At 62.0% G+C, this 57,671-nt stretch carries 49 protein-coding genes, 1 tRNA gene, 2 pseudogenes and 1 riboswitch (1 of these 53 running past the window's edge); of the genes and pseudogenes, 24 read left to right on the forward strand and 28 right to left on the reverse strand.

Translation table 11 applies throughout. The annotated features are described in order from the left end of the window. The 3 genes and pseudogenes from AC0L3D_RS11020 to AC0L3D_RS11030 all read right to left on the reverse strand — a co-directional run. Positions 1-743 (reverse strand): annotated as a pseudogene (locus AC0L3D_RS11020) (hypothetical protein); the annotation flags it as partial. A 22-nt stretch (positions 744-765) separates the two neighbouring features. Continuing rightward, positions 766-2,766, reverse strand: a complete 2,001-nt coding sequence (locus AC0L3D_RS11025; protein ID WP_473644397.1) for a type I secretion protein — start codon at positions 2,764-2,766, stop codon at positions 766-768. Between the two features lie 146 nt (positions 2,767-2,912). Next, a complete protein-coding gene (locus AC0L3D_RS11030; RefSeq protein WP_473644310.1) occupies positions 2,913-4,985 on the reverse strand; it encodes a hypothetical protein in 2,073 nt (690 codons plus the stop codon). 735 nt (positions 4,986-5,720) lie between these two features. Between AC0L3D_RS11030 and AC0L3D_RS11035 the strand changes: the two genes are divergently transcribed. Beyond that, entirely contained in the window at positions 5,721-6,431 is a 711-nt protein-coding gene (locus AC0L3D_RS11035) for a response regulator transcription factor (RefSeq protein ID WP_287250799.1), read from the forward strand. 8 nt (positions 6,432-6,439) lie between these two features. Next, positions 6,440-6,922: a hypothetical protein gene (locus tag AC0L3D_RS11040; protein WP_287068788.1), complete on the forward strand. Its 483-nt coding sequence runs from the start codon at positions 6,440-6,442 to the stop codon at positions 6,920-6,922. A 213-nt stretch (positions 6,923-7,135) separates the two neighbouring features. On the opposite strand, the gene AC0L3D_RS11045 is transcribed toward AC0L3D_RS11040, so the two are convergent. Continuing rightward, a complete protein-coding gene (locus AC0L3D_RS11045; RefSeq protein WP_473644312.1) occupies positions 7,136-7,696 on the reverse strand; it encodes a transglutaminase-like cysteine peptidase in 561 nt (186 codons plus the stop codon). Between the two features lie 238 nt (positions 7,697-7,934). Continuing rightward, a complete protein-coding gene (locus AC0L3D_RS11050; protein WP_473644314.1) occupies positions 7,935-8,489 on the reverse strand; it encodes a hypothetical protein in 555 nt (184 codons plus the stop codon). Positions 8,490-8,915: 426 nt separating this feature from the next. Here AC0L3D_RS11050 and AC0L3D_RS11055 point away from each other — a divergent pair, with 426 nt between their 5' ends. The 3 genes from AC0L3D_RS11055 to AC0L3D_RS11065 all read left to right on the forward strand — a co-directional run bounded on the left by AC0L3D_RS11055 (position 8,916) and on the right by AC0L3D_RS11065 (position 12,924). After that, entirely contained in the window at positions 8,916-9,980 is a 1,065-nt protein-coding gene (locus AC0L3D_RS11055) for a glycoside hydrolase family 88 protein (RefSeq protein WP_473644316.1), read from the forward strand. Positions 9,981-10,194: 214 nt separating this feature from the next. After that, positions 10,195-11,178, forward strand: a complete 984-nt coding sequence (locus tag AC0L3D_RS11060) for a D-alanine--D-alanine ligase family protein (protein WP_473644318.1) — start codon at positions 10,195-10,197, stop codon at positions 11,176-11,178. A 51-nt stretch (positions 11,179-11,229) separates the two neighbouring features. Further along, entirely contained in the window at positions 11,230-12,924 is a 1,695-nt protein-coding gene (locus tag AC0L3D_RS11065; protein ID WP_473629851.1) for a GNAT family N-acetyltransferase, read from the forward strand. A 79-nt stretch (positions 12,925-13,003) separates the two neighbouring features. On the opposite strand, the gene AC0L3D_RS11070 is transcribed toward AC0L3D_RS11065, so the two are convergent. Continuing rightward, entirely contained in the window at positions 13,004-14,068 is a 1,065-nt protein-coding gene (locus tag AC0L3D_RS11070; RefSeq protein ID WP_473644320.1) for a DUF2332 domain-containing protein, read from the reverse strand. A gap of 136 nt (positions 14,069-14,204) precedes the next feature. On the opposite strand from AC0L3D_RS11070, the gene AC0L3D_RS11075 reads away from it, so the two are divergent. Beyond that, entirely contained in the window at positions 14,205-15,137 is a 933-nt protein-coding gene (locus AC0L3D_RS11075) for an alpha/beta hydrolase family protein (protein WP_473629853.1), read from the forward strand. An 89-nt stretch (positions 15,138-15,226) separates the two neighbouring features. Here AC0L3D_RS11075 and AC0L3D_RS11080 read toward each other — a convergent pair whose 3' ends face one another. After that, a complete protein-coding gene (locus tag AC0L3D_RS11080) occupies positions 15,227-15,955 on the reverse strand; it encodes a S1 family peptidase (protein ID WP_473629854.1) in 729 nt (242 codons plus the stop codon). Positions 15,956-16,326: 371 nt separating this feature from the next. Beyond that, a complete protein-coding gene (locus AC0L3D_RS11085; RefSeq protein ID WP_473629855.1) occupies positions 16,327-16,533 on the reverse strand; it encodes a ribbon-helix-helix domain-containing protein in 207 nt (68 codons plus the stop codon). 112 nt (positions 16,534-16,645) lie between these two features. Between AC0L3D_RS11085 and AC0L3D_RS11090 the strand changes: the two genes are divergently transcribed. Together AC0L3D_RS11090 and AC0L3D_RS11095 are read left to right on the forward strand one after the other, a co-directional pair. Next, the gene (locus tag AC0L3D_RS11090; protein ID WP_473629856.1) at positions 16,646-16,981 is read left to right on the forward strand and encodes a hypothetical protein; all 336 of its coding nucleotides are present in this window, start codon (positions 16,646-16,648) and stop codon (positions 16,979-16,981) included. Then, a complete protein-coding gene (locus tag AC0L3D_RS11095; RefSeq protein ID WP_473629857.1) occupies positions 16,978-17,271 on the forward strand; it encodes a hypothetical protein in 294 nt (97 codons plus the stop codon). Before AC0L3D_RS11090 ends, AC0L3D_RS11095 begins: the two co-directional genes overlap by 4 nt. Positions 17,272-17,567: 296 nt before the next feature. Here the strand turns inward: AC0L3D_RS11095 and AC0L3D_RS11100 are convergent, their stop codons facing one another. The 5 genes from AC0L3D_RS11100 to phaC form a co-directional block, all read right to left on the reverse strand. Continuing rightward, positions 17,568-17,876: a hypothetical protein gene (locus AC0L3D_RS11100; RefSeq protein WP_473629858.1), complete on the reverse strand. Its 309-nt coding sequence runs from the start codon at positions 17,874-17,876 to the stop codon at positions 17,568-17,570. Between the two features lie 115 nt (positions 17,877-17,991). Further along, entirely contained in the window at positions 17,992-18,264 is a 273-nt protein-coding gene (locus AC0L3D_RS11105) for a hypothetical protein (RefSeq protein WP_473629859.1), read from the reverse strand. Positions 18,265-18,386: 122 nt separating this feature from the next. Next, positions 18,387-18,461: transfer RNA gene (locus tag AC0L3D_RS11110), tRNA-Glu, on the reverse strand. A gap of 189 nt (positions 18,462-18,650) precedes the next feature. Next, positions 18,651-19,907 carry a YcbK family protein gene (locus AC0L3D_RS11115; protein WP_473629860.1) on the reverse strand — a complete coding sequence of 419 codons (1,257 nt, stop codon included), beginning with the start codon at positions 19,905-19,907 and terminating at the stop codon, positions 18,651-18,653. A gap of 214 nt (positions 19,908-20,121) precedes the next feature. Further along, the gene (gene phaC, locus AC0L3D_RS11120; protein WP_473629861.1) at positions 20,122-21,957 is read right to left on the reverse strand and encodes a class I poly(R)-hydroxyalkanoic acid synthase; all 1,836 of its coding nucleotides are present in this window, start codon (positions 21,955-21,957) and stop codon (positions 20,122-20,124) included. A gap of 172 nt (positions 21,958-22,129) precedes the next feature. Between phaC and AC0L3D_RS11125 the strand changes: the two genes are divergently transcribed. From AC0L3D_RS11125 to recJ, 5 genes are all read left to right on the forward strand, one after another. Continuing rightward, complete coding sequence (locus AC0L3D_RS11125) at positions 22,130-22,447, forward strand: hypothetical protein (protein ID WP_473629862.1); 318 nt, start codon at positions 22,130-22,132, stop codon at positions 22,445-22,447. Between the two features lie 93 nt (positions 22,448-22,540). Beyond that, a complete protein-coding gene (locus AC0L3D_RS11130; RefSeq protein WP_077383891.1) occupies positions 22,541-23,758 on the forward strand; it encodes an LL-diaminopimelate aminotransferase in 1,218 nt (405 codons plus the stop codon). A 47-nt stretch (positions 23,759-23,805) separates the two neighbouring features. Beyond that, positions 23,806-25,119: a homoserine dehydrogenase gene (locus AC0L3D_RS11135; protein ID WP_473644322.1), complete on the forward strand. Its 1,314-nt coding sequence runs from the start codon at positions 23,806-23,808 to the stop codon at positions 25,117-25,119. Positions 25,120-25,260: 141 nt separating this feature from the next. After that, positions 25,261-26,244 carry a class II fructose-bisphosphatase gene (gene glpX, locus AC0L3D_RS11140; RefSeq protein ID WP_473476952.1) on the forward strand — a complete coding sequence of 328 codons (984 nt, stop codon included), beginning with the start codon at positions 25,261-25,263 and terminating at the stop codon, positions 26,242-26,244. A 61-nt stretch (positions 26,245-26,305) separates the two neighbouring features. Then, on the forward strand, positions 26,306-28,090 hold the full coding sequence (recJ, locus tag AC0L3D_RS11145) for a single-stranded-DNA-specific exonuclease RecJ (protein ID WP_473644324.1): 1,785 nt from the start codon (positions 26,306-26,308) through the stop codon (positions 28,088-28,090). A 45-nt stretch (positions 28,091-28,135) separates the two neighbouring features. Here the strand turns inward: recJ and AC0L3D_RS11150 are convergent, their stop codons facing one another. The 3 genes from AC0L3D_RS11150 to folE form a co-directional block, all read right to left on the reverse strand. Beyond that, entirely contained in the window at positions 28,136-29,104 is a 969-nt protein-coding gene (locus AC0L3D_RS11150; protein WP_473644326.1) for a patatin family protein, read from the reverse strand. Positions 29,105-29,188: 84 nt separating this feature from the next. After that, positions 29,189-29,659 (reverse strand): phosphoribosyl-AMP cyclohydrolase, encoded by a 471-nt coding sequence (hisI, locus tag AC0L3D_RS11155; protein ID WP_077383899.1) that lies wholly within the window; start codon positions 29,657-29,659, stop codon positions 29,189-29,191. A 138-nt stretch (positions 29,660-29,797) separates the two neighbouring features. Further along, positions 29,798-30,433 carry a GTP cyclohydrolase I FolE gene (gene folE, locus AC0L3D_RS11160; RefSeq protein WP_023801043.1) on the reverse strand — a complete coding sequence of 212 codons (636 nt, stop codon included), beginning with the start codon at positions 30,431-30,433 and terminating at the stop codon, positions 29,798-29,800. A gap of 240 nt (positions 30,434-30,673) precedes the next feature. On the opposite strand from folE, the gene AC0L3D_RS11165 reads away from it, so the two are divergent. From AC0L3D_RS11165 to AC0L3D_RS11185, 5 genes and pseudogenes are all read left to right on the forward strand, one after another. Next, positions 30,674-31,120: an iron-sulfur cluster assembly scaffold protein gene (locus AC0L3D_RS11165; protein ID WP_287303237.1), complete on the forward strand. Its 447-nt coding sequence runs from the start codon at positions 30,674-30,676 to the stop codon at positions 31,118-31,120. A gap of 7 nt (positions 31,121-31,127) precedes the next feature. After that, positions 31,128-31,490, forward strand: coding sequence for a membrane protein insertion efficiency factor YidD (yidD, locus tag AC0L3D_RS11170; RefSeq protein ID WP_473644328.1), 363 nt, complete (start codon positions 31,128-31,130; stop codon positions 31,488-31,490). A 134-nt stretch (positions 31,491-31,624) separates the two neighbouring features. Further along, positions 31,625-32,448, forward strand: a pseudogene (blaOXA, locus tag AC0L3D_RS11175) (class D beta-lactamase). A gap of 165 nt (positions 32,449-32,613) precedes the next feature. Then, positions 32,614-34,590, forward strand: a complete 1,977-nt coding sequence (gene thrS, locus AC0L3D_RS11180) for a threonine--tRNA ligase (protein ID WP_473644330.1) — start codon at positions 32,614-32,616, stop codon at positions 34,588-34,590. A gap of 114 nt (positions 34,591-34,704) precedes the next feature. Then, entirely contained in the window at positions 34,705-35,643 is a 939-nt protein-coding gene (locus AC0L3D_RS11185) for a lysophospholipid acyltransferase family protein (protein ID WP_473644332.1), read from the forward strand. Positions 35,644-35,691: 48 nt separating this feature from the next. On the opposite strand, the gene AC0L3D_RS11190 is transcribed toward AC0L3D_RS11185, so the two are convergent. Continuing rightward, complete coding sequence (locus AC0L3D_RS11190; RefSeq protein WP_473644334.1) at positions 35,692-36,657, reverse strand: hypothetical protein; 966 nt, start codon at positions 36,655-36,657, stop codon at positions 35,692-35,694. 156 nt (positions 36,658-36,813) lie between these two features. Here AC0L3D_RS11190 and AC0L3D_RS11195 point away from each other — a divergent pair, with 156 nt between their 5' ends. Continuing rightward, on the forward strand, positions 36,814-37,398 hold the full coding sequence (locus AC0L3D_RS11195) for a nitroreductase family protein (protein ID WP_128244793.1): 585 nt from the start codon (positions 36,814-36,816) through the stop codon (positions 37,396-37,398). Further along, positions 37,399-38,007 carry a flavin reductase family protein gene (locus AC0L3D_RS11200; RefSeq protein ID WP_473644336.1) on the forward strand — a complete coding sequence of 203 codons (609 nt, stop codon included), beginning with the start codon at positions 37,399-37,401 and terminating at the stop codon, positions 38,005-38,007. It begins immediately after the preceding gene. Positions 38,008-38,019: 12 nt separating this feature from the next. On the opposite strand, the gene AC0L3D_RS11205 is transcribed toward AC0L3D_RS11200, so the two are convergent. Next, entirely contained in the window at positions 38,020-38,901 is an 882-nt protein-coding gene (locus AC0L3D_RS11205) for an HpcH/HpaI aldolase/citrate lyase family protein (RefSeq protein ID WP_473644338.1), read from the reverse strand. A 3-nt stretch (positions 38,902-38,904) separates the two neighbouring features. Further along, positions 38,905-39,381 (reverse strand): MaoC family dehydratase, encoded by a 477-nt coding sequence (locus tag AC0L3D_RS11210; RefSeq protein WP_473644340.1) that lies wholly within the window; start codon positions 39,379-39,381, stop codon positions 38,905-38,907. A gap of 236 nt (positions 39,382-39,617) precedes the next feature. Between AC0L3D_RS11210 and AC0L3D_RS11215 the strand changes: the two genes are divergently transcribed. Then, on the forward strand, positions 39,618-40,739 hold the full coding sequence (locus AC0L3D_RS11215) for a DUF2336 domain-containing protein (protein ID WP_473644342.1): 1,122 nt from the start codon (positions 39,618-39,620) through the stop codon (positions 40,737-40,739). Positions 40,740-40,786: 47 nt separating this feature from the next. Here AC0L3D_RS11215 and parE read toward each other — a convergent pair whose 3' ends face one another. Further along, complete coding sequence (parE, locus tag AC0L3D_RS11220; protein ID WP_023801056.1) at positions 40,787-42,838, reverse strand: DNA topoisomerase IV subunit B; 2,052 nt, start codon at positions 42,836-42,838, stop codon at positions 40,787-40,789. A 267-nt stretch (positions 42,839-43,105) separates the two neighbouring features. On the opposite strand from parE, the gene AC0L3D_RS11225 reads away from it, so the two are divergent. Next, a complete protein-coding gene (locus AC0L3D_RS11225) occupies positions 43,106-44,275 on the forward strand; it encodes a GGDEF domain-containing protein (protein ID WP_027156274.1) in 1,170 nt (389 codons plus the stop codon). A 71-nt stretch (positions 44,276-44,346) separates the two neighbouring features. On the opposite strand, the gene gcvP is transcribed toward AC0L3D_RS11225, so the two are convergent. From gcvP to AC0L3D_RS11265, 8 genes are all read right to left on the reverse strand, one after another. Further along, positions 44,347-47,157, reverse strand: coding sequence for an aminomethyl-transferring glycine dehydrogenase (gene gcvP, locus AC0L3D_RS11230; RefSeq protein WP_473535332.1), 2,811 nt, complete (start codon positions 47,155-47,157; stop codon positions 44,347-44,349). Between the two features lie 19 nt (positions 47,158-47,176). After that, on the reverse strand, positions 47,177-47,545 hold the full coding sequence (gcvH, locus tag AC0L3D_RS11235; RefSeq protein ID WP_027156276.1) for a glycine cleavage system protein GcvH: 369 nt from the start codon (positions 47,543-47,545) through the stop codon (positions 47,177-47,179). A 5-nt stretch (positions 47,546-47,550) separates the two neighbouring features. Further along, on the reverse strand, positions 47,551-48,666 hold the full coding sequence (gcvT, locus tag AC0L3D_RS11240) for a glycine cleavage system aminomethyltransferase GcvT (RefSeq protein WP_473644344.1): 1,116 nt from the start codon (positions 48,664-48,666) through the stop codon (positions 47,551-47,553). 152 nt (positions 48,667-48,818) lie between these two features. Continuing rightward, positions 48,819-48,906, reverse strand: a riboswitch (glycine riboswitch). A 78-nt stretch (positions 48,907-48,984) separates the two neighbouring features. Continuing rightward, positions 48,985-49,773: a molybdopterin-binding protein gene (locus tag AC0L3D_RS11245; RefSeq protein ID WP_287257975.1), complete on the reverse strand. Its 789-nt coding sequence runs from the start codon at positions 49,771-49,773 to the stop codon at positions 48,985-48,987. Between the two features lies 1 nt (position 49,774). Next, a complete protein-coding gene (locus AC0L3D_RS11250) occupies positions 49,775-50,656 on the reverse strand; it encodes a cytochrome b/b6 domain-containing protein (protein ID WP_473535331.1) in 882 nt (293 codons plus the stop codon). Between the two features lie 114 nt (positions 50,657-50,770). Continuing rightward, on the reverse strand, positions 50,771-51,454 hold the full coding sequence (locus AC0L3D_RS11255) for a DUF1345 domain-containing protein (protein WP_473644346.1): 684 nt from the start codon (positions 51,452-51,454) through the stop codon (positions 50,771-50,773). A 138-nt stretch (positions 51,455-51,592) separates the two neighbouring features. Further along, a complete protein-coding gene (locus tag AC0L3D_RS11260) occupies positions 51,593-52,060 on the reverse strand; it encodes a YaiI/YqxD family protein (RefSeq protein WP_473476912.1) in 468 nt (155 codons plus the stop codon). 277 nt (positions 52,061-52,337) lie between these two features. Then, positions 52,338-53,465, reverse strand: a complete 1,128-nt coding sequence (locus AC0L3D_RS11265; RefSeq protein WP_236374391.1) for an S-(hydroxymethyl)glutathione dehydrogenase/class III alcohol dehydrogenase — start codon at positions 53,463-53,465, stop codon at positions 52,338-52,340. Positions 53,466-53,666: 201 nt separating this feature from the next. On the opposite strand from AC0L3D_RS11265, the gene AC0L3D_RS11270 reads away from it, so the two are divergent. Next, entirely contained in the window at positions 53,667-55,679 is a 2,013-nt protein-coding gene (locus AC0L3D_RS11270; RefSeq protein WP_473644348.1) for an acetyl-CoA carboxylase biotin carboxylase subunit, read from the forward strand. 347 nt (positions 55,680-56,026) lie between these two features. After that, positions 56,027-57,671 carry the 5' portion of a DNA polymerase III subunit alpha gene (dnaE, locus tag AC0L3D_RS11275; protein ID WP_473644399.1) on the forward strand. Its footprint extends 1,835 nt past the window's final position, so the window shows 1,645 of its 3,480 coding nt (coding positions 1-1,645); its start codon is at positions 56,027-56,029; its stop codon lies off the right edge, out of view.

Below are 57,671 nucleotides of genomic sequence, written 5' to 3' on the forward strand. Positions count from 1 at the left end.
TGCTTGCCGGGCGCGTCCTTCGGCGCGTTCGGCGTCTTGCGTTCCAATATTTCCGGCTCGGGCTTGCGCGCCGGTTCATCCTTTGGTGGTAAGGCGCGCTGGGCCGGCTCGGAGATCCGAGGGCCCGGTGGCCGGATCTCCTGCGTGGCCGGCTCTACTCGCGCGCTCGGCTGGTCCTGCTTGCCGGGCGCGTCCTTCGGCGCGTTCGGCGTCTTGCGTTCCAATATTTCCGGCTCGGGCTTGCGCGCCGGTTCTTCCTTTGGTGATAAGGTGCGCTGGGCCGGCTCGGAGATCCGAGGGTTCGGTGGCCGGATGGGGTCGGGCCTTCTCATGCTGTCTGCGGCTGGAGCAGTGGGCGTGGCCGGCGACGGAGCCGAAGGCGCTTTTGCTTGCGGGGAGGGTGGTTGCACCTCGCGTTGCGGAGCGCTTCTATCACCAGGTAAAGGCGCGGTTGAAGGGCGCGCTTGTTCGGTGACCCTGGCTTGTTCGGTGACCTTGGCTGGCGTCGTTTCGCGAAGCGATGTTGGCGTTTCGGCTGGCCGGACGTCCACTATGCGCCACAATTCGGCAACGACATCGTCCAGTTTTTCCACCGAACGATCGACCGCCTTGCTGTGACGAAACCAAGTCTGTGCAATCGGCTCGGCGGCGCTTCGCCCGACTGCTTCGCCGCCGTCATCCGGCCGATCCCATTCTGGTTCTTGGACGAAAGCGCGCCCGGTTTGATCGCGATCTTCGGTCATTGCTGCCACCCCGGTTCGAAAATCACGCGAGAACGCTTTGCATCGGATCGGAATAGGTCTCGGGCACGAGCGAGGGATACGGCACGTTTTGAGAGGCTTCCGGCGCCAGCATATCGTCATCGAGGAAAGCGACCGCTTCATTCACCAGCACGTCGGGATTCTGGCCGCCAAGATCGGGGCCGGTGGAAATCAGCTCCGCCTGGATGAGGATCTCGTCCGAATAGATGCCGCCGCCTACATAGGTCTTGCCGGTGGAATCCACGTCGGCAATGTAGGCATAATTGACCAGCGAGTTGGTTCCTGTCGAAATTGTCCAGTCCGCCTCCGGATGCGCCAGCGCATTCATGGCCAGGGCCACCTGATCGCTGTCACCAAGAATGGTGGTCTGTTTGATGTATTGTAGATTGAGGATGTCGCCGGAGATGTAGAGCACCCGAATCGCCCCGATGCCCGCGAATGCGCCATCGTTCAGTATGTCGGAAAGGTCACCGTTGCCGTTCTGCAGGCTTTCACACGCCTTGCGATAAGCTTCAGACATCGCCTCGAAGCGATCGCCGGCGCCGTAATTGACGATGTTGGCCTGGTTCCAAAGCAGATTGTCGCTGGTCGAGGCCGCGCCTTCGCCGGTTGTATGGAAACCATCGACCGCGCCGATCAGGTCGTTGTCCAGCAGCACGTTCAACTGATGGATGATGTTGGCGTCGTAAATGTTTCCGCCGACTACGATCAGGTCGTAATTGAAGCCCAATTCGTCCAGCGAAATCTCGTTAGCCGCCGTGTTGGCGCCGGCTGTCACCAGCGTCTTGACTCCCGATGACGACAAGACGGAAACGTCATTGTCCATCATGAAGGCGTATTGCTGGATCCAGTTCATGATGAGCAGGTCGCCTTCGACCTCGGTGACAACCCAGTGCTCGGGAAAGTCACCCTGCTTGGCCTGCGACGCCGCAGCTTCCGCCGACGGATCGATGCGCTTGAACATCGCGATATTGAAGCCTTGGGTCGGATCGGTCGCGTTCAGGCCCCAACCGTTGATGGAGGAACTGACGAGGTCGCTGTCGCACGCGACATTGATCTGAATGATCGCGTTGAGCTCGACATGGTCGCCCATCACCGCGCAAACCGGCGACTGCAGCCAATTGTTGGCCATCGCGACGCTGTTGACGAGGAGATTGCCGCCGGCTTCCAACTCGACTGAAACATCGATGTCGATGCTGCCGGACCCAGGCGTGTAGGAGGGTTGCTCGGCCTCTTCTTCCTCGTCCTCTTCCTCATCGGCTCGACGGTGCTTCTCCGGGAGGTGATCGTCGAGCTTGGGCGCTTCGTCCACGGACTGCCCATTGACGTAAGTGCCTTCGATGACGTCAGCCTTGACGACGAAAACATCGGCTTCGCCATCCGTTTCCTCCGCATAGCCGTTGAGCCGTTCGCCGGCTGTCTTGATGACAGCCACTATCTCCTCGGACGAACCCGGCATTTCCAGATCGTCGATCGGCGACAGATCCGCCGCCGCGCCCAGCAAGGTCGCCATTTCGGCAGCATGGTCCGCTGCTGCGGGAGAGAATTTCAGGCCATGTCCGCCAGCGCCTGTATAATCGTTATCGGAGAGCCGAAGCTCCTGATTGATAAGGACCGCCACCGAGCCAGGGGGCTCGATATGGGGCAGGATCAGGCGTGAAGGCGCACTCCCCATCGGCGGCGCGTCCGGGTGGAACAGGAAACCTGGATAGGCGACGTTCGGCTGCGGGATCGCGGGGATGTCTGGAGGAACGAATTGGAAATCCGACCAGGGTGTCGTCAGGACAAGTTTTGGTGGAACTGGCGAATACTCGATGGAGGGAACGAAATCCTCCAGATTGTATCCTGCCTCGATGTTGACCGTTTGACTGGCAAGCTCCGGCGTTTCTTCCTCGACCGCCTGGGCCGCCTTGAATTCGTCATAGGCTTTCCTGAGACGGGCTTGCTCCAGTGTGATTTCAAAGAGTCCCACAAAGTGGCTGATCGCCTCGGTGATCTTGTCCATATACACGGAAGTTTCCTCCGGTTTTCGAGATCATCCGCGCCCTTGCCGGGTCGCGCTTCTCTTCTCTGGTTGGGAAGACTGCGCGGGGTTTTCCCCCGCGCAGTCCCTTTTTTGCAGGTCTCGCTCGGCGAGACCGGCCACGCCAGTTATGTCGCGTCGTCTTCGCCAACCACCGAGCTGGTGAGGTTGCCGCCCACTACAGTCATGTCGACCGAGTGGCCTTGCAGGTTGGCGCCCATCACGATCTGCTGGTTGAAGCCGTTCATGTCGATGGTGCCATTGGCGTTGGCCTGGCTGATGGCTTCAATGTGCTGGTCGTGGCCGATATTCGACCCCCAGCTGCCGCCGCCGCCGCCATCGCCAGCCGCGCCGCCGGTCGCAGTCGCTGCGCCGCCGTTGCCGCCAGCACCGCCCGTGGCGTCGCCGCTCCAGGCATAGCCACCGTCCGCTCCGTCAGCCCAAGCGCCGCTGAGAGCAACTGCGCCCGTTCCACCGGTCGCCGTCGAAGCGCCGCCGGTCGCATCGCCGCCAGTCGCGTCGCCGGCCGTGGCCGCACCGCTGGTGGCTGCGCCACCGGTGTTGATGTTGCTCGCCACGCCGCTGCCGGCTCCGCCGCTGCCGGCACCGCCGGTTGCGTCGCCGCTCGTGCCAGCCCCACCCGCACCGCTGGTCGCGCCGCCGCCGGCGCCGCCGACGCCAGAGCCAGAGCCAGTGCCGGAGCCGGAACCCGAGCCAGCGCCGCCGGTCGAGCCTGCGCCGCCGCCAATCGAGCTTGCAGCACCGCCATCGACATCGGCGAAGTTGCCGGCATTCGCGCCGCCGCCACCGCCGCCGCCGCCGCCGCCGCCGCCACCACCGGTGTTGCCGGCATCGGTGTCGCCATTCGCGGCGATCGGGATAGCTACGGCGACGTTGTCATCGCTTTTGTTCCCACCCCAAGAGGGATCGTTGTCGCTGCCAGCCTCGGCATCGTCCATCAGCGCCAGGGCGACAGGTACCGCGGTCGAGTTGCCGCCGTTGCCGCCATTGCCGCCGGACCCGCCGTCGCCGCCCTTGGCGTCGGCAAAGCCAAGCGCGCCAGCATCGCCGCCCTTGGCGTCGGAATCGCCGCCGTCGGCCTTGGAGTCGCCGCCGACGCCGACGCCCAGGCCGAGGCCCAGACCGAGCCCGACGCCGTCGCCGCCGTCGCCGCCCTTGGCGTCGCCGCTGTAGCCGCCATAGGCTTCGCCGCTGTCGCCGTCGCCGCCCTTGCCGTCACCGCCGAGGCCTGCGCCGACAGCCACGCCGGTCGCGTCGCCGCCCTTGGCGTCGCCGCTAACCGCGATCGGCACGGCGTCGCCCCCATAAGCGCTGCCACCGTCTGATTTGGCGTCAGCGGAGCCGACGACAATCGGCACGCTCACCGCCACACCGCCGCCCTTGGCATCGCCGCCCTTGGCGCTGCCGGTATCGGCATCGCCGCCCTTGGCGCCGAAGCCACCGAAAGCGACCGAATCGCCAGCATGGCCGCCGTCGCCGCCGGCATCAATGCCTTCCTCGGACTTGGCGTAACCACCCTTGGCGTCGCCCTTGTTGCCGAAGTAGCCGTTATTCTGGACCGTCGCGCTGCCGAGATAGTCGTTGTCCTTCATGTCGCCGGTCTGGTTGATGATGGTGGCGCTGTGGCCATTGCCAGCGCCGGCAAACGCGCCGTTCAGGACGTCCGAGAAGCTGACGTCATCGCCCGGATCGAAGCTGATGTCGCCGTCGCGGCTGAACATCATGACGCCGCCGAGGCCGACATTCACGTCGTCGAGGTCAATGAAATCGTCGTCCTGCTTTCCGTCCGACGTCGCGCTGGCGCTAACATTGGCGTTAACATTGTTGGTGTTGGTGTTGGTGTTGCTGTTGTTGCTGCTGTTGCTGCTCGAATTGCTGTTGTTGTTGCCGTTATTGTTGGTGTTGTCGCTGGTCGAATTGGCCGTAGCGTCGCCAATGCCGATGCCAGCTCCGACACCCACACCTACGCCGACGCCTACACCGGTGGCGTCAGCGTCGCTCTTGGCGTCAGCGTCGGATTTGGCATCGGCTTTGGCGTCGGCGCTGGCGTCGCTCTTGGCGTCGGCGCTGGCGTCGCTCTTGGCATCGCCATCTCCGATATCGATTACGGTGTCGTCATCGGAGACATCGCCGATGAACTGCCAACCGGTGTTGGAGTTATTGCTGTTGCGAGTAGTCATTGTCGTTCCCTCGGTTAGAGGCCACGACAACCGAACCACATTCAATCTGACGTGGTCTTGGGCTGCTCGCGGCCGTTAAGTTTTCTCGGTAAGAGGCCGCGACAACCGAACCACATTCAATCTGACGTGGTCTTGGGCTGCTCGCGGCCATTAAGTTTTCATGTGGTTGGTTTTGGATCGCCTGCGCCTAGGGGACTAAGGCCGGAGATCCGGTCATCGTCTGTTTTTATGGCGTCACCTCCCTTTGACGGGGGAGCGAGGCAGCCAGATTGCGCACGAGTTACCGCCTGCGCCGCCCAACGGTGCGGTCGCTCGCTGCTCTCGTGATCTCTGGATGTTCCCCAAACTCCCAATACGGAACATTGGAAGTCTGTGACCGTCAGCCGTAAATTGAAAGCTGATAGTTGGAGCTAGCCCGTTTGGGACGATCTGCTCGCCATGAAGGGTTAAATCCTGGGCGGAAAACCGGGTCGGTAGCAATGGTGATTGGCGGACAGTTGCGCGCCGCGCCGCTGCCAGCATAGGGTTGCCTAGCAATTGCCTAGCTCGTCAGGACTATATTTTTTCGCCTAGTTTTGAGTTAGGAAGTAGTTAACGTGTGTCGTCCGGGTTAGGGGTTCCCGGCCTTTAGTGAGGTTAGTAGACAGGTGGGCCATGAATGGGGTGGATGGGGTGGAGGCGAGCGGACGAGGTCGAGCTGATTCCGCCGATAGAGAATCCTGGGCCCGACGAACCTTGCTGTTCATCGCCCCTGACGACACGATCTCCGAGAGCCTGGTGCATGCCGTCGAAAGGGAATTCCCGTGGATCGGGGTTGAGCGCGTTCGCGACCTGTCCGCCACCTGGACGGCGTTCGAACCTTCGGTTTCCCTTATTCTGATCGATGCGGTGTTTCTGAGCGAGATCGATTCCTGTTCCGCCCAGCTGGCCCGCTTCCACCCGGCAGCCATGACCGCTGTGATGCAGGACGACGGCAGGAGGCCGCTTATCCCCGATGAGGTCTTTGCGTCGCGAGTGGTGCGCGGCGTGCTTCCCATGAACCTGAAGCTGGATGTGTGGCTTTCCGTGATCAGGCTCATGCTGCGCGGAGGCGAATATTTCCCCTTGGCCATGTTTCAGCCGTACCTGAACAACGGCATGCCCCATAGCGAGGCGAAGGAGTCGAAGCCCGCCATCAAACGGCAAGCCGCACTCGAGGAGTCTGGCCAACTGACATGTCGAGAGATTCAGATCCTGGAGATGGCGTCGCAGGGACTTCAGAACAAAACCATAGCCGCCGCACTTCGCCTTTCCGAACACACCGTCAAAATTCACATGCACAACGTCATCAACAAGCTGGGCGCCCACAACAGGACTGAAGCCGCAGCCCTTTTTCATGCCCGACGGGTTGCGGCCGCTGGAATGGTTCCCAGTGCGGATCGCCCGGTGATCTCAACTCTCACGTGAGCAGGTCGATGCCACGCTTCCAGGAGATTTTACTGCTTGTTGGTCAATTGAACTACACATGGACCAACACAGAAAGCTTGCTGATCTACCTGATTGCCGGTCTGGCGAAAGTAGACAAGGAGACTGCGATCGTCATTTTCCTGACGCTGAACACCACGCGTGCACGGATCGAGTTGGTCGAGCGGTTGGCGAAGATGGCGGGAACACCGGTCGAATGCCGACGCCAGGTCCTGGAGATTGCCAGTCAGCTTACCCGGCAGGGAAAGCTGCGCAACAAGTACAGCCACTGCATCTATTCGTTCGACGAAACGGGAACGCACGCGAGCACGCAACTCATGCGCATCTTCGACAGCAAGGATGCAATCAAATATGGGAAGATCGAGGAGCTCGACGATTCCGAGATGAAGCGGATCAGCGCCTCCATCCAGGCGATCAGCGCAATCAACAAGGATATTTGGCGGGTCGTCGAAAGCCATTCCTTTCCGCATTGAATTGCTTGTCCTGTGACGCCGCGCATCGAGGTTGACATAGGCAGCGATCGGGTCCGGGCCGCCGTGACCTCTGCCTGAACGCATTATCGCGCAGAGCCGGTGACGGTCGCGGCCAACCGTCGGGCTGAGGACGCCAGATCGAAGATAGATCCGGTTTGCGCCCCCAGGAAATCGGCGGGGCGAAATCGACGCGGGGCGATCAAGGCACGGGTGTCAGGTTCTTATCCGCGTCCACTTGCCGTTTTCGGACTGGGACTGCCGAGCAAAATAACGGTACGACGTCCGTGACCAATTCCTGATCGCGCCCGTCCTGTTGTCCAGCACCAGGTCGCCCTTGCTGGTCCGCACCGTCAGGACCGTATGACCTGCGCCGCCAAGCGTCGCAACGGTCAGCAACAGGGCGGATGCGGGCCAGCCGCGTTTCAACAACTCGGCTTTCTTGAGGATGGCGAAATCCTCGCAATCGCCTTCGCCGGTCGGCAAGCCCCAAACGTCGGCTCGGCCTGCGGAGTCTCTGTCGCCTCTCTCCTTGATGCGGCGATTGACCGAACTATTCACGCTCGCAAGTTCCGCTTCCAGCCTCGGCGTGAGTTCGACCGCTTTGACCTTGCCGCGGGTGCTGCAGAGCGCCGGATCGCTGGCGCAGAATTTGTAGAAGGCGGCCGGTGCAAAGGCGTAGCCCTGCGTGGCCATCTTCGTTGCTGTTCCAGTGGTTTGATTGCTGCAGCCGGCCAGCAAAATGGCCGCCGCGAGAAGCGCCGCTGAACGATTCACTTAGTGTCCCCTTTAGTAGGTCATCATAATGTTGAAGGGGGTTGGTAAATCAACCCTGAGAATCGCAATTGCGCAGGAACAAATTGTTTGCCATACTTAACAAAGTGTTACCGATGGTCGGCAACATTGACCCTTCGCGCAACCAAAGGGGACGGGAGCGCCTTTTTTCCCTCAAAAGGAGGAAGAAATGCACCTGTACCCTGAGGTATCGAGCACGATTCTAAGAATACTGCTCCTTTCATCCGCCGCCTTCACGGTGGCAACGATCACACCGGCAACCGCGCAGCAGAGTCCACGTCCGCGGCTTGCGGCTGCACAGTGCCAACCTCTCACTGAAGCCAATTTCGCGCTTTGCTGTATTGCAGCCAACCGCACCAGCATTCTTTCCGCCGAACAGATCGACATGTGCCCGCCGATTACCACGGCCCTTGTCGCCGCCGCCTTGAACGATGGCGGTGACGGCGATGGCGATGGCGATGGTGATGGCGACGGCGACGGTGACGGCGACGGCGACGGTGATGGCGATGGCGACGGCGATGGCGACGGCGATGGTGACGGCGATGGTGACGGCGATGGCGGCGGCAGTGGCGGCAGTGGCGGCAGCGGCGGCAGTGGCGGCAGCGGCGGCAGCGGCGGCGACGGTGGCAGCGGCGGCGACGGCGGCAGCGGCGGCGACGGCGGCAGCGGCGGCGACGGTGGCAGCGGTGGTAGCGGCGGCAGCGGTGGTAGCGGCGGCAGTGGCGGCAGCGGCGGCAGCGGCGGTGGCGGCGGCAGCGGCGGCTAACGACCCCACCAGATATTCGCTCGATAATCGCGAAGGTGAGCGTCTAAAGGCGCTCACCTTCCGTTTGGGATTCTGAACTGGAGGGCCGGCGCGAGGCTGACTATCGGCCGCGAAGCTATCTTCACTCCTCCGCGCCGGGCTTCGTCGCAGACCGGCCCTTCAATTGCAGCGACAAACCAGGATCTTCACGGCTCTCTACGCTCATTTGGAGCCCGGCCCTACAGCCGAGGCCGTTGCCACCGCATAGACCCTGCCATTACAGTCGACGGTTGAAGAGCAGCCCAAAACTCGATCAATCTCAGCGAAACCATGTCCGCCCAACGGATTCAAACCTCCAAACGCCTCATGCCAAAGACGAACTTTCATCGCGCCGAGCGGTCTCCCGAACGACGGACGGACGTGTCGCTGCCGGAGGAGATGGCAAGGATCCGAGACTTGGCGGAAGTCTGGATAATCCGCAATATTGGAAAAAATGGCCTGTTTACCTACAGTATCAATCCGTATACGGGCGAGAAATCTGAAAAAAACAATGAACTAAGACAGCTTATGTCATCGCGCACGTTGGCGGAAATGAGCGTAGGAAATCTCTCGCTTCGCCCTGTTCATCGCCGGAATTTGTCATTCATCATGAATACATGGTATCGGGAGGAGGGTGGTATTGGTTATATTGAATATGATGGCAAGTCAAAGCTCGGGGCAAATGCGATGCTGCTTCGCACATTCGCGGCAAGCCCTCATTTTGAACAGTTCCAGTCAAAGGCCAGTGCGGCCGCGGAGGGCATCCTTGCGCTCCAGAATGCAGACGGGTCCTTTCGCCCTTGGCTAAAGGAGCCGAATTATTCCTTCGACGCAAAATACCTCTTAACATTTTACTCAGGGGAAGCACTGGTTGCTTTGCTCGAATATTATATCCGGACTGGATTGACCCGTTATTTCGACGAAGCGGCGCGCAGTGCAGAATTCTATTTAGAGGAATATGTCCGCAATATCGCAGATAATTATTACCCGGCATACGTGCCTTGGCACACCATCGCTTATCGGCATCTATATGAGTTGACGAAAGCCGATAAATTCGCCGAGGCGGTGTTTACTCTGAACGACAAATTGCTTGAACTTCAGGACCGGTCGTACAGGATTGGACGATTCTTCAATCCAGCAACCCCTCAGTACGGCCTTCCGCACGCGTCCTCGGACGGAGTTTATACCGAGGGGCTGGTTTATGCATTCGAGATGGCGCAGCGGACAGGGGATGAGGTGAGGGCAGGGCGATACCTTGACGCTATTATGCTCTCGTTGAAAAACATCGCATCCTTGCAGTATAGAGAAAAACTGGATGAATCTTCTCTTCCTTTTTATGCGTACAGAGGAGCCATCAGGACCAATGCAGAGAAAAATAGGTGGGCTCGCATAGACAATGCCCAGCATACGATAGACGCTATCCAGGCCTTGGGGAATTTTCTCGGAAGCAAGCAGGCTTCTACATTCGAGCTGGGGCTTTGACTCCCGTCAAAGGACAGCCGGGAGCCCCGAACTGCTCCTGCGTTTCTTCACCGGGCAGTGCGGCCAGCATCCCAGTCTGGATCTGTACCATTTCGACCTTCAACGCCACCCAAAATATTGCCCGTGGTTCTGCTTGACCGGCTCAAGCCATGATGCAAGCATGGAAAGCGTTTTGAACACATCAGGCTCATAAATGCCGACGTTGGAATACCTGTTGACCCCATCGCCGGAAGAGCTGGCGCAAACCCATGTGCTGTTTTTGGCGCGTCATGCCCTCGACTCCAGGCCGGAGCGCAGGGCCAAGTACGGCTACCACGTCGTCTACCATGCCATCATGCTCGAAACGCTGCGCGGGCTGGGTTTCAGGGTCACGCCGGCGAGCGAGCACGAGGTGCTGTTCGGGCCTCTCGACTTCGATTTCCTCTATGCCATTCACTCGCATGCGATATTCGATGGTCACGAGCTCCTGGCGCCGGCAATCGCGGCCTATCGTGGCGTCCCGTGTCTCGGCGCATCGGCGTCAAGCCGGGCGGTCTCGGAAGACAAGGTATTGGCCAAGCAACTGGCTGCTTCGCTGGGGCTCGATGTCGCCAAGCACAGGATCATGCAGCCCGGTGAGGTCAGCAATGACAAGTTCAGCCTGCCCGGTTCGTGGATTGTCAAGCCGCGAGGGGGTATCGCTTCCGACGCAATTGTAAAGGTCGAGAATGAAGCGGATTGGCGGGATGCGCTGACAACCATCTCGGATCCGCGTCACGGCGGCCGTGAATTCATTGCAGAAGAGTTTGTGCCGGGCCTCAATCTGACGGTTCCAATTGTCGAGGGCTTCCCCCCGGGTTCATTGGCGGTCTTCGAGGAGAGCGGCCGCCCTGGCGACAATGTTCTGACCAATGAAGCAAAGCGAGGGCTCAACAGTTCCTACAAGTCCGCTCCTTACGACGGACCGGGAGCCGAAGAGGTTTCGGAGGCAACCGCACGAATGGTGGCCGAGATGTCGCCATTCGACTATGCCCGCTTCGACTTCCGTTATGATCCCGACACGCGGCGGACCGTTTTCATCGAAGTGAACATCGCCTGCAATATGGCGCCGGCCTCGGCGGTCTATCGTTCGGCCGCCCTGCATGGGATCAAGTATGAAGAACTGGTGGGACATGTTTTGACGCACAGTCTCAGGCGTCAGAGAAGGCGGCAAAGATAACCGCAACGCTCGATAAGGCACTTCAGTGATGGTCAGCGCATGCAAATCGATATGGTCGACAAATTCGAAGCGTTGGAGCCGCTGAGAGAGAATTGGGACCGGATATATGACTCCGATCCGGAGGCGAACTTCTTCCTGTCGTGGCCATGGATGTCGAATTGGCTGCGACGCCCAGGTTGGGTGATTTTGGCCGCGCGGTCTCCCGGGTCGAACGAGTATGTCGCCTTCTTCCCTTTGCAACTCGTCACCGGGCTTGATGAGCAGACGGGGTTTTATAGCAGCATAAGGATGGCCGGCTCGTATTTCGCCACCTATACGGGCTTCATCTGCGTTCCCGAATTCGAAGAGCAAGTCGTTTCGTTGTTCGCCGATCGCCTGCAGGCGCTGAATTGGACAACGTTACACTGCGACGACATTTCGATATCGGCCAGGCGCCGTCAAATGCTGCTTGGAAGCTTTTCTGACAACGATTTTGTGAAAGAAAAGATTGAACGACGTCGCCATACAACCCGAACAGGCGAAAATATAAACCATGACATCTATATGTATGTCGATTTGCCAGCCGATTGGGACGAATTCCTGGATGGCAACCTTGGCTCGAAAACCCGTCGTGATGTCCGCCATTTTCTTCGTCAGGTCGAAAATAGCGGAGAATACCGGATAAGTTTGGCAGACTTCGAGACAATCCAAAGCGACCTGGAGGTTTTCTATCAACTTTGGCTTGCGCAGTGGGAGGCCAAAAGCCGCGTCTATGCTCAGGGTGTTATTACCAACTGCCGCCATATGTTACTTGAATGCCACAAGGCGGGTGTGCTGTTCGCGCCCGTATTGTGGAAAGGCGATACTCCATTAGGAGTACACATTGCGTTTATCGACAGGTCAAAGGGTTCACTCGTCTGTTTCCTCGTCAGCCGCAATCTCGCAATTCGGAAGCCTCCACCCGGCTTGGTGCTTCACGCCTACAGCATCCGTTGGGCAATTCAAAATGGCCTCAGGACTTACGACCTTGGCACTGGAGATTTTTCGTACAAGTACAGTTTCGGATCGAAGGAGCGGCTTGTAGAGGGTGTCCGGATCGACTCCACCAACAGCCGCGGAAACAGGCTGGATCGAAGAAGCCTTCCCTCGGTGATTTCGTCGGTGCGAAAGCTGCGTCAGGAGGGGAAGTTCCAACTGGCTGAGCGCGGTTGCAGGCAGGTGCTCGAAACTGAGCCGAGCAATCTGGAGGCGCGCCGGCTTCTGGACGAGCTTGTGGCGGCTAGGCCTATTGAGGAGCAATTTGCGCGTGCGTTGCAATGCCATCGGAGCAAGCAATTTTTGGATGCCCAGAGGATTTATCTGCAGGTACTGGCAGCAAATCCCCGGCATTACGACGCTAATTATCTGTTGGGCGTTCTATGTCTTCAGGCCGGTCGGTATCAGGCAGCGGACACTTACCTGGCTCGCGCCACTGAGATCAATCCGAAAGCCGCAACTGCGTACAACAACAGGGGGCATGCCTTGCGCGGCCTGAAACGGTATGACGAGGCTCTCGCGTGCTACGAGAAAGCCATCGGGGTGAAACCCGATTTCGTGCAGGCAATGAACAATCGGGGGGTGACGCTGCGGGCGTTGGGGCGCGTTGATGAGGCACTCGCCAGCTTCGACGAGGCGCTGACGCTCAAACCGGACTTTGCCAAGGCCTTGTCCAACCTCAACCAGTTGCGAGATGCCTCTGCCGCGCGACCGTTTGTCCATCGCCGATGATGTGGACACCTTAGAGTAAAGCGCATCGCGTTTTGCATCTGGTCAAGGACAGGAATGGCTGGGTAAACCCGTCGACCTGCTAACCTTTCCACTCCATCGATAGTCCATGCGGATCGCAGATCGCGAGCGTTTTGACCCTGCGCTCGCCATTGAAGTATCTGCTGACCTTGAGAGGATTGAACGTCTCAGTGGGGTTGGGGTGTGCGACCTCGCCTTCCACGGTGACGCGCCAGACCGGCGCCGTCTTGCTCGCCTCCAACAGGATATCGTTTATGCGTCGGTGTTGATCGCCGGAAAGCTGATAGCCCATTATCGTGTGATACACGCACCGGGCTTGATAAGGCGGAATCTCCGCCAGCGCAGAGCTCAGGTTCAACACGGCGTCGCCGCCTTTGATCCGGGGCGGATGCGCGGCGGCGACCTTCAAGGCGCCATCCAGTTTTGTAAGCCGGTCAATGCGCTCGGGCCAGACAAGCGCCTTGAGCCACCGGCGTTCATTTTCATCCCGAACATTGGTCGGATAAAGTTCGAGGCCGATCCTCGATGAAACGGGGGGCGGGAACATCCCCAATACAGGCACGCCAGGCCCTTCAAGGATGCAGGAAAGGACAAAATCCGCATCGGTCCACCGCTCCAGCTTCGGAGCGCCTTTCCCGTCCGTATACCGATATCCATAGCTGTCGAAGTTCAGGTTGAGGCCGGCGCTGGATCCGATCTCTATGAGGCCAAGCGGAGCGGCGGCTTCGCGCGCAACCAGATCGAATGCGGGCAGCAGCAGCGCGCTGCGGCCAGCCTCGTTGGTGTTGGTGGCGCGCTTCGCGATGATGTCGACGAGTTCGGCTTCGTGGGCACCGCAAAAAGCCGCGAAAAGTTCGAATGCGCGATCGTCGGCCGGCCGCGTTCCGCCCAGACTCGGATAATAATCCTTGAGAGGATGATCGACGCCGCCAAGCAGGAGATACTGTACCGCGCCGAAGACCAGGTTCGCCGCCGGCTGACCCTTCCTGCGCCCTGCCGCCAGGCGCTGGAGCGCGACGTTGTCCGCAATCCCGAGCGACAGCTTTTCATAGAGGGGAGAGCCGCCACGACGAGACTCGTTGGCAAAGAAGCGGTAATAGTGAGCGCTTGTTTCAAACACCACCATAGCATGAACCTAGCGGGCAATAGATGTCTTGGATGTGGATTCCACCTGTAATTGCCTTAATGCTTTCGGTCCAGCAGGTCAAGGAACCGGGCGAACAATAGAGGTTTTCGAACATACATTCCTGAGAGACTGGCGGATGAACGAAACCGTGGATGATACACCTTCGGGATATACTGTCATTGATGGCGCCTTTCGCGATGAATCGCGCAGCCGTTCCGTGCCGTACCGGCTTTATGCCCCCGCTCCCCTCTCTGGCGCTTGCCCGGTGATCCTTGTGTCGCATGGCATTGGCGGATCGCGCGAGGCGATGCCTTACCTCGGGCGGCGCCTGGCGGAAAGCGGTTACGTGGCGGTGCACCTGCAGCATACCGGGACGGACAGTTCGATCTGGCAACAGGCAAACTCTCTTGCGGAAGTCTACCGCATTCTTCGTGAAGCCATGTGGGACGCCAATGCGGCGCGCGCGCGATTTCAGGACGTGCCCTTTGCCCTGCGCGTGCTTGCGCGCATGAACGGCGAGGGGCGGCTCGCCGGCCGCCTGGATTTGACACGCATCGGCATGGCCGGACACTCTTATGGAGGCGTCTCGACGATGGTTGCAGCAGGGCAGAGAATGGGTCCGGGCGGGCAGTGGTCGTTCAAGGAGCCAGGAATTCGCGCTGGCTTGGTCATGAGCCCGAACATACCCATCCAGGGCGGCGACTTGGCCGCCCTTTACCGCGATATCAGTATCCCGCTGTTTCACATCACGGGCACGAAAGATGGCAATGCGGTGCCCGGCAACAAGGAATTCGATCCGATACAGCGGACCCTTCCTTACGCAGCGCTGACCATCCCTCATCAATATCTGCTGGTTCTCGACGGTGCTGGCCACAATGCGTTTTCCGGCCTGAAGCACGGACCACACGCCCACGGCCCCGAGGAAGAGACCCGCTACACGCGGATTGTACAAGACGCAGCAGTGTCGTTCTTCGATGCCTACCTGAATGGGAAAACGGCGGCTCTGGCGGCTCTTCGCCAAACGTTTCAATCCAGCCTTGAGCCGACCGACAGGTTTGAATGGAAATAGCGGGAAGTCCGCCAGCGTGAGGCACGCCGGGATTTCGAGCAGGCAGACGCCTTTGGCGAGGCTATGAAATCGTTGGCGGTCTGCCTGGTCTAGATCCGCTCGGCCGTGATGGGGGCTCGGCTTAAATCGAGGAGGCTGGTCGCACCTCCGGCGATGCCCGGCTTCCAGTCGAGCAATCCTCGGATGTCGTGTGCAAAACCAAACTCCTCTATCCTTAATCGCCGCTCCGTGTACTTTTGACCGTTTTCAGCGACTTCTGAAATCTCTGACTCGGTAGTTTCACCTCGGAATGAACTTACCGCAACTCCAAGCAGCAAATCCGTTTCGCCTTGATGTTGGAACACAGGCGCCCCACTCATCCCCGGGCTTATGTTGAAACTCAATTCGTAGCCATTTGGATGGCTCCCGATGCGCATGTCTTGAGGCAACGTTTTGCGCTGTACATAACCTCTTAGAGCTCTCAAGTTGAGCCGAAATCCGCTAGGCGTGCCGCCGTGTGCTGAAATGGGATAGCCAATAGATGCAACGTCCTGCCAGACCTCAATATCAAAGCTTTGCAACCGTATCTTGGTTGGAGCGAAATAAGCCGTCCTGGCGATGGCAACATCGAACGGAGGCGGGGCGTTTTCGATTTGAAGAAATTCCGCAAGTACGCTTGTGGCTGCCGTGCCGTTGTCAGCTTTTCCAACAACTCCAGCATGCATTCCTTTTATACTGTTGACGCGTTGGAGCGCTTGATCGGCCACGTGCCGAGCGGTCAAAATCCAGCCTTGGTCGTTAATCAGAAAAGCGGTGCCCACGGTTCCAATGACGTTCACACTGTCAGGGCCACGGACTTCCCATATAGCAACGGGCATAACAGACGTTTGTAGAAACATAATGCTAGTATTCCTTGCGCAATGCTTCGCCGCCGCAAGGGCGTGGTTCGCATTCACCCATAGTTTTTAAGCACGGTGCAGCCGATAACAGAACAAGACTTCACGGAGCCTGTGAAGCGGTCGACGACGTAGGCGCTCTCTCCGACGGCTACCGTCTGATAGCGTCCGCCATAAAGGAAGGGCGCAACTCCGAGCGCGGACGCGATGAGACCATCTTCATTTCGGTAGCCTCACTCCAGCTTCGCCACCATTTTCGGGAATGAACTCGACGCCGGCGGATTCGAGGGCAGCACGGAAAGTCGCCCGGGTTTTCACTCAGCCTTCAGTACCTGGTGTCTGATCAACCAATCACGAATGATCAATCGGACGGCTTCAGGTCGCGAAACATCATGCTCGGCAACAAATTGATCGACGCCCGCGAGCATGTCCGGTTGAAGGCGGACCATGATCGGCACGCCTTTTCCCGTTGGGGCTGGTCCCCGCCGTTTCCTTGATGCCACGGTTTCTTGTTTTGCCATAAAACTCTGATATCAGAATTCCCGTTCTGGCGGAAGCCGCTAGAACCTCACATGAAACCGAATTGGAGAAGATCCGATGCCGAACACCCATGTTCGGGCAGCCGCCGAAGACATGCCCGCAATCAACCGCCGCCGCCTTCTGCTTGGCCTCGTGGTTACCTCAACCGCCGCTGCCGCTGCGGCGGCCTTGGCTGCCGCTTCAACGCTCATCGACGCGACCGCAGCGCCGTCTGTCGCTGGCGCGATCCCATCTACGGGCAGAGCCAGTCTCGATGCAAAGCTGCTGTTGCTGCCGCCGGAAGAGGCGAACCAACTGAGGATAGAATTCATAGCGATCATTTCCGCTGTCAAAGAGATGTGCGCCCGAGGCGAAGATCGCCAATCGACCAGGGATTTTGTCAGAACGCGGTTGCAGCAAAATGAGATGGAGAGGGCACGGGGAATATGAGCACCGCACCGATCGTCGAACCATGTGTCTGCTCTGATGTCTTCGTCACTGGGGCCGCGCCGCTCACGTTCATGGGCGACAATCTCAGGCTGACTTTGTTCGTCTCGCAGCGATCCTATGACGGCAGCCCTGAAAACTCCGTGGTGACCAAGCTTGTCGGAAGCCGATCGGACATGCTGGAGATCGCCGCCGCCATCGTGCGAGGCTGCTACACCCTTCCAGGAAAGGCCGAGCGAAACGGCGAGCGCATATTCCTCGAATTTCTCGACGCACCGGCAGAGCGCCACTGACGACTTCCAACCCGTTTAGCCCGCTGCCTCACGGTGGCGGGTTCTTTTTATGTCCTGCCCGTGACGCTGAACAGGATGGCCAGTGCTATGCTCGCCACGGCGATCGCCCCAAACGTGAGTGACAACGGCGAACCAACCCAGAAAAGACTGCCGGCCACGAGACCGAAGCAGATGGCGCCACACCAAAAGAACCCTTTCGGATCGGAAAATGGTGGGAAACCGCTTAAGAATTTAAGAATTCTGCTTCTGCTCAGCGGCCTCACGGTGGCGGGTTTTTCTGTCGGAGCAATCACTATTCAGCGTGCGTTAAACCAACCGCTTGCACGGGCGGCATCGAAGCAAACTTTGCTGGGGTGGGGACCCTTTAGTGCGGCTCTTAAAGCAGCAAAACCTCGTTTGTACTCGCTGGTCTTATCGTACTTGTTGAAGTTCTTCATATCAGAATACTTATACACGGAAGGACACAGCAGAAAAGCTGCCATTTGGTACCCGGTGTCGAAGGCCTCCGATCCGGCTTGGGCATTGATTGATCCGAGCGAGGTGACGGCAAGGGCCAACGCAGCAATCGAAATGCTAGCAGTGCGAATGTGCTTAATTGTCTTCATAGTAGCCTCCTTACCCGCATCGACACTAGCAAACAGCGGAGAATTCCTACAAGCACGCAGAATGGGATAGCGCTCTTGTCCGGCCCGCGCACTGTGCCTCACGGTGGCGGGCTTTTTAGTGCGTAATCAAGCCGGCGGCGCGCCCGATCTCGATTCCGGCCATGACGACTGTAGCAATGGTGACTGCCAGCGCCATGCGTCGCTCAAAATTGGCGAGTCGCTTCTCCGTCGCAAGCTCTTGGCCGTCCCAATAGAGTTTGTTGGTTTTTGGGTTGACGCCTAAGAGCGTAACACCTTCCAGGCTTATGGCCCTGACGCCCTCAGGCCATTCTGGCGGTGGGGCACCCTTCGTATATCGATATTTTCGGATCTCGTCCCAATCGATCATTTTCCCCTCCGGTGGTGACGAGAGGAGTGTGACAGGAATCGCTGGACTCGACAAAGGCCAGAAGGAAATTGGCCAGATATTGGACAGTAAGGTGGGATTTTCAGCTAAGTGTTTGATTTTACTGGTACGCCCAAGGGGAATCGAACCCCTGTTACCGCCGTGAAAGGGCGGTGTCCTGACCGCTAGACGATGGGCGCGCTCAGATGTGAGCGCTTATAGTTGCGTTGCACCAAACCGGCAACCCGTCTGCCGCTACCTGCGACAACTTTTTTCGGTGACCGCAAAACCGCGCATTTTCGGCGATTTCCCCCCGGTTCGACGCAGCATCGCGTGCCGTGTTGAGACAGCACACTGCGGCGTTGCATAGACGAGAGGAGAACCAGCCGTTACCGCCGCCGACGGCAGCGCCAGTTCCAGTCGCGCTCGGGACCGACGTCGATGTGGACGGATTCGGTATGGCAGTAGGTGCCGACGCCGCCGCGCCCTGGCATGCTGCGGATGTAGCTTGCCAGTTGCGCTTTCGAGACGCCTGGAACCTGGATGTCGGCGGCGGCGCAATACATGTGCAGCGAATTCTTGGCGCCGTTGGCGCGGCGGTTGCGGGCCGGATCACGATAGCCGGAGGTGACGATCATCTTCTTGCCGTAGTGGCCCTCGATCGTCTTCAGCACACGGACCAGCGAAGGTTTCAGGCAGGCAACGTCGACATTCTCGGTCTGCTTCAAAAGACCGTTCGGCGCCAGCCGGGCAAGACCGGGAGCGTATGCCACCTGATAGGCGCCGCCTTCATCCTCGTTCAGATCGACGTCGCTGTCGTCGTCGAGGCCGGATTTGCGCTTGATCTCGAAAAGTGCGGTCTTGCGCACGCCAGGCAGCGCGTCATCGGTGAAGCGGCTGGTATCGCCGAGCGAAGCCAGTTGCACCGGCTTTTCAGCCGATTTGGCCGAGGCCAGGGTGATGGCCGGTTTTGCCTCCGCCTTGGGCTGAGCCGCCTTGGGCTGAGCGGCCTTGGGCTGCGCCGCCGGCGGCTGCTCGCCCGACCTGTTGCTGGCCTGCGGGGCAGGTGCTGCCGAGGCAGGCGTGCTGAACAAAGAGGCGAGGAACCCCTTCTTCTTCGGCGCATAGGCCTGCGGCTCTGCGGCGGTCACATAGACCGGGTTGTTCATCGCCGGCGCGGCGGAGTTCGGCGCGGCCGTGCCGGCATCGGCGGTTTCAGTCTTCTGCGCAGCAGCGTCGGCCTGTTCAACCGTCTGCGCCGCCTGTGGCTGCGTCGTCTGGCCCGCAGCCGTCTCTGCGCCCGCTTTGGCCGGGACGGGGAAGCCGGCATCCGATTTGGTGCCTCCCTGGAGGGCCTGCGCCCCTGGCTTGGCCGCTGGCACATGAGCGACCTGCTCGGGAAGGCTTGCGTCGCCCTTGGCGGTCATCGTCATTTGTGAAGTCGTCATCTGCGACGATGAATCAGTGGTGACCTGTTGGCTGCCGGAGGCTGTGTCCGCAGCCGAGGCATTGTAGCCGGGCATGCCGACGGACAGTGACGGGTCGCCGGCCGAGGTGCAGGACGCCAGGAGCACGGAGAAAAGCGCGGCCGCGATGGCGCGGCTTTCTCCCTTCGCGAGGCGCGATCCTGCTGATTTCAAAACCAAATTCCCCCTCGATGTCCGGTCGGTACTTCATTGGCGGCACCGAAAACGTCTCGCCGCAATGAACCCTTGTCCCCGAACGGAAACGAGACCTGTGTCAAATCCGCAAGCCCCAGAGTATTTCGACGGCTAGAGAAGAATCGGGAGTGCTTAAGGGTTGACGAACCCATTTCGCCCTCTTTTACCGGCGCGTCAACTCACCACACATTACAGAAGGTTACACTCGCACCTTGACATAGGTGCCTGGCGCATCGCCCAGGGTTTTCATGTGCTTGCCGGGTTTGCGGGCCGGCACGCGGGTGTCGTCCCTGGCTTCGACCCAGCGTTGCCAGTGCGACCACCAGGAGCCGGGATGGTTGGTGGCCTTGGCGAGCCACTCGTTGAAGTCGCCGGTTGGCTTGCCGCCGGTCCAGAAGTGATATTTCTGCGCCGCCGGCGGATTGACGACGCCGGCGATGTGGCCGGAGCCGGCCAGGACGTAGTCGACCTCGCCGCCGAAATATTTCGATCCGAGGAACACCGAAAGCGCCGGCGCGATATGGTCTTCCTTGGAGGCGAGGTTGTAGACCGGGATGGTGACATCCTTCAGCGATACGACGCGGCCCGCCAGTTCCATCTCGCCTTGCGAAAGTCTGTTCTCGAGATAGCAATTGCGCAGGTAGAAGGAATGGTTGGCTGCGGCCATGCGGGTCGAATCGGCGTTCCAGTAGAGCAGGTCGAAGGGCAGGGGATCCTTGCCGCGCATGTAGTTGTTGACGACATAGGGCCAGATCAGGTCGCCCGAGCGCAGCATGTTGAAGGCGGTCGCCATCTTGGTGCCGTCGAGATAGCCTTTCTCGTTCATCGCCTTTTCGACGGCCGCGACCTGCTCCTCGTCGACGAACACTTTCAGGTCGCCGGCATGGGTGAAATCGACCTGCGTGGTGAAGAAGGTGGCCGATTTGATGCGGTGGTCGCCCTCCTGCGCCAAAAGCGCCAGGGCGGCTGCCAGCAACGTGCCGCCGACGCAATAGCCGACGGCGTTGACGTCCTGTTCGCCGGTGGCCTTTTCGATCGTGTCCAGGCCGTATTGCAGGCCCTCTCTGATATAGGCCTCCCAGCTCTTGGTGCCGTGCCGCTCGTCCGGGTTGATCCAGGAGATGACGAAGACGGTGTGGCCCTGCTCGACCGCCCAGCGGATGAAGGATTTTTGCGGGTTGAGATCGAGAATGTAGAATTTGTTGATCCATGGCGGGCAGATCAGCAGCGGCCGCTTGAGCACGGTTTCGGTCGCCGGATCATATTGCAGGATCTCGGCGACGTCGCTGCGGCCCACCACCTTGCCGGGTGTCGTGGCCAGGTTCTTGCCGATCTCGAAGGACGAATAATCGGCCTGCCTCAGTTTCAGGTCGCCCTTGCCGGCGGCGATGTCCTCGGCCAGCATCTTCATGCCGCGCACCAGGTTTTCGCCATTCGAAGCGATGGTCTCGCGAAACAGTTCCGGGTTGGTCAGGATGAAATTCGACGGCGAAATGGCGTTGGACACCTGCTTGACGTAGAAACCGGCCTTGTGGCGGGTGTGCTCGTCCAGCCCGTCGGCGTGCTCGACCAGGTCGTTCGCCCAGCGCGAGGTGACGAGATAGGCCTGCTTGAGGAAATCGAAAAAGGCATTGCGGCCCCATTCCGGGTCCTGGAAACGCTTGTCGCCGGGCTCGGGCTTGAACGCGCCTTCGGCGTCTTCGCCGCCGTCGCTGAGGCGCTGGATGGAGTTGGCCCAGACGGTCATGTAGCCGGAAAACAGCCGCGTTTGCGCCTCCAGCGCGCGCTGCGGATCGGAAAGCCAGTATTCGCTGAGCTTGGAGAAGGTTTTCACCATATCGACGACCGGCTCGGCGACATGATCGCGCACATCGCCTTTCTCGCGCGGCTCGGCCCATGCGGAAGCCGCCTTGCCGGCCTGCTCGATCATGCGCGCCATGTTCAAGGCGAAGCGCTCCGGATCCTTGACCAGATATTGCTCGACGGTCGAAGGCCGGTCATCTTCCGCTTTGCCCGAATCGGGTGTTTTGGACATGGTTCGCGGGGTTCCTCCCGAAGCGTTTTCTTGACATAGTATCATGGCACATCCAACAGGGTCCAACGCGCTCTATCTTGGCTGCCCGGGAAACAATATGACGACTGATACTGGCAAGACTGTTTTTTCTGGCACTGGTCGTTTTTGCCGCACAGGCGCGGCGGTCGTCTTTTTGGCGATCGCCGGCTGTTCGAGCACCAACATCGAGGGCGCCACGCCTGTCGCGGCTACCGACGGGCCGAAGAACACCGGCGCCTATCCGAACCTGAATATCCCGCCGCAGGCGGCGGCGGAGCAATTCACCGAGGCGGAAAAGAACGCCAACCTCGCCCAGTTGAAGGCGGAGGCACGGGCGCAGGGCTCAAAGGGCGGCGCGGTCAAGGTCGCGAACCCGGCGGCGCTGAACACATTGGCGAAGCAGCACGGCGCCGATGCGCTGAAGCAGATCGAAGCCAAATGCGATCCCGCCCTCGACCCTACCTGCAAATAGGATTATATCGCGCGACCGACAAGCACCACCGACGGGCACCTTTGCCAAAAACCACTTTGACCGTCTGGAATTGAACCCACCACTGGAAACGACATGGAAGAATTTCACAAGGTCCGCCGGCTTCCGCCCTACGTCTTCGAGCAGGTCAACCGGCTGAAGGCCAGTGCCCGATCGCGCGGCGCCGACATCATCGACCTTGGCATGGGCAATCCGGACCTGCCGACGCCCAAGGCCATCGTCGACAAATTGTGCGAGGTCGTGCGCGACCCGCGCACGCACCGCTATTCATCGTCGCGCGGCATTCCGGGCCTGCGCCGCGCCCAGGCCAATTACTATGCCCGCCGTTTCGGCGTGAAACTCGACCCGGACACGCAAGTGGTGGCGACGCTGGGCTCGAAGGAGGGCTTCGCCAATATGGCGCAGGCGATCACCGCGCCAGGCGACGTGATCCTGTGCCCAAACCCGACCTATCCGATCCACGCTTTCGGCTTCATCATGTCTGGCGGCGTCATCCGCTCGTTGCAGGTGGAACCGGACGACGGCTTCATTCCGGCGCTGGAGCGCGGCATCCGCCATTCGATCCCGAAGCCGCTGGCGTTGATCCTCAATTATCCGTCGAACCCGACGGCGCAGGTCGCCTCGCTCGATTTCTACAAGGAGGTGGTGGCCTTCGCCAAGAAGAACGACATCATCATCCTGTCTGACCTTGCCTATTCGGAAATCTATTTCGACGGCAATCCGCCGCCCTCGGTGCTGCAGGTGCCGGGCGCGATCGACGTGGCGGTCGAGTTCACCTCGATGTCGAAGACCTTTTCGATGCCCGGCTGGCGCATGGGTTTTGCCGTCGGCAACGAGCGGCTGATCTCGGCGCTGACGCGGGTGAAATCCTATCTCGACTACGGCGCCTTCACGCCGATCCAGGTGGCTGCCGCGCACGCGCTCAACGGCGACGGCGCCGATATCGCGGAAGTGCGCGACATCTACCACAAGCGTCGCGACGTCATGGTCGACGCCTTCAGCCGCGCCGGCTGGGTCGTCCCGGCGCCGGCGGCGTCGATGTTCGCCTGGGCGCCGATCCCGGAGCCGTTCAAGCATCTCGGCTCGCTCGAATTCTCCAAGCTTCTGATCGAGCACGCCGACGTGGCGGTGGCGCCGGGCGTCGGCTTCGGCGAGCATGGCGACGATCATGTGCGCATCGCGCTGGTCGAGAACGAGCACCGGATCCGGCAGGCGGCGCGCAACATCAAGCGCTTCCTGGCGTCCAGCGCCAAACAGCCCAACAATGTGGTGCCGCTCGCCGCGCATCGTTGAGTTGCCACAGATCACATCGACCAAATTCTTGAGGGGCGTCGCCGGACATGGCTGAAGCGTTGCGTGTTGGAATCGCCGGTCTCGGCACTGTCGGCGCTTCGGTGGCGCGCGTGCTGCGCGACAAGGCGGCGGAACTGACTCGGCAATGCGGCCGCGAGGTCGTCGTGTCGGCCGTTTCGGCCCGGGATCCCAAACGCGACCGCGGCGTCGATCTCGGCGCGGCCAAGTGGTTCGACGATCCGGTAAGAATGGCGCAGACCGCCGAGATCGATGTCTTCGTCGAATTGATCGGCGGCGACGAAGGGCCGTCGCATTCATCCGTGAAAGCGGCGCTTGAAGCCGGCCGCCACGTCGTCACCGCCAACAAGGCGCTGCTCGCCAAACATGGCGTGGCGCTGGCCGAGACCGCCGAGAAGAAGGGCGTACTGCTCAATTACGAGGCGGCGGTGGCGGGCGGCATTCCGGTCATCAAGACGATGCGCGAGGCGATGGCCGGCAATTCGGTGACCCGCGTCTTCGGCATCCTCAACGGCACCTGCAACTACATCCTGACCCGCATGGAAGCCGAGGGCCTGTCGTTCGACGACTGCCTGAAAGATGCGCAGCGGCTGGGCTATGCCGAGGCCGACCCGACCTTCGACATCGAGGGCCACGATACCGCGCACAAGCTGTCGATCCTGACCAGCCTTGCCTTCGGCACGAGGATTGCCGCCAACGACATCTACATGGAAGGCATTTCCAACATCAGCCAGGCCGACATCCGCGCGGCCGGCGATCTCGGCTACCGGATAAAGCTGCTCGGCGTCGCCCAGCGCACGGAAAGCGGTATCGAACAGCGCGTGCACCCGACCATGGTGCCGACGGCCTCGGTCATCGCGCAGGTGCACGGCGTCACCAATGCGGTGGCCATCGAAACCGATATCCTTGGCGAGCTTTTGCTCTCCGGTCCGGGTGCCGGCGGCAACGCCACCGCATCGGCGGTGGTCGGCGACATTGCCGACATCGCCAAGAGCCGGCCCGGCTTCCAGCACGGTCCGGTGTTCGGCCTGCCGGCGAAGGAATTGCGGCCGTACAAGAAGGCGCAGATGCGCAGCCATGCGGGCGGCTATTTCATCCGGCTGACCGTGCATGACCGCATCGGGGTCTTTGCCGCCATCGCCAAGCGGATGGCCGACAACGAGATTTCGCTGGAATCGATCGTGCAGCACGCCGCCGGGCCGGATACCGCCTTGCAGAAGACAGTGATTCTCGTCACCCACGAGACGACGGAAGCGGCGGTCCGCAAGGCCGTCGACGGCATCACCAGGGACGATCATCTGGCCGACAAGCCGCAGGTCATCCGCATCGAGCGGGCGGAATAGGCATATCGCTTTTCTCCTCAATCGATTGATATCGTTGTGTTTTCAAAAAAGACCCGCAGAGGTCTTGCTGTTGTCATGGAGCTTTGACACAACCGGCGCGCCTCTGGCGGGAGGCAATGTGCCAACGAGGATTGTCCACCGATGAACGTTGCCCAGAACATCGTCGCCGGCCTTGACCGGATACTCACAATGGAACTGGTGCGTGTCACCGAACGCGCCGCCGTTGCGGCAGCCAGATTGCGCGGACGCGGCGACGAAAAGGCCGCCGACCAGGTCGCGGTCGACGCGATGCGCGAAGAGCTCAACCGCCTCGCCATCAACGGCACGGTGGTGATCGGCGAAGGCGAGCGCGACGAGGCGCCGATGCTCTATATCGGCGAAGAGGTCGGTTCCGGCAAAGGCCCGGCGGTCGATATTGCGCTCGATCCGCTCGAAGGCACGACGATCTGCGCCAAGAACCTGCCCAATGCACTGGCGGTCATCGCCATTGCGGAAAAGGGCAGCCTTCTGTTCGCGCCCGACGTCTATATGGACAAGATCGCCATTGGCCCGGGTTATGCGGACGGCGTCATCGACATCGATGCCGCGCCGGCCGAAAACATCGCCAGCCTGGCCAGGGCCAAGGGCGTGGCGGTGTCGGAGATCACCGCCTGCATCCTCGACCGGCCGCGCCATGGCGCGCTGATCGAGGCGGTGCGCACCACGGGCGCTGCGATCCGGCTGATCGGCGATGGTGACGTCGCCGGCGTCATCCATACCACCGATCCGGACGAAACCGGCATCGACATCTATCTCGGCACCGGCGGCGCGCCGGAGGGTGTGCTGGCGGCGGCAGCGTTGCGTTGCACCGGCGGCCAGATGCAGGGAAGGCTGATCCTCGACACGCCGCAAAAGCTGGCGCGCGCGGCGAAGATGGGCATCCTCGATCCGAAGCGGGTCTACCGCGCGCAAGACATGGCGCGCGGCGACGTGCTGTTCGCGGCAACCGGCGTGACCGACGGCAACATGCTGGCCGGCGTCAAGTTCGGCCGCAATTTTATCACCACGCATACGATCGTGCTGCGCTCGTCGTCGCGCACCGTGCGCGAGATCAAGGCCAGGCACCAGGATCTGGAAAAGTTTTGATTCCCGACTCGGTTGGCCGTCGCATATTGTGAGCAATGACAATCCGCAGACGGCACGTCGCATGACGGGCGAAAACCGTATCTTCCTCGATGTCAGGCAGTCGGCATCAGGTGTTTCCTGGGAGCACCGGTTGACCGAGCGGCAGGACATGACGGCGCTTGCCATAGCGCAAGGCTATGGCGTGCCGGACATCGTTGCGCGCGTGCTTGCCGGGCGCGGCGTGACCGCCGAGCTGACCGAGCGGTTCCTGGATCCGACCATCCGCGACCTCTTGCCGGACCCGGCGTCGCTGACCGACATGGACAAGGCCGCCGCCCGCATCGCCGGGGCAGTCGTTGCCAGGGAAAAGGTGGCGATCTTCGGCGACTACGATGTCGACGGCGCGGCCTCGTCGGCGCTGCTCAAGCGGTTCCTCACGCATTTCTCGGTACCTGCGGAGATCTACATACCGGACCGTATCTTCGAAGGGTACGGCCCCAACCCGGAAGCGATGCGTGAACTCGTCTCGCGCGGCGCGACGCTGATCGTCACCGTCGATTGCGGCACCAACAGCGCCGTATCCATCGACGCGGCGAACGCTGCCGGCGCCGATGTCGTGGTGCTCGATCATCACCAGCTCGGCGGTCCGCTGCCGGCAGCGGTTGCGGTCGTCAATCCCAATCGCGAGGACGACCTTTCGGGGCAGGGCCATCTTTGTGCCGCCGGCGTCGTCTTCCTGGCGCTGGTGCAGACGGCGAGGATCCTGCGCGGCCGGTTGCCCGATGCCGCACCGCCGGACCTGCTCGGCTTGCTCGACCTCGTTGCGCTGGCCACCGTTTGCGACGTGGTGCCGCTGACCGGTGTCAACCGCGCCTTCGTGGTCAAGGGACTGCAGATCGCACGCCAGCAGAGGAACGAAGGATTGGCGGCGTTGGCGCGGGTCTCGCGCATCGGCGAGCCGGTCAGCACCTTTCATCTGGCCTATCTGATCGGCCCGCGCATCAATGCCGGTGGGCGCATCGGCGACGCAGCACTCGGCAGCCGCCTGCTCGCCACCGACGATCCCGTCGAGGCCCGCACCATCGCCGAGACGCTGGACCGGCTCAATCAGGAGCGGCAGCAGATGGAACTCGAAATGCTGGCCGCGGCGCGCGTCGAGGCCGATGCCGAGCTTGCCGGCGGCAATGGCCCGGCCATCGTCGTCACCGCCAGCTCCAACTGGCATCCGGGCATCGTCGGCCTGCTGGCCTCGCGGCTCAAGGACCATGCGCGCCGGCCGGCTTTCGCCATCGCCTTCAACGCCAATGGTGTCGGCACCGGGTCCGGCCGTTCGGTGTCGGGCTTCGATCTTGGCCGGCTGGTGCGCGAGGCGGCCATTGCCGGGCTGATCGTCAAGGGCGGCGGCCATGGCATGGCGGCCGGCATCACGGTGGAGCGGGCGAAACTTGGCGCGCTCAGGGCCTTCTTCGAGGAACGAGCGGCGGCCGAGGTGTTCCGGCTGCAAGGCGAGGAAAGCCTGGCGATCGACGGCGCGCTGGCCGCCGAAGGCGCGACGCTTGGCCTGCTCGATGCACTGGAGAAAGCCGGCCCGTTCGGCGCCGGGCATGTCGCACCGGTCTTCGCGCTGCCGCGCCATCGCCTTGCCGATGCGAGGCCGGTCGGCACCAATCACATCCGCGCCGAGTTGCAGTCGGAGAGCGGTGGACGCATCCAGGCGATCGCGTTTCGCGCCGTCGATACGGCGCTCGGCGAATTCCTGTTCAAGAACAGGGGCAAGCCGGTGCATGTCGCCGGTTCGCTGTCGGGCAATCACTGGAACGGCAACCGCACGGTGCAGTTCCGCATCGTCGATGCCGCGCGCGCCTGAGGTTAGCTTCCGTTTTCTGCGCGGACCTTCAGTTCGGGTCGCGCTTCAGGCCAGAACCGCCTGCAGGCGGGCCAACTCGTCGATCTGCGCCATCGTCACCTGATAGCCGATGCGGATCGCCTCGTCGGCGCGATGGAATTCGGTCAGGCCGATATGGCTGAGTTTTGGCTGCAGCGACATATCAGGCGGGTCGCCGGCAAGACGCGCCCGCGAAATGCGATCCTGGATGATGTTGAAGGCTTCGACCATAACTCCGGTGATGCCGAGCCGTGTCTGGTACTGGTGCCCTGTGTCGATCAGGCCGGGCCTTGGCGCGTCCTTCTCGACGACCAGTTCGCCGGCGCTGTGCTTGATGACGGCGGCGCGGCCGAACAGATCGTAGTGAAGGTTCACCGCGACCACGAGCGGCTGCTCGTAGGCGCGGCAGACCGAGACCGGGACCGGATTGACCAGCGCACCGTCGACCAGCACGCGACCGTTGCAACTGACCGGTTCGAATACGCCGGGCAGGGCGTAGGAGGCGCGCATGGCGGTGATCAGCGAGCCGCCCGACAGCCAGATTTCATGGCCGGTGCGGATCTCCGTGGTGACGCAGACGAAAGGTTTTGGCAGATCCTCGAAACGGATGCCGGCCATGTGCTCGCGCAGCCGTGCATCGAGCTTCATGCCGCCGAACAGTCCGCTGCCGCGCAGGTTGAGATCGAGAAGACCAAAAATACGCCGCTTGGTCAGGCTCCTGGCGAATTCTTCCAACTCATCCAGCTTGCCGGCAAGGTAGCAGCCGCCGACCAGCGCGCCGATCGAGGTGCCGGCGATCATCGACACTTCGATGCCGGCTTCGTCGAGCGCGTGCAGTACGCCGATATGGGCCCAGCCACGCGCGCAGCCGCCGCCCAGCGCCAGCGAAATGCCTGTTTTCCTGGCGGGGCTCTTTTCGGATGCACCGGCGGACGATGACAGGCCATTGGCCTCCCGAACGTCAGGTCTGCTATGCAATGACGCCCATTCGAGCATCACAATCTCCCTTGTCCCGCGGCTAAATTATCGGCAGGCCGTATCGAAATCATGAATATACGTGATTGCAGTTCGGCGAATGGTTCAAATAGATGGTTCATGAGGCTTTCGATACGTTTCTTGCGCATCGAACAGCGGCTTGCTGCCATCGCTGGCAAGCGTCCCCTTGCCGTCGATCAGTCCCACCGTCCGATAAAAGCAGGAACGCCGGCCGGTGTGGCAGGTTGCGTCGTGGCCCATCACTTTGACGCGCAGCCATATTGCGTCCTGGTCACAATCCGTGAGCATCTCGACGATTTTCTGGACATTCCCGGACGTTTCGCCCTTCTTCCACAGAGCGCTGCGCGAGCGCGACCAGTAGTGGGCGATGCCGGTTTCCAGCGTCAGCGCCAGCGCCTCGGCGTTCATGTGCGCGACCATCAGCAGCATGCCGTCTTCGGCATCGGTGACGACGACGGTGACCAAGCCGCCGGCATCGAAGCGCGGCGAAAAGACCGTGCTTTCTTCCAGTGTTTTCTTGTCTGATGGAGCTTTCGGAAATTCCACTGCCGACATCGCCGGTCCTTGTTCAGAGCCTCGCCCAGTCCGATCGGATCGGAATGGGCGAGGCTCTGTCTTGTTGTTTGGCCATGATCTGATCCGAGAACCGGTTCTCATTTCTCGCGATCATGGCTGGCGGCCGGCGAGGCTCGTTCAGCCCCTGCCGCCGCGCACCATGGTGACGAAACGGACCTGTTCCTCGGGCGTGTCCTTGAAGACGCCGGTGAAGGTCGAGGTCAGTGTCGTCGAGCCTTCCTTGCGGATGCCGCGCATGGCCATGCACATATGCTCGGCTTCGAGCATGACGGCGACGCCGCGCGGATTGAGCACATCCTGGATGACGCCGGCGATCTGTGCGGTCATCGCTTCCTGGGTCTGCAGGCGCTGGGCAAAGATATCGACGACGCGGGCGATCTTGGACAGGCCGACGACCTTGCCGTCCGGCAGATAGCCGACATGCGCCTTGCCGATGATCGGCACCATGTGGTGCTCGCAATGCGAATGGAACGTTATATCCTTGACGAGGACAAGGTCGTCATAGCCGGCGACTTCCTCGAAGGTGCGGCCGAGTTCTTCGGCCGGGCACTTATCGTAGCCGCCGAACATTTCACGATAGGCCTTCACCACACGCTTTGGCGTATCGACCAGGCCCTCCCGGTCCGGATTGTCGCCGGTCCAGCGCAACAGCGTGCGCACCGCGGCCTCGGCTTCGGCTTCGGTCGGCCGATCGGTGACCGGCTTTTCCATATAGGCGGAAGGGGGCATGAATTTCTTGATGACGGCATCCATAAAGGCGTCTCCCGTAGTTCCCCTCTCAGGAGGAACGAGTTGAACGGACCACGACCTTTCGGGTGTTAGAAACGTGCCCTGTTTCCAGCCCGTAAGCGGCGTGAAGTGAATTGAGCAGGGACGCGGTCGTTGATCGCCTTGTCCATACCCGAGTACCAGCATTATATATGATCGTTGCGAGCGAAAAGAAGGCCGTCTGCGGCAATCGCTGTTCGCTCGGCGGCGACGGATTGGAAAAATATGATCGACGACGTCTACAATGCGAAAATTCTGGGATTTGCCGGGAATATCGCGCGGATCGGCCGGCTCGACCATCCCGATGCAACCGCGCGCGCGCATTCCAAGCTGTGCGGCTCGACGGTGACCGTCGATCTGAAGATGGACGACGGCGTCGTCACCGATTTCGCCCATGACGTCAAAGCCTGCGCGCTTGGCCAGGCGTCGTCCTCGATCATGGCGCAGCATGTCGTCGGCGCCAGCGCGGATGAATTGCGCAGCGTTCGCGAGACGATGCTGAAGATGCTGAAGGAAAACGGCGCACCGCCGCAAGGCCGCTTCGCCGATCTCAGATATCTCGAGCCGGTGCGCGACTACAAGGCGCGCCATGCCTCGACCATGCTGACCTTCGATGCGGTGGTCGACGCGATCGGCCAGATCGAGAAGAAGCGCGCCGAACAGGCGGCGTAGCCGTCAAATGGCGACGGATCACACGCATCAGAGGCCGCGATATACACGCAACTGGCCAGGCCCCTGGCGCAAGACGCCCGGCCGGATTTTGGGCACCTCGCTCGTGCGTTTTTATCAGCTGACGCTGTCCGGCTTTGTCGGCAATTCCTGCCGGCATTTGCCGACCTGCTCCGAATACGCGCACGAAGCGATTGCCCGCCATGGGCTATGGGCCGGCGGCTGGATGGGTTTTTTCCGCGTGCTGCGCTGCGGGCCGGGCGGAACGCATCGCATCGACCGGGTGCCGGAGGTGCTGGCCGAGCGCTATGTCTGGTTCACGCCCTGGCGGTACTGGCGGATCGGAAAAAAGCGCAGTCACCCTGAAAGCTGATGCGGAAAGGGGAGCTCTGCATCGGGCAGATCTTTACGATTTGCTAGGGTTAACCGCACGTTGCCCATTTAAGACAAAATCGAGACAAGACGCCTCGCTAAGCCTCTCCTGATAGCCATCAGGAGAGATTGCCAATGCGCCAGATAGACCACCGTCCATTCGTTTTCGCCGTGGTTATCTACCTTCTGGCCTGGCTTTTTGGTTTTCCGATCCGCGCTCAATCGGCGCCGCTGGAGGAGGTCGAATGTACGCTGATCCTGGACGCTGCAAGCGGTGAAACGCTGTATCGGGACGGGGTCTGCGACCAGCGCTTCAGTCCCGCCTCGACGTTCAAGGTCCCCTTGGCCCTGATCGGCTATGATGCGGGAATCCTGAGCGACGAGCACACGCCGGCCTGGGACTACAAGCCCGAGTTCAAGGCGGTCAAGCGCGATCGGAAAACCGTCGACCCGACGATCTGGGAAAAGGACTCGGTGCTGTGGTTTTCGCAGGAAATCACCCGCCGGCTCGGCAGCGAGCGGTTTGCCGGCTACGTCTCGAGATTCGACTACGGCAATACCGATGTTGCCGGCACTGCCGGCAAGAATGATGGCCTCACCCGGTCCTGGGTGAATTCTTCGCTTGGATATCGCCGGTCGAACAGGTGAATTTCATGCGCCGGCTGCTTGCCGGCGAACTGCCGGTTTCGGACAAGGCCCACGCGATGACCAGGGCGATCTTGCCGACCTTCCGGTCAGGTGGCTGGACCGTGCACGGCAAGACTGGGACCACACGGCTTGGCGACGGCGCCGACAAGCGCTGGCTTGGCTGGTTTGTCGGCTGGGCGAACAAGGATGCGCGCAGCATCGTCTTTGCCCGCCTGGTGATCGATACGAAACGTTCCGATACCCCGAAGGGGCCTCAGGCGCGGACGATGTTCCTGAAAGAGCTGCCGAATCTCGTCGACAGGAGCAAGTGATTGGCCATTCGCCTTTACGGCACGAAAATCTGCCCATAAAAGACTGCCGCCGGACGCATCCGGCTTTTTACTTTATGCATGTCGTCGGCCAAAAACCGCTGCACACTTTTGGGCGACATGCATTCACCACCCGCGCTCGTTTGCGGGACTGGATAGGAGAATTTTATGCTGAATTCCGTTTCCCTGACATTTCCCGATGGCTCCGTCCGCGACTACGATGCGGCGATGACCGGCGCCGGCCTGGCGGAATCGATCTCGAAGTCGCTGGCCAGGAAGGCGGTCGCCTACTCGATCGATGGCGTGGTGCGCGATCTTTCCGACCCGCTCGGCAAGTCCGGCAAGGTCGAGATCATCAGCCGCGAAGACCCGCGCGCGCTGGAGCTCATCCGTCATGACGCAGCGCACGTGCTGGCCGAAGCCGTGCAGGAATTGTGGCCAGGTACGCAGGTGACCATCGGCCCGGTGATCGACAACGGCTTCTACTATGATTTTGCCCGCAACGAGCCGTTCACGCCCGACGATTTCCCGGTGATCGAGAAGAAGATGCGCGAGATCATCGCGCGCAACAAGCCGTTCACCAAAGAGGTGTGGTCGCGTGAGAAGGCGAAAAAGATCTTTGCCGACAAGGGCGAGCGCTACAAGCTGGAACTGATCGACGCCATTCCCGAAGATCAGGACCTCAAGATCTATGCGCAAGGCGATTGGTTCGACCTCTGCCGCGGCCCGCATATGGTCTCGACCGGACAGATCGGCAGCGCCTTCAAGCTGATGAAGGTGGCCGGCGCCTATTGGCGCGGCGATTCGAACAACCCGATGCTGACCCGCATCTATGGCACGGCCTGGGCCGATCAGGCGCAGCTCGATGCCTATCAGACCATGCTGGAGGAAGCCGAAAAGCGCGACCACAGGAAGCTCGGCCGCGAGATGGACCTGTTCCATTTCCAGGAGGAGGGGCCGGGCGTCGTCTTTTGGCATGCCAAGGGCTGGAGGCTGTTCCAGAACCTGGTCAACTACATGCGCCGCCGCCTCGACGAGCAGGGTTATCAGGAAGTCAACGCGCCGCAAGTGCTCGACAAGAGCCTGTGGGAGACGTCAGGTCACTGGGGCTGGTACCGGGACAATATGTTCAAGGTGACGGTTGCCGGCGACGACACCGACGACGACCGGATGTTTGCACTGAAGCCGATGAACTGCCCCGGCCACGTCCAGATCTTCAAGCACGGGCTGAAGTCCTACCGCGATCTGCCGGTAAAACTTGCGGAATTCGGCAATGTGCATCGCTATGAGCCGTCCGGCGCGCTGCATGGGCTGATGCGCGTGCGCGGCTTTACCCAGGACGATGCCCACATCTTCTGCACCGAGGAACAGCTCGCCGACGAATGCATCAAGATCAACGACCTGATCCTGTCGACCTATGCCGATTTCGGCTTCGATGAAATCACCGTCAAGCTGGCGACCCGTCCCGAAAAACGGGTCGGCACCGACGCGATGTGGGATCATGCCGAGGGCGTGCTGCAGGACGTGCTCGACAAGATCGCGGCGCGGTCGGGCAACCGGATCAAGACCGGCGTCAATCCGGGCGAGGGCACGTTCTACGGGCCAAAATTCGAATATGTGCTGAAGGACGCCATCGGCCGCGACTGGCAATGCGGGACCACGCAGGTCGATTTCAACCTGCCGGAACGGTTCGGCGCCTTCTACATCGGCTCGGATTCGGAAAAAAAGCAGCCGGTGATGGTGCATCGCGCCATCTGCGGTTCGATGGAGCGCTTCCTCGGCATCCTGATCGAGAACTATTCCGGCCATTTCCCGCTGTGGTTCGCACCGCTGCAAGTGGTGGTCGCAACGATCACCTCCGATGCCGACGATTACGCGCAAAAGGTCGTCGCGCAGCTGAAGGCGGCCGGACTGCTGGCGGAAGCCGATCTTCGCAACGAGAAGATCAACTACAAGGTCCGCGAGCACAGCCTGGCCAAGGTTCCGGTCATCCTCGTCTGCGGCAAGCGCGAGGCGGAGGAAGAGACGGTCAACATCCGCCGGCTCGGCTCGCGCGACCAGGAGTCGCTTGGCCTTGGCCAGGCAGTGGCAATGCTTGCCGAAGAGGCGGTGACGCCCGACCGCAAGCGCAAACGAGCGGCCTGAGTTCAGCCGGATTGTCGATGAAATGGCGGTGGAGCGATCCACCGCCATTCACATGCACGCCATTCACATGCCCGCCATTCACACGCTTGTCACGCCGGTCTTGTAACGAGCCTCATGCTCAAGCTGAAGATGCGCGAAAGACCGTTTCCCGAGCTTTCCTATGCCAGCCCGCATCAGCCGGCATTGACGCGCTGGTTCATCCACTCCATCGAAGGCCTGTCCGGCCGCGACCGCTTCGCGGCGCTCTATGACTTTTGGCGCCGCCATGTGGTGCCGAGCGGCGAGCGCGTGTTCAGCCGCATGCTGGAGCTGATCGATGTCAGGGTGCGGACCACCGGCCAATGGCCGCCGGAAAAATTGCCTGACACGCCGCTGGTGATCGTCGCCAACCACCCGTTCGGCATCGGCGACGGCATTGCGGTGCTGTCGCTGGCCGAGCAGCTTCAGCGCCCGTTCCGTGTCATGATCCACAAGGATCTGCTCAAGATCCGCGAGATAGAGCCCTATTCGCTGCCGATCGACTTTTCCGAGACCAAGGACGCGCTCAGGAACAACATGGCGGTGCGCCATGAGGCGATGCGGCTGCTGAAAGACGGCGTCATCATCGTCGTCTTCCCCGCGGGCGGCGTCGCCACCGCGCCGAAAGGTTTTGGCCGGGCGCGCGACCTGCCGTGGAAGATGTTTCCGGCCCGTCTCGTTAGGGATGCCAAGGCGTCGGTTGTCCCAATGCACTTTTCCGGCCAGAACGGGCGGCTGTTCCACCTGGTCAGCGGACCCATGAACCTGGCCGAGCGTGACGGGCGCGTCGCGAAGTTCGTCGGCAGGGCTTCGCTGACGCTGCGTACTTCGCTGCTCATCCACGAATTCGGTCGGCTGTCCGGCAAATCGATCGACGTGCGCGTCGGCGACGTGCTGGGATGGGACGAACTGGAGCAGGTGGGCGACCGCAAGGCTTTGCTCGAGCGGCTTTACCGGGCTGTCTTCGATCTGGCTCCGGCGGAACCGCGCGGCCGCGGCCAGTTTCTGCCGCAACGCATGCGTAACGCGGCTTGATCGGCAATCATACGCTGCTGGACCGGTTCCCGCACAGGGTTCGGACGTCTAGTCCGCGCCTTCCTGAGGATCGATCGCCGAGGCCTCCGTGGCCAAAACCTGGATTTCCTGGTTCTGCCCGGCCACGACCGTAAAATCTTTCTGGTAGATGCGGTCGCGGTTCTTGGCGATGATTGTGTAGTCGCCCTCGGCAAGCACCATCGAAGCAAAGGCGCCGACGGTTTCCTGGATGGGATCGCCGGATTCGTTGAGCAACGACCAGGAGGTGTCGGCGATCGCCTCTCCGCCCGGCTCGCGCACCAGCTTCATGGTCATCTCCGCCGCACGATGCTCGACGGCTGCTTCGGTCAGCTTGCCGGCCTCGACGCGGATGTCTGAGCGGATGACCGCATTCACCGAGCCATAAGTCGAGACGACGTGATAGACGCCCGCGTTCAGCCGCACGACGCTGTTCGGCTCGACGTCGGGTATGATCAGGGCGCGATCGTGATTGGCCTCGGCCTGGCCTTCATAGATCGAAAAGCGCAATTTCTTCGGCGGTATGCGCACCCCGCCTGACAGGACGGCGTCGAGCTTGAGTCCGCCGGCATCGAGCACGAGGCTTTCGCGCTTGGCGTCCTTGCCGACGGTGATGCGCTTGGTGGCTCCGGCCCGGCCGTAAGAGGCGTGGACCAGATAGCTGCCGGGCTCGAGCTGGAACACCGCGCTGCCGCCATGGGCGGAAGCGACCATCGGCAGCTTGCCGTCGCCGGTGGCGTCAGGCTTGAAGACGCGCCAGACGATGCCGCGTGTGATGTCGGCGCCCTTGTCGGTCAATTGCGCCGACAGCGTGATCGCCCCGCTGCTCGCCGCTGCCAGCGGTGCCTCGCTTGTTGGGGGCGCATAGTTCGACATTCCGGGAAGTTTCAGATCACCGAGGCCGTCCGCATCCTGCGCGACGGCAAGCGAAACCGGCACCATCAACAGTGCGGCTGCGAGCCAGATCGGGAAAAGTCGCGATGTCCCCTCAAACATGGCTTGCGTTGAAGCCCAAGGCGGTGGCAATTTCAAGGCTCAAAAGTCCGATCAGCTTCTACTGGAGGGCTCTTTGTGCGGCGCGCCGCGCCAAGCCCGAGCCGCCCGATGCCCCGATGGTGCGCTTCAGCTCAAATTCCAAGGAGACTTGCGCCCATGGCGTCGCCGATCATCGACTTTCTGCTGACCCGAAATTCCGCGCCGATCCCGGAGTTGAAGGAACCGGCGCCCAGCGACGCTGACATCGCGACGATGATTGCCGCCGCCTCGCGGGTGCCGGACCACGGCCGGCTCGAGCCGTGGCGCTTCATCCTCTACCGGGGCGAGGCGCGCGTCGAGATCGGCAAGAAGCTGGCGGCCCTTGCCGCACAGCGCGAAGGGCCGCTGCCGGAAGGCCGCCATAACCAGGAACTGGCGCGCTTTTCGCGCGCGCCTTTGGTGATCGGCGTGGTGTCGAGCCCGAAGGAAAACCCAAAAATCCCGCAATGGGAGATGTTCCTGTCCGGCGGCATGGCGGCGATGAACCTGATGCTATCAGCCAATGCGCTGGGCTATGGCACCAACATGATCAGCAACTGGTATTCCGACGTGCCGGAGGGCAGGGCGATCCTGGGGCTGGCGCCGCATGAGCGGGTGGTCGGCTTCATCCATATCGGCTCCTATCAGGGGCCGGCGCCCGAGCGGCCGCGGCCGGATCCGGCAAAGCTCTATGGCGATTATGCAGGGCCATGGGTGGGCTGAATGTTCTACGAGCCGTCTAAAGGCCACGGGCTGCCGCATGACCCGTCCAAGGCGATCGTGGCGCCACGGCCGATCGGCTGGATCTCGACGGTGAACAAGGCCGGCGAGGTCAACCTCGCCCCCTATTCATTTTTCAATGCGTTTTCGACGCGGCCCTTCATCGTCTGGTTTTCATCCGAAGGCGAGAAGGACAGCGCCACATTCGCCGAAGAAACGGGCGAGTTCGTCGCCAATCTCGTCAGCCGCGATCTCGCTGAAAAAATGGTCCGCACCGCGGTCGATGCGCCGCGCGGCGTCACCGAATTCGACTATGCCGATCTCGCCATGGCGCCGTCGCGGCTGGTTGCGCCACCCCGCGTGGCGGCGGCGCCCGCGGCGCTTGAATGCCGGGTGACGGAGATCATGCGTCCAAAGGCGCTGGACGGGACACCGTCCGGCGCCATCGTCGTTGCCGGCGAAGTCGTCGGTGTGCATATCGACGATGCCTTCCTGAAAGACGGCATCTTCGATATCGTCAGGGCGGGCAATGTCGGCCGTCTCGGCTATATGGATTATGCCAGCGTCAGCGAGATCTTCTCGCTGCGCCGGCCTCATTGGGGAAAAGACTAGGCTGGGAAAATATTAGGCCGAAATCCCTGCCGCCCTGGCGCGTGCCAGAAGCCGCTCTGCCAGCTTGAGATGCGGCCGGTCGTACATCTTGCCGCCGATGCCGACGACGCCGGGATTTCCAGCCGCCTCGAATGCCTGGACGATCGCCAGGGAGTGTTTCACCGCCTCGGTCGACGGCGTGAAGGCGGCGTTGATGACAGGCACCTGCGCCGGATGGATCGCCATCTTGCCGGTGAAGCCGTCGCGCTCGGCCTCGGCGCATTCCGCCGCGAAGCCGGTCATGTCGCGAAAATCTGGGAAAACCGTGTCGATCGCCGCGACTTCCGCGGCACCGGCGGCGAGGATGGTCATGGTGCGGGCGAAGCGGAACACATCGGTGTAGCGGCCATTCTCGTCGCGGGCCGTGCGCGCACCGATTGCTGCCGAGAGATCTTCCGCACCCCAGGTCACGCCGACAAGCCGCGCACTTGCGTTGGCGTAGCTCGCGGCCGCCAGCACACCGGCAGCTGTTTCGGTGATGATCGGCAGGATTTTTATCGCACCGTCCGGCACCCCGCTTTCGGCCTCGTGCACCCTGAGCTTGGCCGAGAGCTGCTGGACATCCTGTCCGCTGTTCGACTTCGGCAGCATGATGCCGTCGGGTTTCACTGGCACGAGTGCCGCCAGATCGTCATCCGCCAGGCCGGTCGAGAGATCGTTGATGCGGACATAGATTGCGGAACTGGTTTGATGCCCGTGTTCGGTGATGAAGCGTGCGGCGATATCGCGGGCCAAGGTTTTGTTTTGTGGCGCGACCGAATCCTCGAGATCGACGATGACCACGTCGGCGTCGGCGCCAATCGCCTTTTCCAGCTTCTTTTCCGAATCGCCGGGAACGAACAGCAGCGAGCGCATCGGTCAGGCCGCCTTCTTCATCATCATCGCCTGCCTCGTGCATTTGGCGACGAGCACGTCGTTCTGGTTGTAGGCGCGGTGCTCGAATTCGACGATGCCGCGGTCCGGCTTCGACCTGGACTCGCGCACCGACACCACCGTCGTCTCGACGCGGATGGTGTCGCCGTGGAAGACCGGATGCGGAAACACCGTCTCCTTCATGCCGAGATTGGCGACGGTGGTGCCGACGGTGATGTCGTTCACCGAAATACCGATCATCAGGCCCAGCGTGAACAGCGAATTGACCAGCGGCTTGCCCCATTCGCTTTTGGCGGCGAAATCGAAATCGATGTGCAGCGGCTGCGGGTTCAGCGTCATTACCGAGAACAGCATGTTGTCGCTTTCGGTGACGGTTTTCCGCAGCGTGTGCTGGAAGACGTGGCCGACGACGAACTCTTCCAGATAAAGCCCGGCCATGGTCGATCTCCTCCGCTGCCGCATCGCCCCGAAAATCGGAATCGATTTATGGAAAGCACGATGCTTCAAAGTGTTAGCGTGCTTTGTGCGTCCGAAAGCGCGCAAGTCGCTCTAAGGGTTGATAGGCGCTGCCTACCGCGCTCGCAAGCCAGTTAACAAAGAGGGGCAGTTAACAAAGATGGTGAACCGTTCGTAAACCATTTCTGCCTACGGTCTTCACGGGGCGGGAACGGACTCGGGCTAGGGGCATAGCGGACGGCATGGTTGTTTCGCATTTCCTGAAATGGATTCATACGGCAAGGGTCTCTGAGCGCGCCGCGGCAGCAAGTGCATTGGCTCGCGCCTACATCAATGCCGAACTGCCTTTCGAGGATCGCTGCGCGGCGGAGGCGGCGCTGACGCTGCTGCTCGACGATGCCTCGTCGAAAGTGCGGCTGGCGATGGCAGAGGCGCTGTCGATGAGCCATCACGCGCCGCTGCAGATCATCAGCGCGCTGGCGTCCGATCAGCCGGAAGTCGCCAGCCTGGTGCTGGCACGTTCGCCGCTGCTTACCGATGCCGATCTGACCGACCGGGTTGCCGGCGGCCAGAAGGCGATCCAGAAACTGATCGCCGATCGTCCGCGCGTCTCCATGGCGGTCGCCGCCGCGATCGCCGAAATCGGCGAGCCGGAAGCCTGCGCCACGCTTCTCGCCAACAGCGGCGCCGACATCGCTTCGCTCAGCTTCCGCCGTATCGCCGAACGCCATGGCCATCTGCCTTCGCTGCGCGAAGCGCTGATATCGGATGCGCGTCTGCCCGCTGACTGCCGGCATATGCTGCTGATAAAACTTGGTGAAACGCTCAAGGGTTCGCCGCTGGTCCTGGCGCTGATGGGCCGTGCCAGAACCGAGCGCGTCATGCGCGACGCCTGCATCAAGGCTTCCCTGACGCTGATCGAAGGCACGCGCCAGGAAGTACATGCGGCGCTCATCGAGCATCTGCGCCTGCGCGGCGACCTGACCGCAAGCTTCCTCATTCGCACCATCGCGCACGGCAAGGTCGATTTCTTCGGCTCGGCGCTGGTCGCGCTCAGCCAGCAATCCGAACAACGGGTGAGGGCGCTGCTGGCCGGCGGGCACGACGTGGCGCTGCAGGCGCTGCTCCGCAGCGCTGGCCTGGCCGCGGCCACGCACGCCATCATCCTGCGCGCGCTGAAGGTCTGGCGCGAGGTCGCCAATGGCAAGCGCCTCGCCGGGGTCCAGGAAGTCAGCTGGCTGATGCTGAAGGAATTGGGCGGGCAGTCCGCCGAAGGCGATCTCGCCGGATTGGTCAAATCGATCCACCTCGATGCGCTGCGCGAAAACGCGCGCGGTCACGCGCTGGCGATCGCTGCGGCTTAGGCCTTATCCTTCACGAAGAACTCCGCATTCGACGCGAGCGGGTTAGCTCAGATGTCCAGCACTTCCGTCTCGGCGAATTCCGCGCGTTCCTGGATGAAGCGGAAGCGGGCTTCCGGCTTGGTGCCCATCAGCGCGTCGACCGCATCCTTGGTCGCCGCCTCGGCATCGATCACGTCGACCCTGAGCAGCGTGCGCTTTCTCGGGTCCATGGTGGTTTCCTTGAGCTGGGCGGCCATCATTTCGCCCAACCCCTTGAAGCGGCCGATTTCGACCTTGCCGCGCCCGGTGAACTCGGTGCGCAGCAGTTCGTCCTTGTGCGCATCGTCGCGGGCATAGGCGACCTTGCCGCCTTGGCGGATCGAGTAGAGCGGCGGCACCGCCAGGTAGAGATGGCCGTCGCGGACCAGGCTCGGCATCTCCTGATAGAAGAAGGTGATCAGCAGCGAAGCGATGTGGGCGCCGTCGACGTCGGCGTCGGTCATGATGATGACCCGGTCGTAGCGCAGATCCTGATCGCGGTATTTTGACCGCGTGCCACAGCCAAGCGCCTGGATCAGGTCGGAAATCTGCTGGTTGCCAGCCAGCTTGTCGTTGCCGGCGCTGGCGACGTTGAGAATCTTGCCGCGCAGCGGCAGCACTGCCTGGCTGGCGCGGTCGCGCGCCTGTTTCGCCGAGCCGCCGGCCGAATCGCCCTCGACGATGAAGAGCTCGGCGCCGGCCGCGGCATTCTGCGTGCAGTCGGCGAGCTTGCCGGGCAGGCGCAGCTTGCGCACCGCGCTCTTGCGCGAGACTTCCTTCTCCTGGCGGCGGCGCACCCGCTCGTCAGCACGCGCGATCACCCATTCGAGCAGCTTCGAAGCTTCCTGCGGGTTGTCGGCCAGCCAGTGGTCGAAGGGGTCGCGGATCGCGGCCTCGACGATCCTGATCGCCTCGATCGTCGCCAGCCGGTCCTTGGTCTGGCCGACGAATTCCGGCTCGCGGATGAACACCGACAGCATGCCCGCCGCCGAGATCATGACGTCTTCCGAGGTGACGATCGAAGCGCGCTTGTTGCCGACCAGCTCGGCATAGGCGCGCAGGCCGCGCGTCAAGACGTTGCGGAAGCCGGCCTCGTGGGTGCCGCCTTCGCCGGTCGGAATGGTGTTGCAGTAGGAATTGAGGAACCCGTCGCCGCCGAACCAGGTCACCGCCCATTCGAGCGAGCCGTGGCCGCCTTGCCTGTCGCTTTTGCCGGCAAAGATTTCGCGGGTGACCTGGAATTCGTCGCCGAGCGAGGCTTTCAGATAATCCTTGAGGCCACCGGGAAAATGGAACTCGGCCTTGGCCGGCGTCGTGTCCTTCTCCTTGATCAGCGAGGGGTCGCAGGTCCAGCGGATCTCGACGCCACCGAACAGATAGGCTTTCGAGCGCGTCATCCGGTAGAGCCGCGCCGGCTCGAACGCCGCACCCTTGCCGAAGATCTGCTCGTCGGGATGGAAGCGTATCCTGGTGCCGCGGCGGTTATGCACCTCGCCGAGCTGCTCCAGACCGGTCACCGGAACGCCGCGCGAAAAGCGCTGGCGATAGAGCTGGCGGCCGCGCGCGACCTCGACCTCGAGATGGTCCGACAGCGCGTTGACGACGGAGACGCCGACGCCGTGCAGGCCGCCCGAGGTTTCGTAGACCTTGCTGTCGAACTTGCCGCCCGAATGCAGCGTCGTCATGATGACTTCGAGCGCCGGCTTCTTGAATTTCGGATGCGGATCGACCGGAATGCCGCGGCCATTGTCGGTCACCGCCAGATATCCGTCGGCCGAAAGCTCGACATCGATGAAAGTCGCGTGGCCGGCGACCGCCTCGTCCATCGAATTGTCGATGACCTCGGCGAACAGATGGTGCATCGCCTTGTCGTCCGTGCCGCCGATATACATGCCGGGCCGCCGCCGCACCGGCTCCAGCCCTTCCAGAACCTCGATGTCGGCGGCACTGTAGCTCTCGCTGCCGTCGCGGGATGCCGGGCGCTTCGCCGCCTGCACCAGCGGGTCGGCCGGGCGCGCGGTGGCGCGAACCGGTTGCGGCTGCTTGTCCAAATTGCCGAAAAGATCGTTGCTGTCGTTCATGCTGGTCCTGGATTGCGATGCTGCGAATCACCACCCGATACTGCCACGCTTTTTGCGGGCAGGCGACGGAGGTTCCCGTTACGTTCGAGGATAGAGCCTCTTACTGCAAAACCATTCGACAACCAAGCGGCGGAAATGGGCCGAGGGCATCGACGCTTTGTAAACCTTGTCCGGAGGTTACGCCGGAAGGTTGGCCGAAAAAGGGTATTCGCGGATTGCTGCTGACCTAGAATGCGGCAGAACCCGAGAAGAGGCTGTCGCTTACGCATGTTGGATTACAGTTCGCTCCTGCTTGCGGCAGCGCTGTCGGGCACGTGCCTCAGCATCACCCTGTTTGCGATCTGGTGCACCGCGCCACAGGCACGCTTTGTGCTGACGGTGGCGTGCGGCATTCTCGTGCTCGTCGCACATGTGGTCTTGTTCTGGCACTATGCCAAGCATCCCAGCCCCTGGCTTTGCCAGATTGTACTTGCGCTTCTCAGCCTGGGCCTTCTGACCCTCTGCCTGTCGGCCATGCAGTATCTCGGCGTCCATGACTACAGGCGCGCCATCTTGCCGACCCTGGCTGCGATGGCGGTTTGCGCAGGCGCGACGTCGCTGGGCTTTGACGGCGTCGGCTTCATCGTCACCTACGCGACGGTAACGGCGCTGCTCTCGCTTATCGGGGTGATGTTCTGGATCAAAGGTGGTCATGATCGCCGGATATTGCTGGTCGTTTCGTTCCTGAGCGGCGTCTGTGCGCTGTCCTTCGGACTTTGCGGCGCGGTCCTGCTGGTCAAGGGCCAATGGGTGCTCGGCGTTGCGCCCGACAACTGGGCCGAACGGTTGAATTCCGCCGTGGCGGTCGCCTGCATGACGGGGCTCGGCGCATTGACGCTCTCCCTGCACCATTTGCAGGCGCAGATCGAACTGAAGGCCGAGACCATGACCGACCCATTGACCGGGCTGATGAACCGGCGGGCGTTGACGGCATTCTACGGCGAGCGGATTTTCGGCCCGTTCATGTCCGTCGCCATGTTCGACCTCGACCATTTCAAGAAGACGAACGATGTATTCGGTCATCCGGTTGGCGATCAGGTTCTGCGCCGCTTCGCCGCTGTCGTCAGAAAATACTCCAGGACCGGCGTCGACGCCTTCCGGCTGGGCGGCGAGGAATTCGTCCTCGTCATGTCGCGGATGACTGAAGAGAAGGCTTACGACATTGCGAGCAAGATCAGCGTCGCCTTCGGCACGGAAGTCGTCGCCACCCAGCTTGGTCCGTTGCGCAGCACAGTCAGTGGCGGCATCGGCTTTGGCGGGACGGATGGCACCAGTCTCGACAATGTGCTGGCCGAAGCCGACGCCGCACTCTATGCGGCAAAGCGCGCCGGGCGAAATCGCGTCGTCGCCCAGAACAAGGCGAGCAAGGCCGACGCGCCGGCCTTGCGTTCTGCCTGATTGAGGCTTCTATCTTCTTGTTAGACCATGATCTTGTCCGAAAACCGGATTCCACTTTTCGGGATCATGGTCTACTCCGCCGCCCCCAGATATTCCGACAGCGGCGGGCAGGAGCAGACGAGGTTGCGGTCGCCGGCGACATTGTCGATGCGCGACACCGGCGGCCAGTATTTGGCTGACGTGTCGGCATCGCCGGCGGGGTAGGCCGCCTCCAGGCGCGAATAGGGATGGGTCCACTGGCCGGCCAGCGCCTCGGCGGCGGTATGCGGCGCATTGACCAGCGGATTGTCGGCTAGGGGCCATTCGCCTTTCGCCACCTTGGCTGCCTCGCCTGATATCGCGATCATCGCCTCGCAGAAGCGATCGAGCTCGCGCTTGGGCTCGGACTCGGTCGGCTCGACCATCAGCGTGCCGGCGACCGGAAACGACATGGTCGGCGCATGGAAACCATAGTCGATCAGCCGCTTGGCGACGTCGTCGACGCTGATGCCGGCACTGTCCTTGAGCACGCGGGTATCGAGGATGCATTCATGCGCGACGCGCTCGTGCCTGCCCTTGTAGAGCACCGGGAAATGCGCTCCGAGCCGCGTCGCCACATAATTGGCGGAAATGATCGCCGTCTCGGTCGCCTGCTTCAGGCCCGAAGCGCCCATCATCCGGATATACATCCAGGTGATCGGCAGGATCGAAGCGCTGCCGAACGGTGCAGCCGACACGGCATGGCCCGAGCCTTCGACGACGTGGCCGGGCAGATAGGGTTGCAAATGCGCCTTGACGCCGATCGGGCCGACCCCGGGACCGCCGCCGCCATGCGGGATGCAGAACGTCTTGTGCAGATTCATGTGGCAGACGTCGGCGCCGATGTCGCCGGGGCGGGCGAGACCGACCAGCGCGTTGAGGTTGGCGCCGTCGAAATAGACCTGGCCGCCATGCTCATGGACAAGGGCACAGAGGTCGCGCGCGCCTTCCTCGAAAACGCCGTGCGTCGAGGGATAGGTGAACATCAGCGCCGCAAGGTCTTGCGCATGCTCGTCCGCCTTGGCTTTCAGGTCGTCGACGTCGATGTTGCCGTCTTCGGTGCAGCGCACGACGACGACGTTCATGCCGGCCATCGCCGCACTCGCCGGATTGGTGCCATGCGCCGATGACGGGATCAGGCAGACCGTGCGGTGAGCTTCGCCGCGTGAGCGGTGATAGCCGCGAATGGCGAGCAGCCCGGCATACTCGCCTTGGCTGCCGGCGTTGGGCTGCAGGGTCACCGCGTCGAAGCCGGTGATCTCCGCCAGCCAGGCTTCCAGTTCGTCGATCATGGCGCGGTAACCGGCCGAATGGCTTGCCGGGGCGAAGGGATGCAAATTGGCGATATCAGGCCAGCTTACCGGCATCATCTCGGCGGCGGCATTGAGTTTCATCGTGCAGGAGCCGAGCGGGATCATGGCGCGGTCGAGCGCCAGGTCCTTGTCGGCCAGCCGGCGCAGGAAGCGCATCATGTCGGTTTCCGAGTGGTTTTCGCGGAAGACAGGCTGCGTGAGAAACGCCTTGCCGCGCGGTTTTCCGGGCATGGTGCTGCCGACGGCTGCGCCCGGCTTGGCGCCGAACAGCGCCGCGATCGCCTCCAGATCGGCATCGGTCGAGGTTTCGTCGAAGCTGATGCCGATGCGGTCGGCGTCGATGACGCGCAGCAATCGGCCGGTCTTTTCGGCTGCGGCGCCAATCGCCCCGGCTCTGCCTTTCACTTCCACCGTCACCGTGTCGAATCGGCTTGCGCCAAGCACCGAGATTCCTGCTGCCTTGAGACCGTCAGCCAGCCGGTTGGCCAATGCATGGATTCGGCCGGCAATCGCCTGCAGCCCGGCAGGGCCGTGCCAGATCGCATAGGCGGTCGCCATGTTGGCGAGCAGCGCCTGCGCGGTGCAGATGTTGGAGGTCGCCTTGTCGCGGCGGATATGCTGTTCACGCGTCTGCAAGGCGAGGCGATAGCCGGGCCGGCCCTTGCTGTCGGTGGACTGGCCGACCAGGCGGCCGGGCATCAGCCGCGTCAGCCTGTCGGAAACGGCGCAATAAGCGGCATGCGGCCCGCCAAAGCCCATCGGCACGCCGAAGCGCTGCATCGGGCCGACGGCGATGTCGGCGCCAAGCGCTGCCGGCGCGTCGGTCAGCGTCAGGGCGAGCGGATCGGCAATGAAGACGACCAGCGCGCCGGTGGCGCGAGCTTTCTCAATTGCCGCCCTGTGGTCGCCATAGACGCCAAACGTATCGGGCCAGGAGACCAGCAGAGCGGCTGTGTTGTCGTCGATCGTGTCACCGTCGACCTCGATGCCGAGCGGCTCGGCGCGGGTGCGCACGACGTCAAGCGTCTGCGGATGCGGCGTGCCGGCCAGCGCCACCTTGGTCCGCTTATCGCGGTGGTGGCGTAACGCGATGCCGACTGCTTCGGCCACCGCCGTCGCCTCGTCGAGCAACGAGGCCGACGCGACCGGCAGCCCGGTCAGTTCGGTGACCAAGGTCTGGAAATTGAACAGCATTTCGAGCCGGCCCTGGCTGATCTCGGCCTGGTAGGGCGTGTAAGCCGTATACCAGGCCGGGTTCTCGAACAGGTTGCGCTGGATGACCGGCGGCACGTGGACGCCGTGATAGCCGGCGCCGATGAAGCTCTTCAAAACTGTATTTTTCGCCATTGTCGCTGACAGCTCGGCCAGCGCCTCGGCTTCGCTCGCCGGGGCCGGCAAGGCCAGCGGCCGGTCGAGCCGGATCGATTTCGGCACAGCCTGGCTGATCAGCGTCTCGACCGACGGAACGCCGATCGTCGCCAGCATGGCTCTGACATCATTGAGGCCGGGGCCGATATGGCGGGCCGAGAAGGAGTAGGGTGCTGCGGTCATCTTTCCTGGTCCTGCTCTCTCAACCAATATGGGCTTTGTAGGCGGCCTCATCCAGGAGACCTTCGAGTTGGCTTTCATCGGCCAGCTTCATCTTCCACAGCCAGCCGTCGCTGGCCGCCGCCGAATTGACCAGGGACGGATCAGACGAAAGCGCGGTGTTGGCCTCGGTGATCTCGCCGTCGACCGGCGCATAGACGTCCGATGCCGCCTTGACCGATTCGACCACGACGGCGGTATCGCCCTTGGCCAGCTTTTTCCCTGGCTCCGGCAATTCGACGAAGACGAGATCGCCGAGCTGTTCCTGCGCGTAGTCGGTGATGCCGATGGTGGCGATACCGCCTTCGACGCGGAGCCATTCGTGATCTTCAGTGAAATAGGTCTTTGCCATGAAGTTCATCCTTTGCGGTAGCGATGCGGCGTGAAGGGCAGGGGATTGATATCGATCGGGATTTTGGTCCCGCGAACGTCGGCGAAGAGTTTTGCGCCGGGTTTGGCCAGCGACGCCTGGACGTAGCCCATGGCGACCGGATGGCCGGCCGAGGGGCCGAAGCCGCCGGAGGTGACGTGGCCGGCGGGTTTGCCGTCGGCATCGAAAAGGGCAGCACCGGGACGCACCGGCTGGCGGCCTTCCGGCTTCAGGCCGACGCGTTTCTGCGCCGGGCCGCGCTCCAGGATTGAACGCAAGGCGTCGGCGCCGATGAAAGCGCCAGAGGCGCGAACCTCCTTCGGGATCGCCCACATCAGCCCGGCGCTGGCCGGGTCCATCTCAGGCGTGATGTCCAGTCCGTGCAGGCACAGCCCTGCTTCGAGCCGCAGGCTGTCGCGGGCGGCCAGCCCAACCCACATCACTCGTTCGTCCTCGAGCAGTTTGGCGACGAGATTTCGCGCATCCGCTTCCGGCAGGCCGACCTCGAAGCCGTCCTCGCCGGTATAGCCCGAGCGGCTCATGAACCAGTTTTCGCGCGGCTCGAAGCCGTGCATGAACAGCAGCGATCCGGTTTCGATGCCGGCGCGCGACAGGGCGGCCCAGGCTTCGGGACCCTGGATTGCCAGGAAGACGCGGTCGAGTGCTTCAATCTTGGCGTCAAAATCCGCCTTGGCATCAAAGTCGGCAAGCTCACGAAGGTGTTTTTCGTCGGCTTCAGCATTGCCGGCATTGGCGACGACCATGAAGCGTTGCCGGCCGAGCCTGGTGACGATCAGATCCTCGATGATGCCGGCCGCTTCATTGAGAAAGAACGTGTATTTGGACTGGGAAATCTCAAGCGCGCTGGCGTCGAACGGGCAGGCACGATTGAGCAGTGCTTCAGCGCCCGAGCCACTGATCTCGAGCAGCTTCATGTGTGAGATGTCGAACAGGCCGGCATGTTCGCGGGTATGAAGGTGCTCCTTCATCACGCCGGCCGGATAGGTGAGCGGCATCGACCAGCCGGCGAACGCGCCAAAGCGCGCACCGGCGGCCACGTGCAGGTCTTCGAGGGGAAGGTGTTTGGTGTCGTCGCCCGTCATGTCGTCTCCAGAGTCGCACGCAATCGGCCGCGAATGGCGACCAGTCCGTGCCCCTCTGTCTGAAGCCTGAGAGACTCGCGCCCCGTAACTCTGTCGGCAGCGCTTACACCTTCGGCGCGGGGCGAAAAAAGCCCCGACTTTCCAGAGTGTCTTTCCCGTCTACGGTTCTTTTTGCCTGAGAGATTTCGGGCGATTTCCCCTTCGGCGGCAGCTCTCGCTGCTCTCTCCCGCAAACAGGTAGGACTCAATTTGAGCCCTCGACTCGTCATCCATAGCCTGTCGGCGACACCTTGTCACCTGCCAGCGACAGCGTTGCGATCAAATGCCGCCGTACCAGTCGTAGCCATTGTCCTCCCAGTAGCCGCCCCTGCCGCCGCCGATGGCGGCGAAACTGTCGACCAGTTCGATCTTGCGGAGATACTTTGGCATCTTGTAGCCGATCTGGCGCTCGACGCGGACGCGCAGCGGCGCACCGTTCTCGACCGGCAGCGGCTTGCCGTTCAGGCCATAGGCAAGGATCGTCTGCGGGTGACGGGCATCGATCAGGTCGATCGAGCCGTAATATTTGATGTCGCCGGACAGGCTGCGGTCGATCGTGTCGAGGCAATGGAACATGACATAGCGTGCCTGCGGCTTGACCACCGCCTGGTCCAGCACCAGCGACAGCGGCGTGCCGGTCCATTTGGCGATGCAACTCCAGCCTTCGACGCAGTCGTGGCGGGTGATCTGGGTGCGGCTCGGCATGTTCATCAATTGCTCGCGGGTCAGCGACAGCGGCTTTTCGACGAGGCCGGAAACCTCGAGCCGCCAGTCGGCGAAATTGTTGGCGAGCAGGCCCTTGTAGACATCGTCGTCCGGCGCGGTGACGCCGTTCGGCCGCTGCGGCTGGCGAATGTCGGCTTCGGTGAATTCCGGCGCAAGCGAATCGCCGGCGAGCAGGCGTTGCGCGCGCCAGGTCAGGCCGTTGGCGCCTTCAAGGAAGCTGCGCAGGCCCTCGCCGACACGAAGCTGGCTGTCGAAGGCATCGCAACCCGACAGCATGATGCCGGAGACGCCGAGGCTTGCCGAGGTCAGGAATTTTCTGCGGCTGATTACAAACTTTGCCATCTCACGCACTCCTCTGCGGCGTCTTGCTGCCATGCTCCGGCGGATCGGTTCGGTACCAACCGGTGATGATGGAACGCAGCTCGTTGATCGGGCCGGCGGCGAAGATCATCAGCATATGGATGATGAAGAAGGCGACGAGCAGCAGCATTACTATGAAATGAATGGTCCGCGCCGTCTGCCGGCCGCCAAGCAGATCGTTGAGGAACGGCAGCGCCGCGTTCATGCTCGGCGACATGGCAAGGCCGGTGATGATCATCAACGGCAGCAGCACGAACATCACGCCGCCATAGGCCATCTTCTGCAGCGTGTTGTACTCGCGCGTTTGGTGAAACTTGAATTTGGCATGATCGACGATGTCTCGCGGCAAGCGCCTGAGATCGGCGATGCGCGGGACAAGATCGCGGCGCAGATGACCGTTGATCAGGCTGGCGACCAGCCACACGACCAGGGTCGTGGTCAGTATCCAGGCAAAGAAGAAATGGACGACGCGGGCCGTGCCGAGGTCGTAGTAGGAGGGGATCGTCGCCCAGGACGGGAAGGCGCGGGCCGTCTCCCGACCCGCCGGCCCCGACCAGCCGAGCACACCGGTTGTGTCGAAGCGCTTGCCGAAGATTTCGGTGTAGCCGCGCGGGCCGTTTGCGGTGTTCTCGGCGCCGATGGCGAAGATGGTGTTGTTATAGGCGAATCCCGATTCCTTGCCGATATAGAGCTGCGGGCGGGCGTTGAAGATCTGCAGGCCGGAAAGCAGCATGAAGAACAGCGAAATGGCCCAGAGCCAGTGCGTCAGCCGCGTCCAGCGCGACTGCCGGTAGATCAGCGTCGCATCCTTCGGCGCGGCAGTATCTGGCCCGACGGTTGATTGGCTCCTGGCCACCGATTGCATTTTTTCGCGTCCTTCCGGCCGCTCAGTCGGCCTTTCCGATCGTTCTCCTCCCAATACGTCGCCGGCCAAAGCGATGTTTCATCCGATCACGGAATTATTACAGCCTGCCCGGTGCTACCGGCTCCCGAAACTGACGGCGAGGTTGACCGCGGCAGCGACGATCACTGTATTGATAAAGAACGACACGATCGAATGCAAAAGCACGATACGACGCATTTGCGTGGTCGAGACCGCGGTATCGGAGGTCTGTGAGGTCATACCGATGGTGGCCGAGACGTAGAGAAAATCCCAGCCGTCCGGCTCCTCCTTGCCGGGAAACGAAAGGCCGCCGACGGGCTTTTTCTGCTTCGATTTGCTGCCGGGATCGGTCTCTTCGTCGTTGACCCAGTAAACATGTGCGTAGTGCAGCGCGGTCATGGCGTGGATGGTGAACCAGCCGAGCGGGATCGACAGCAGCGCAAAGGTGAGTTCGACACGATGCGCGCTGCCCTCGCGATTGATCAATTGGAACAGCGAGATGATGACAACGGTGACGACAATCAGCGTCACCGCAAAGATGATTAGCACCGGCTGGTCGGTGGCCCGCGCGTTCTTGGTCAAAAAGCGGCCGGTGAGCAGCGGCATCTGGGCGACGACGATGACGGTGTAGGCGGCGAAAAACGCATTGGCGCCGATCGAAAAGGCCAACGGAGTGCGCAAGACCAGCGGGATCGCTAGTGCCACTACACCGATGCAGGCCGACACCGCGAACTGCATGTGGCGGTGCAGTGGTGTCTTCAGGGGCGTCTCGGTCGTCATGGCCCGGCCTCTGATGGCGGTCCGTCTTACCGCCGCTCGTCTTTTAGGGCTCGAACATTATAGCACTTTTGACTGTGCGCATGATGCCGAAGATCGATTCCGATTTTGCTGCGCTGACCTCCGGTTCGGGGTCAAGCGCTAGCCCAGCGCGGCGGATTTCAGCGCACGCCGCAAGATGCGGTCGAGCTCGCCGAGAAACCGCGAGCGGTCCTGCGGCGCGAAACTGGCGTTGTAGCCCTTGCTTTCGCCGGTCTCGCGCAGATGCTGCTTGAGGTCGCGCATCGCCACCGCCATGCCGATCGTTTCCGGCGTGAACGGGCGTCCGGTCGGCCCCAGCACATAGGCGCCGAGCGCCACCGTGCGGGCTGCAAGCGGGATGTCTGATGTCACCACGATGTCGTTGGGCTTGGCATTGTCGACGATCCAATCGTCCGCCGCGTCGGCGCCCTTGGACACGACGACGTTGCGGATCATCGGGTCACGCGACGGACGCAGGCCGCCATTGGAGACAAAGGTGACGACGACGCCATGGCGCTCGGCGACTTTCTCGACCTCGGCCTTCACCGGACAGGCATCGGCATCGACGTAAATGGCGGGTGCGGGCATGGTTCGTTCCAAGCGTATGAAAGCCGGGCATTGGCCAGAGCGGTCAAAGGTAGGCGCTGCCCGTCATTGCCCTGCCGGGCATTTCTCCCCGTATAGTGACGGGGAGAAAGGCTGTCGCAAAGGATTTCGCTAATCTTCAGCGAGGCAGAATGCGTGCCGACGTTGCGATCAGCCCCTTCTCCCCGTCACTATACGGGGAGAAGATGCCGGCAGGCAGATGAGGGGCAGCGCAAACCTAAGCGATTGCCTTGCGTCCTCCCGGCCACGTCGCGATTTCTTAGTAAACCACCACGCTCCTGATGCTCTTGCCCTCATGCATCAGATCAAAACCCTTGTTGATGTCCTCCAACTTCAGCGTGTGGGTGATCATCGGGTCGATCTCGATCTTGCCGTCCATGTACCAGTCGACGATCTTCGGCACGTCGGTGCGGCCGCGCGCGCCGCCGAACGCGGTGCCCATCCAGGTGCGTCCGGTGACCAACTGGAACGGCCGCGTCGAGATCTCCTGACCGGCGCCGGCAACGCCGATAACCACCGACTTGCCCCAGCCGCGGTGCGATGCCTCAAGCGCCTGGCGCATCACCTTGGTGCTGCCGGTGCAGTCGAACGTATAGTCGGCGCCGCCGATCTGGTCGGCGCCGCGTTTTGTCATGTTGACGAGATAGGGCACGATATCGCCGTCGATCTCCTTCGGATTGACGAAATGCGTCATGCCGAATTTCTCGCCCCATTCCTTCTTGTCGTTGTTCAGGTCGACGCCGATGATCATGTCGGCGCCGGCCAGGCGCAGGCCCTGGATGACGTTGAGGCCGATGCCGCCGAGGCCGAAGACGGCGGCCGTGGCGCCGATCTCGACCTTGGCTGTGTTGATCACCGCGCCGATGCCTGTGGTGACACCGCAGCCGATATAGCAGATCTTGTCGAAGGGCGCGTCGGGATTGACCTTGGCGACCGCGATCTCGGGCAGCACGGTGAAGTTGGAGAAGGTCGAGCAGCCCATATAGTGGAAGATCTTGTCCTTGCCGATCGAGAAGCGCGACGAGCCGTCCGGCATCAGCCCTTGCCCCTGCGTGGCGCGGATCGCGGTGCACAGATTGGTCTTTCTGGACAGGCAGGACGGGCATTGCCGGCATTCCGGCGTGTAGAGCGGGATGACGTGGTCACCCTTCTTGACCGAGGTGACGCCCTTGCCGACATCGACGACGATTCCGGCGCCCTCATGGCCGAGGATCGCCGGAAAAATGCCTTCGGGATCGGCGCCCGACAGCGTAAATTCGTCGGTGTGGCAGATGCCGGTCGCCTTGATCTCGACTAGCACCTCGCCGGGCTGAGGGCCGTCGAGGTCGACCTCCAGGATTTCCAGCGGCTTTCCGGCGGCGACAGCGACAGCGGCACGGGTTTTCATCGGGGCTCTCCTCTCAAGCCAAATCGGCAATCGAGGCGAGCTTTAGCGTATCTGCAGGTTCAGGACTATGGGACGAATTGACAGTTCGGTGCCCGGTTTTGGTCGGCACCAGGCGACTCGGCACCCCGGATATGCGCCTACGTGCCTTGACCGGCCGGGCCAAGCCCATAAAAGAAAGGCAGCCGAGGGAATAAAACCCGCATGTTCACAAAAATCCTGATCGCCAATCGTGGCGAGATCGCCTGCCGCGTCATCAAGACGGCTCGCAAGATGGGCATCGCCACCGTCGCGGTCTATTCGGACGCCGATCGTGACGCCGTGCATGTCGAGATGGCCGACGAGGCTGTACATATCGGGCCTTCGCCAGCCTCACAAAGCTATCTGGTGCCGGAGAAGATCATCGCCGCCTGCAAGGCGACGGGTGCTGAAGCCGTGCACCCCGGCTACGGGTTTTTGTCCGAACGCGCCTCCTTCTGTGAAGCGCTGGAGAACGAAGGCATCGTCTTCATCGGCCCGAAACCCGGAGCGATCAGGGCGATGGGCGACAAGATCGAATCGAAGAAATTCGCCAATGCGGCCAAGGTCAGCACGGTGCCCGGCTGGCTTGGCGTCATCGAGAATGCCGGTCATGCCGAGAAAATAGCCGGCGAGATCGGCTATCCCGTGATGATCAAGGCCTCGGCCGGCGGCGGCGGCAAGGGCATGCGCATCGCCTGGAGCAAGGCCGAGGTGCGCGACGGGTTCGATCGGGCGCGGTCGGAGGCCAAAAGCTCGTTCGGTGACGACCGCGTCTTCATCGAAAAGTTCGTGGTCGATCCGCGCCACATCGAAATCCAGGTGCTGGCCGACGCGCATGGAAATGCGCTTTATCTCGGCGAGCGCGAATGCTCGATCCAGCGCCGCAACCAGAAGGTCGTCGAAGAGGCGCGTTCCCCTTTCCTCGATGCCAGGACCCGGAAAGCCATGGGCGAGCAGGCGGTGGCGCTGGCCAGGGCGGTCGACTACCAGAGCGCCGGCACGGTGGAGTTCATCGTCGATAGTGAAAAGAACTTCTATTTCCTTGAAATGAATACACGATTGCAGGTCGAGCACCCGGTGACCGAGCTCGTCACCGGCATTGACCTGGTCGAGCAGATGATCCGTATAGCAGCCGGCGAAAAGCTCGCTATCAAGCAAAGCGACGTCAGGCTGAACGGCTGGGCCGTGGAAAGCCGGCTCTACGCCGAGGACCCGTATCGCAATTTCCTGCCGTCGATCGGCCGGCTGACGAGATACCGGCCGCCGCAAGAGGGACAGTTCGGCGACATCGTCATCCGCAACGATACCGGGGTTGCCGAGGGTTCGGAAATCTCGATGTTCTATGACCCGATGGTCGCCAAGCTGTGCACCTGGGCGCCGACGCGGCTCGCAGCGATAGACGCCATGTCCGAAGCGCTCGACAGTTTTGTCGTCGACGGCATCGAGCACAACATGCCGTTCCTGGCAGCACTTATGCAGCATCCGCGCTGGCGGGAAGGGCGGATATCGACCGCATTCATATCAGAGGAATATCCGGACGGCTTCGCGCCGATCGTGCCTGATAGCGAGGAAACGGCCGTGCTCGCAGCGATCGCCACCGCGGTCGAACTGCTGCGCCGCGACCGGCTCGACCGGCTCGGCGGGCGGCTGGCGCCGCATTCGGGTGTGCTGAAACGCGACTGGGTGGTAAAGATCGGCAAGGATTACCTTTCGGCCTCGGTTCTCGAAGGCATGATCTCAATTCCGCTGGCGATTGGTCTGTCGATTGACGGCGGCACGGCGCTGACGGTCACGTCCGACTGGCGTCCGGGCGACCTGATCTGGCGCGGCACGGTCGGCGACCGAAGAATCGCCGCGCAGGTCAGGCCGGTGCTGAACGGGCTTCGCGTCGCCTGGAAAGGCATGTCGGTGAGCGTACGCGCCATGCTGCCGCGCACCGCCGAACTCGAAAGGCTGATGCCGGAAAAAGTGGCGCCCGACACCTCGAAGATGCTGCTCTGCCCGATGCCCGGCCTTGTCGTGTCGATCGCCGTTGCCGAAGGGCAGGAGGTCAAGGCCGGCGAGACGCTGGCGGTCGTCGAGGCGATGAAGATGGAAAACGTGCTGCGCGCCGAGCGCGATCTCACCGTGTCGAAACTCAAGGCAAAACCGGGCGACAGTCTCGCCGTCGACGCGGTGATCATGGAATTTGCGTGAGGATACAAGGCAATCGCATTGGTTGGCGCTGCCCCTCATTGCCCTGCCGGGCATTTCTCCCCGTATAGTGACGGGGAGAAAGACGCCTTCGCACAGGATTTCGCCAATCTCCGGCGTTGCAGAAAGCGAGCCGAGGTTGCGGCCAGCCCCTTCGCCCCGTCACTATAAGGGGAGAAGGTGCCGGCAGGCGGATGAGGGGCAGCGCCAGCATCGACAATTGGCCTGTCGCTGGACTCGCATCGTCCAGTGCCGGACAATACATCCTCATCGACTGAGTCCTCTCAAACGGCGATAAAAAAATGGCGAATGAGACACTTCCCCGCGATCCGTTGCGGCGCGAGGCTTTTATGAAGGCATCGCGGCCGGAAGCGCCGGCGCGGCCGTTCATTCATCTGCGCGTTCATTCGGCCTATTCGCTGCTCGAAGGCGCTTTGCAACTCGGCACGGTTGTCGGCCATGCGGTCAAAGATGACGCACCGGCGATTGCCGTCACCGACACCAACAATCTGTTCGGCGCACTCGAATTTGCGCAAAAGGCGGTGAAGGAGGGTATTCAGCCGATCATCGGCTGCCAGACCGCTCTCGCTTTTTCCGGTGAAGCCGGCGACAGCCAGCGCGACCGCAGGCGGCAGGGCCCGGAAATGCGGCCCGTGGTTTTGATCGCGGCGACCGAGGCTGGCTACAGCAATCTGGTCAGGCTGGTCAGCCGGGTCTATCTGGAAACGCCGCCCGGCGAGGCCGTGCATCTGACGACCGAGATGCTGCAAGGCCATTGCGACGGCCTGATCTGTCTCAGCGGCGGGCCGCGCGGCCCGATCGGCAACGCGCTGAAAGAGGACCGCCGCGACCTCGCCGAGACGCGGCTTCTGGCGCTCAAGGCGCTGTTCGGCGACCGGCTCTATGTCGAGCTGGAACGGGTTTCCGGTTATGACCGGGCCATCGAGAAATCGTCAGTCGACCTCGCCTATATCAATGACTTGCCGCTGGTCGCCACCAACGAGGCGTTTTTCTCCTCGCGCGACGACTATGAGGCGCATGATGCGCTGATCGCCATCGCCGAAGGGTCGGTCGTCGCCGTCGACAACCGCCGGCGGCTGTCGCCCGACAATTTTCTGAGAAGCCAGGCCGACATGGCGAGGCTGTTCGCCGATCTGCCGGAGGCGATCGACAACACCGTCGAGATCGCGCTGCGCTGCTCCTACTATCCCAAGACCCGCAACCCGATCCTGCCGCGCTTTGCCGGCGGCGATGTCGCCGACGCCGATGCGGCGGTGAAGGCGGAGGCGCAGGAGCTTGCCAGACAGGCGCATGAAGGGCTGGAGGCGCGGCTCGCCGCGCCCGGCCTAGCCCCTGGCTACGCGGTCGAGCAATACCGCGAAAGGCTGGAATTCGAGCTCGGCATCATCGAGAAAATGAAGTTCCCCGGCTATTTCCTGATCGTCGCCGACTTCATCAAATGGGCGAAGGCGCAAGGCATCCCGGTCGGGCCGGGGCGCGGTTCGGGCGCCGGCTCGCTGGTCGCCTATTCGACGACGATCACCGACATCGATCCGCTGCGCTTCTCGCTGCTGTTCGAGCGCTTCCTCAATCCCGACCGCGTGTCGATGCCCGACTTCGACATCGATTTCTGCCAGGACCGGCGCGAGGAGGTCATCCGCTACGTCCAGCAGAAATACGGACGCGACCAGGTCGGCCAGATCATCACCTTCGGCACGCTGCAGGCCCGCGCGGTGCTGCGCGATGTCGGCCGCGTGCTGCAGATGCCCTATGGCCAGGTCGACAAGCTCAGCAAAATGGTGCCGTCGAACCCGGCCAATCCGGTCAAGCTCGCCGACGCCATCGCCAACGAGCCGCGCTTTGCCGAGGAGGCGGAGCGCGAGCCGATCGTGCAGACGCTGCTCGACATGGCGCAGAAGCTGGAAGGGCTCTACCGCCACGCCTCGACGCACGCCGCCGGCATCGTCATCGGCGACCGGCCGCTGTGGGAGCTGG

Source organism: Mesorhizobium sp. WSM4837, from assembly GCF_055811435.1.

What these genes read in the sequence shown, in the direction of transcription:
- AC0L3D_RS11165 (WP_287303237.1), top strand. Translation starts at nt 30,674, where the DNA reads ATGATCGACGACGTCTACAATGCGAAAATTCTGGGATTTGCCGGGAAT.
- AC0L3D_RS11075 (WP_473629853.1), top strand. Translation starts at nt 14,205, where the DNA reads ATGAACGAAACCGTGGATGATACACCTTCGGGATATACTGTCATTGAT.
- AC0L3D_RS11025 (WP_473644397.1), bottom strand. Translation starts at nt 2,766, where the DNA reads ATGGACAAGATCACCGAGGCGATCAGCCACTTTGTGGGACTCTTTGAA.
- AC0L3D_RS11095 (WP_473629857.1), top strand. Translation starts at nt 16,978, where the DNA reads ATGAGCACCGCACCGATCGTCGAACCATGTGTCTGCTCTGATGTCTTC.
- AC0L3D_RS11030 (WP_473644310.1), bottom strand. Translation starts at nt 4,985, where the DNA reads ATGACTACTCGCAACAGCAATAACTCCAACACCGGTTGGCAGTTCATC.
- folE (WP_023801043.1), bottom strand. Translation starts at nt 30,433, where the DNA reads ATGGATGCCGTCATCAAGAAATTCATGCCCCCTTCCGCCTATATGGAA.
- recJ (WP_473644324.1), top strand. Translation starts at nt 26,306, where the DNA reads ATGACGGGCGAAAACCGTATCTTCCTCGATGTCAGGCAGTCGGCATCA.
- AC0L3D_RS11245 (WP_287257975.1), bottom strand. Translation starts at nt 49,773, where the DNA reads ATGGCAAAGTTTGTAATCAGCCGCAGAAAATTCCTGACCTCGGCAAGC.
- AC0L3D_RS11150 (WP_473644326.1), bottom strand. Translation starts at nt 29,104, where the DNA reads ATGCTCGAATGGGCGTCATTGCATAGCAGACCTGACGTTCGGGAGGCC.
- AC0L3D_RS11040 (WP_287068788.1), top strand. Translation starts at nt 6,440, where the DNA reads ATGCCACGCTTCCAGGAGATTTTACTGCTTGTTGGTCAATTGAACTAC.
- AC0L3D_RS11200 (WP_473644336.1), top strand. Translation starts at nt 37,399, where the DNA reads ATGTTCTACGAGCCGTCTAAAGGCCACGGGCTGCCGCATGACCCGTCC.
- AC0L3D_RS11205 (WP_473644338.1), bottom strand. Translation starts at nt 38,901, where the DNA reads ATGCGCTCGCTGCTGTTCGTTCCCGGCGATTCGGAAAAGAAGCTGGAA.
- AC0L3D_RS11090 (WP_473629856.1), top strand. Translation starts at nt 16,646, where the DNA reads ATGCCCGCAATCAACCGCCGCCGCCTTCTGCTTGGCCTCGTGGTTACC.
- AC0L3D_RS11255 (WP_473644346.1), bottom strand. Translation starts at nt 51,454, where the DNA reads ATGACGACCGAGACGCCCCTGAAGACACCACTGCACCGCCACATGCAG.
- thrS (WP_473644330.1), top strand. Translation starts at nt 32,614, where the DNA reads ATGCTGAATTCCGTTTCCCTGACATTTCCCGATGGCTCCGTCCGCGAC.
- parE (WP_023801056.1), bottom strand. Translation starts at nt 42,838, where the DNA reads ATGAACGACAGCAACGATCTTTTCGGCAATTTGGACAAGCAGCCGCAA.
- AC0L3D_RS11270 (WP_473644348.1), top strand. Translation starts at nt 53,667, where the DNA reads ATGTTCACAAAAATCCTGATCGCCAATCGTGGCGAGATCGCCTGCCGC.
- gcvH (WP_027156276.1), bottom strand. Translation starts at nt 47,545, where the DNA reads ATGGCAAAGACCTATTTCACTGAAGATCACGAATGGCTCCGCGTCGAA.
- AC0L3D_RS11100 (WP_473629858.1), bottom strand. Translation starts at nt 17,876, where the DNA reads ATGAAGACAATTAAGCACATTCGCACTGCTAGCATTTCGATTGCTGCG.
- gcvT (WP_473644344.1), bottom strand. Translation starts at nt 48,666, where the DNA reads ATGACGGGCGACGACACCAAACACCTTCCCCTCGAAGACCTGCACGTG.
- AC0L3D_RS11190 (WP_473644334.1), bottom strand. Translation starts at nt 36,657, where the DNA reads ATGTTTGAGGGGACATCGCGACTTTTCCCGATCTGGCTCGCAGCCGCA.
- AC0L3D_RS11065 (WP_473629851.1), top strand. Translation starts at nt 11,230, where the DNA reads ATGGTCGACAAATTCGAAGCGTTGGAGCCGCTGAGAGAGAATTGGGAC.
- AC0L3D_RS11260 (WP_473476912.1), bottom strand. Translation starts at nt 52,060, where the DNA reads ATGCCCGCACCCGCCATTTACGTCGATGCCGATGCCTGTCCGGTGAAG.
- AC0L3D_RS11085 (WP_473629855.1), bottom strand. Translation starts at nt 16,533, where the DNA reads ATGGCAAAACAAGAAACCGTGGCATCAAGGAAACGGCGGGGACCAGCC.
- AC0L3D_RS11210 (WP_473644340.1), bottom strand. Translation starts at nt 39,381, where the DNA reads ATGCGGCAGCGGAGGAGATCGACCATGGCCGGGCTTTATCTGGAAGAG.
- AC0L3D_RS11185 (WP_473644332.1), top strand. Translation starts at nt 34,705, where the DNA reads ATGCTCAAGCTGAAGATGCGCGAAAGACCGTTTCCCGAGCTTTCCTAT.
- AC0L3D_RS11250 (WP_473535331.1), bottom strand. Translation starts at nt 50,656, where the DNA reads ATGCAATCGGTGGCCAGGAGCCAATCAACCGTCGGGCCAGATACTGCC.
- phaC (WP_473629861.1), bottom strand. Translation starts at nt 21,957, where the DNA reads ATGTCCAAAACACCCGATTCGGGCAAAGCGGAAGATGACCGGCCTTCG.
- AC0L3D_RS11130 (WP_077383891.1), top strand. Translation starts at nt 22,541, where the DNA reads ATGGAAGAATTTCACAAGGTCCGCCGGCTTCCGCCCTACGTCTTCGAG.
- AC0L3D_RS11195 (WP_128244793.1), top strand. Translation starts at nt 36,814, where the DNA reads ATGGCGTCGCCGATCATCGACTTTCTGCTGACCCGAAATTCCGCGCCG.
- hisI (WP_077383899.1), bottom strand. Translation starts at nt 29,659, where the DNA reads ATGTCGGCAGTGGAATTTCCGAAAGCTCCATCAGACAAGAAAACACTG.
- AC0L3D_RS11225 (WP_027156274.1), top strand. Translation starts at nt 43,106, where the DNA reads ATGTTGGATTACAGTTCGCTCCTGCTTGCGGCAGCGCTGTCGGGCACG.
- yidD (WP_473644328.1), top strand. Translation starts at nt 31,128, where the DNA reads ATGGCGACGGATCACACGCATCAGAGGCCGCGATATACACGCAACTGG.
- gcvP (WP_473535332.1), bottom strand. Translation starts at nt 47,157, where the DNA reads ATGACCGCAGCACCCTACTCCTTCTCGGCCCGCCATATCGGCCCCGGC.
- AC0L3D_RS11215 (WP_473644342.1), top strand. Translation starts at nt 39,618, where the DNA reads ATGGTTGTTTCGCATTTCCTGAAATGGATTCATACGGCAAGGGTCTCT.
- AC0L3D_RS11070 (WP_473644320.1), bottom strand. Translation starts at nt 14,068, where the DNA reads ATGGTGGTGTTTGAAACAAGCGCTCACTATTACCGCTTCTTTGCCAAC.
- AC0L3D_RS11265 (WP_236374391.1), bottom strand. Translation starts at nt 53,465, where the DNA reads ATGAAAACCCGTGCCGCTGTCGCTGTCGCCGCCGGAAAGCCGCTGGAA.
- AC0L3D_RS11105 (WP_473629859.1), bottom strand. Translation starts at nt 18,264, where the DNA reads ATGATCGATTGGGACGAGATCCGAAAATATCGATATACGAAGGGTGCC.
- glpX (WP_473476952.1), top strand. Translation starts at nt 25,261, where the DNA reads ATGAACGTTGCCCAGAACATCGTCGCCGGCCTTGACCGGATACTCACA.
- AC0L3D_RS11135 (WP_473644322.1), top strand. Translation starts at nt 23,806, where the DNA reads ATGGCTGAAGCGTTGCGTGTTGGAATCGCCGGTCTCGGCACTGTCGGC.